The 57,671-nt window shown below is 61.9% G+C and carries 51 protein-coding genes and 1 tRNA gene (2 of these 52 only partly in view); 17 read left to right on the top strand and 35 right to left on the bottom strand.

Annotated features, from left to right (window positions below):
• Positions 1-1,517 carry the 5' portion of a glycoside hydrolase family 3 C-terminal domain-containing protein gene (locus tag KHO23_RS03300; RefSeq protein ID WP_211609605.1) on the bottom strand. It extends 751 nt beyond the left edge of the window, so the window shows 1,517 of its 2,268 coding nt (coding positions 1-1,517); it begins with the start codon at positions 1,515-1,517; its stop codon lies beyond the left edge, outside the window.
• 147 nt (positions 1,518-1,664) lie between these two features.
• On the opposite strand from KHO23_RS03300, the gene KHO23_RS03295 reads away from it, so the two are divergent.
• Positions 1,665-2,690, top strand: a complete 1,026-nt coding sequence (locus KHO23_RS03295; protein ID WP_211609604.1) for a helix-turn-helix transcriptional regulator — start codon at positions 1,665-1,667, stop codon at positions 2,688-2,690.
• Between the two features lie 138 nt (positions 2,691-2,828).
• Positions 2,829-3,143, top strand: a complete 315-nt coding sequence (locus KHO23_RS03290) for a GIY-YIG nuclease family protein (RefSeq protein ID WP_211609830.1) — start codon at positions 2,829-2,831, stop codon at positions 3,141-3,143.
• Here the strand turns inward: KHO23_RS03290 and KHO23_RS03285 are convergent.
• Positions 3,140-5,245 (bottom strand): FUSC family protein, encoded by a 2,106-nt coding sequence (locus KHO23_RS03285; RefSeq protein WP_211609603.1) that lies wholly within the window; start codon positions 5,243-5,245, stop codon positions 3,140-3,142. The two genes, KHO23_RS03290 and KHO23_RS03285, sit on opposite strands and share 4 nt — an antisense overlap.
• Positions 5,246-5,504: 259 nt before the next feature.
• Complete coding sequence (gene ppa / locus KHO23_RS03280; RefSeq protein WP_211609602.1) at positions 5,505-6,032, bottom strand: inorganic diphosphatase; 528 nt, start codon at positions 6,030-6,032, stop codon at positions 5,505-5,507.
• A 273-nt stretch (positions 6,033-6,305) separates the two neighbouring features.
• Here ppa and KHO23_RS03275 point away from each other — a divergent pair, with 273 nt between their 5' ends.
• The 3 genes from KHO23_RS03275 to KHO23_RS03265 all read left to right on the top strand — a co-directional run bounded on the left by KHO23_RS03275 (position 6,306) and on the right by KHO23_RS03265 (position 10,013).
• Positions 6,306-7,745, top strand: coding sequence for an aldehyde dehydrogenase family protein (locus KHO23_RS03275; protein WP_211609601.1), 1,440 nt, complete (start codon positions 6,306-6,308; stop codon positions 7,743-7,745).
• Between the two features lie 105 nt (positions 7,746-7,850).
• Positions 7,851-8,609: an SDR family oxidoreductase gene (locus KHO23_RS03270; protein WP_211609600.1), complete on the top strand. Its 759-nt coding sequence runs from the start codon at positions 7,851-7,853 to the stop codon at positions 8,607-8,609.
• An 84-nt stretch (positions 8,610-8,693) separates the two neighbouring features.
• Complete coding sequence (locus KHO23_RS03265) at positions 8,694-10,013, top strand: MFS transporter (RefSeq protein WP_211609599.1); 1,320 nt, start codon at positions 8,694-8,696, stop codon at positions 10,011-10,013.
• Between the two features lie 178 nt (positions 10,014-10,191).
• Here the strand turns inward: KHO23_RS03265 and KHO23_RS03260 are convergent, their stop codons facing one another.
• The 3 genes from KHO23_RS03260 to hemC are packed head-to-tail and all read right to left on the bottom strand — an operon-like array spanning position 10,192 to position 14,419.
• A complete protein-coding gene (locus tag KHO23_RS03260) occupies positions 10,192-11,382 on the bottom strand; it encodes a heme biosynthesis protein HemY (RefSeq protein WP_211609598.1) in 1,191 nt (396 codons plus the stop codon).
• A gap of 2 nt (positions 11,383-11,384) precedes the next feature.
• Complete coding sequence (gene hemDX / locus KHO23_RS03255; protein ID WP_211609597.1) at positions 11,385-13,403, bottom strand: fused uroporphyrinogen-III synthase HemD/membrane protein HemX; 2,019 nt, start codon at positions 13,401-13,403, stop codon at positions 11,385-11,387.
• The gene (gene hemC / locus KHO23_RS03250) at positions 13,403-14,419 is read right to left on the bottom strand and encodes a hydroxymethylbilane synthase (protein ID WP_211609596.1); all 1,017 of its coding nucleotides are present in this window, start codon (positions 14,417-14,419) and stop codon (positions 13,403-13,405) included. Before hemC ends, hemDX begins: the two co-directional genes overlap by 1 nt.
• A gap of 458 nt (positions 14,420-14,877) precedes the next feature.
• On the opposite strand from hemC, the gene ppc reads away from it, so the two are divergent.
• Complete coding sequence (gene ppc, locus KHO23_RS03245) at positions 14,878-18,006, top strand: phosphoenolpyruvate carboxylase (protein ID WP_211609595.1); 3,129 nt, start codon at positions 14,878-14,880, stop codon at positions 18,004-18,006.
• Positions 18,007-18,163: 157 nt separating this feature from the next.
• Here ppc and KHO23_RS03240 read toward each other — a convergent pair whose 3' ends face one another.
• Entirely contained in the window at positions 18,164-18,916 is a 753-nt protein-coding gene (locus KHO23_RS03240; protein WP_211609594.1) for a class I SAM-dependent methyltransferase, read from the bottom strand.
• 174 nt (positions 18,917-19,090) lie between these two features.
• On the opposite strand from KHO23_RS03240, the gene KHO23_RS03235 reads away from it, so the two are divergent.
• Both KHO23_RS03235 and argH read left to right on the top strand, forming a co-directional pair.
• Positions 19,091-19,903 (top strand): helix-turn-helix transcriptional regulator, encoded by an 813-nt coding sequence (locus KHO23_RS03235; RefSeq protein ID WP_211609593.1) that lies wholly within the window; start codon positions 19,091-19,093, stop codon positions 19,901-19,903.
• Positions 19,904-20,049: 146 nt separating this feature from the next.
• Entirely contained in the window at positions 20,050-21,456 is a 1,407-nt protein-coding gene (gene argH, locus KHO23_RS03230; RefSeq protein ID WP_211609592.1) for an argininosuccinate lyase, read from the top strand.
• 1 nt (position 21,457) lies between these two features.
• Here argH and KHO23_RS03225 read toward each other — a convergent pair whose 3' ends face one another.
• The gene (locus tag KHO23_RS03225; RefSeq protein ID WP_211609843.1) at positions 21,458-21,850 is read right to left on the bottom strand and encodes a hypothetical protein; all 393 of its coding nucleotides are present in this window, start codon (positions 21,848-21,850) and stop codon (positions 21,458-21,460) included.
• A 121-nt stretch (positions 21,851-21,971) separates the two neighbouring features.
• On the opposite strand from KHO23_RS03225, the gene KHO23_RS03220 reads away from it, so the two are divergent.
• The 3 genes from KHO23_RS03220 (at position 21,972) to KHO23_RS03210 (ending at position 24,399) form a co-directional block, all read left to right on the top strand.
• The gene (locus KHO23_RS03220; RefSeq protein ID WP_407946028.1) at positions 21,972-22,394 is read left to right on the top strand and encodes an energy transducer TonB family protein; all 423 of its coding nucleotides are present in this window, start codon (positions 21,972-21,974) and stop codon (positions 22,392-22,394) included.
• A 418-nt stretch (positions 22,395-22,812) separates the two neighbouring features.
• On the top strand, positions 22,813-24,120 hold the full coding sequence (locus tag KHO23_RS03215; RefSeq protein ID WP_211609591.1) for an MFS transporter: 1,308 nt from the start codon (positions 22,813-22,815) through the stop codon (positions 24,118-24,120).
• A gap of 99 nt (positions 24,121-24,219) precedes the next feature.
• On the top strand, positions 24,220-24,399 hold the full coding sequence (locus KHO23_RS03210) for a hypothetical protein (protein ID WP_211609590.1): 180 nt from the start codon (positions 24,220-24,222) through the stop codon (positions 24,397-24,399).
• A gap of 159 nt (positions 24,400-24,558) precedes the next feature.
• Here the strand turns inward: KHO23_RS03210 and KHO23_RS35345 are convergent, their stop codons facing one another.
• Both KHO23_RS35345 and waaC read right to left on the bottom strand, forming a co-directional pair.
• Positions 24,559-24,693, bottom strand: coding sequence for a hypothetical protein (locus tag KHO23_RS35345; RefSeq protein ID WP_256390474.1), 135 nt, complete (start codon positions 24,691-24,693; stop codon positions 24,559-24,561).
• 726 nt (positions 24,694-25,419) lie between these two features.
• Entirely contained in the window at positions 25,420-26,424 is a 1,005-nt protein-coding gene (gene waaC, locus KHO23_RS03205) for a lipopolysaccharide heptosyltransferase I (RefSeq protein WP_211609589.1), read from the bottom strand.
• 213 nt (positions 26,425-26,637) lie between these two features.
• On the opposite strand from waaC, the gene KHO23_RS03200 reads away from it, so the two are divergent.
• Positions 26,638-28,053: a chloride channel protein gene (locus tag KHO23_RS03200; RefSeq protein ID WP_211609588.1), complete on the top strand. Its 1,416-nt coding sequence runs from the start codon at positions 26,638-26,640 to the stop codon at positions 28,051-28,053.
• Positions 28,054-28,279: 226 nt separating this feature from the next.
• Here the strand turns inward: KHO23_RS03200 and KHO23_RS03195 are convergent, their stop codons facing one another.
• From KHO23_RS03195 to KHO23_RS03160, 8 genes are all read right to left on the bottom strand, one after another.
• On the bottom strand, positions 28,280-28,591 hold the full coding sequence (locus tag KHO23_RS03195; RefSeq protein WP_211609587.1) for a YXWGXW repeat-containing protein: 312 nt from the start codon (positions 28,589-28,591) through the stop codon (positions 28,280-28,282).
• Between the two features lie 326 nt (positions 28,592-28,917).
• A complete protein-coding gene (minE, locus tag KHO23_RS03190; RefSeq protein ID WP_028196771.1) occupies positions 28,918-29,181 on the bottom strand; it encodes a cell division topological specificity factor MinE in 264 nt (87 codons plus the stop codon).
• Between the two features lie 14 nt (positions 29,182-29,195).
• On the bottom strand, positions 29,196-30,011 hold the full coding sequence (minD, locus tag KHO23_RS03185; RefSeq protein ID WP_006048490.1) for a septum site-determining protein MinD: 816 nt from the start codon (positions 30,009-30,011) through the stop codon (positions 29,196-29,198).
• A 102-nt stretch (positions 30,012-30,113) separates the two neighbouring features.
• A complete protein-coding gene (minC, locus tag KHO23_RS03180) occupies positions 30,114-30,980 on the bottom strand; it encodes a septum site-determining protein MinC (RefSeq protein ID WP_211609586.1) in 867 nt (288 codons plus the stop codon).
• Positions 30,981-31,188: 208 nt separating this feature from the next.
• The gene (locus KHO23_RS03175) at positions 31,189-31,722 is read right to left on the bottom strand and encodes a GNAT family N-acetyltransferase (protein WP_211609585.1); all 534 of its coding nucleotides are present in this window, start codon (positions 31,720-31,722) and stop codon (positions 31,189-31,191) included.
• Positions 31,723-31,907: 185 nt separating this feature from the next.
• Positions 31,908-32,693, bottom strand: a complete 786-nt coding sequence (gene map / locus KHO23_RS03170; protein WP_211609584.1) for a type I methionyl aminopeptidase — start codon at positions 32,691-32,693, stop codon at positions 31,908-31,910.
• A 301-nt stretch (positions 32,694-32,994) separates the two neighbouring features.
• Positions 32,995-34,152: a transporter substrate-binding and LysM peptidoglycan-binding domain-containing protein gene (locus KHO23_RS03165; RefSeq protein WP_211609583.1), complete on the bottom strand. Its 1,158-nt coding sequence runs from the start codon at positions 34,150-34,152 to the stop codon at positions 32,995-32,997.
• A 42-nt stretch (positions 34,153-34,194) separates the two neighbouring features.
• The gene (locus KHO23_RS03160) at positions 34,195-34,953 is read right to left on the bottom strand and encodes a hypothetical protein (RefSeq protein WP_211609582.1); all 759 of its coding nucleotides are present in this window, start codon (positions 34,951-34,953) and stop codon (positions 34,195-34,197) included.
• 365 nt (positions 34,954-35,318) lie between these two features.
• Here KHO23_RS03160 and KHO23_RS03155 point away from each other — a divergent pair, with 365 nt between their 5' ends.
• A complete protein-coding gene (locus tag KHO23_RS03155; RefSeq protein WP_211609581.1) occupies positions 35,319-35,456 on the top strand; it encodes a hypothetical protein in 138 nt (45 codons plus the stop codon).
• Between the two features lie 375 nt (positions 35,457-35,831).
• Positions 35,832-36,869 (top strand): phosphate ABC transporter substrate-binding protein PstS, encoded by a 1,038-nt coding sequence (pstS, locus tag KHO23_RS03150; protein ID WP_236066702.1) that lies wholly within the window; start codon positions 35,832-35,834, stop codon positions 36,867-36,869.
• 15 nt (positions 36,870-36,884) lie between these two features.
• Here pstS and KHO23_RS03145 read toward each other — a convergent pair whose 3' ends face one another.
• From KHO23_RS03145 to KHO23_RS03115, 7 genes are all read right to left on the bottom strand, one after another.
• Entirely contained in the window at positions 36,885-37,412 is a 528-nt protein-coding gene (locus KHO23_RS03145) for a hypothetical protein (protein ID WP_211609579.1), read from the bottom strand.
• Between the two features lie 315 nt (positions 37,413-37,727).
• The gene (locus tag KHO23_RS03140; protein ID WP_211609578.1) at positions 37,728-38,120 is read right to left on the bottom strand and encodes a hypothetical protein; all 393 of its coding nucleotides are present in this window, start codon (positions 38,118-38,120) and stop codon (positions 37,728-37,730) included.
• 521 nt (positions 38,121-38,641) lie between these two features.
• The gene (locus KHO23_RS03135; RefSeq protein WP_407946032.1) at positions 38,642-38,911 is read right to left on the bottom strand and encodes a PAAR domain-containing protein; all 270 of its coding nucleotides are present in this window, start codon (positions 38,909-38,911) and stop codon (positions 38,642-38,644) included.
• Between the two features lie 64 nt (positions 38,912-38,975).
• Positions 38,976-40,472: a T6SS phospholipase effector Tle1-like catalytic domain-containing protein gene (locus KHO23_RS03130; RefSeq protein ID WP_211609576.1), complete on the bottom strand. Its 1,497-nt coding sequence runs from the start codon at positions 40,470-40,472 to the stop codon at positions 38,976-38,978.
• Complete coding sequence (locus tag KHO23_RS03125) at positions 40,472-40,822, bottom strand: DUF3304 domain-containing protein (protein ID WP_211609575.1); 351 nt, start codon at positions 40,820-40,822, stop codon at positions 40,472-40,474. Before KHO23_RS03125 ends, KHO23_RS03130 begins: the two co-directional genes overlap by 1 nt.
• Before the next feature lie 176 nt (positions 40,823-40,998).
• Entirely contained in the window at positions 40,999-41,847 is an 849-nt protein-coding gene (locus KHO23_RS03120) for a DUF4123 domain-containing protein (protein WP_236066701.1), read from the bottom strand.
• A gap of 239 nt (positions 41,848-42,086) precedes the next feature.
• A complete protein-coding gene (locus KHO23_RS03115; RefSeq protein ID WP_211609573.1) occupies positions 42,087-44,648 on the bottom strand; it encodes a type VI secretion system Vgr family protein in 2,562 nt (853 codons plus the stop codon).
• Between the two features lie 237 nt (positions 44,649-44,885).
• On the opposite strand from KHO23_RS03115, the gene KHO23_RS03110 reads away from it, so the two are divergent.
• Positions 44,886-45,335, top strand: coding sequence for a hypothetical protein (locus KHO23_RS03110; protein ID WP_211609572.1), 450 nt, complete (start codon positions 44,886-44,888; stop codon positions 45,333-45,335).
• Positions 45,336-45,363: 28 nt separating this feature from the next.
• Here the strand turns inward: KHO23_RS03110 and KHO23_RS03105 are convergent, their stop codons facing one another.
• From KHO23_RS03105 to KHO23_RS03085, 5 genes are all read right to left on the bottom strand, one after another.
• Positions 45,364-45,723: a hypothetical protein gene (locus tag KHO23_RS03105; RefSeq protein ID WP_211609571.1), complete on the bottom strand. Its 360-nt coding sequence runs from the start codon at positions 45,721-45,723 to the stop codon at positions 45,364-45,366.
• A 101-nt stretch (positions 45,724-45,824) separates the two neighbouring features.
• Positions 45,825-46,241: a hypothetical protein gene (locus tag KHO23_RS03100; RefSeq protein ID WP_236066700.1), complete on the bottom strand. Its 417-nt coding sequence runs from the start codon at positions 46,239-46,241 to the stop codon at positions 45,825-45,827.
• A gap of 281 nt (positions 46,242-46,522) precedes the next feature.
• A tRNA-Ser gene (locus KHO23_RS03095) sits at positions 46,523-46,612 on the bottom strand.
• Between the two features lie 184 nt (positions 46,613-46,796).
• Complete coding sequence (gene serS, locus KHO23_RS03090) at positions 46,797-48,092, bottom strand: serine--tRNA ligase (protein WP_211609569.1); 1,296 nt, start codon at positions 48,090-48,092, stop codon at positions 46,797-46,799.
• 147 nt (positions 48,093-48,239) lie between these two features.
• The gene (locus tag KHO23_RS03085; protein WP_211609567.1) at positions 48,240-49,553 is read right to left on the bottom strand and encodes a replication-associated recombination protein A; all 1,314 of its coding nucleotides are present in this window, start codon (positions 49,551-49,553) and stop codon (positions 48,240-48,242) included.
• A 305-nt stretch (positions 49,554-49,858) separates the two neighbouring features.
• Here KHO23_RS03085 and cytX point away from each other — a divergent pair, with 305 nt between their 5' ends.
• A complete protein-coding gene (gene cytX, locus KHO23_RS03080) occupies positions 49,859-51,175 on the top strand; it encodes a putative hydroxymethylpyrimidine transporter CytX (RefSeq protein ID WP_211609565.1) in 1,317 nt (438 codons plus the stop codon).
• An 81-nt stretch (positions 51,176-51,256) separates the two neighbouring features.
• On the opposite strand, the gene speB is transcribed toward cytX, so the two are convergent.
• Complete coding sequence (gene speB, locus KHO23_RS03075) at positions 51,257-52,246, bottom strand: agmatinase (protein ID WP_211609563.1); 990 nt, start codon at positions 52,244-52,246, stop codon at positions 51,257-51,259.
• Between the two features lie 169 nt (positions 52,247-52,415).
• Here speB and KHO23_RS03070 point away from each other — a divergent pair, with 169 nt between their 5' ends.
• Entirely contained in the window at positions 52,416-53,336 is a 921-nt protein-coding gene (locus KHO23_RS03070) for a LysR family transcriptional regulator (protein ID WP_211609561.1), read from the top strand.
• A gap of 82 nt (positions 53,337-53,418) precedes the next feature.
• On the opposite strand, the gene KHO23_RS03065 is transcribed toward KHO23_RS03070, so the two are convergent.
• The 4 genes from KHO23_RS03065 to KHO23_RS03050 all read right to left on the bottom strand — a co-directional run.
• The gene (locus KHO23_RS03065; protein WP_211609559.1) at positions 53,419-54,015 is read right to left on the bottom strand and encodes a mobile mystery protein B; all 597 of its coding nucleotides are present in this window, start codon (positions 54,013-54,015) and stop codon (positions 53,419-53,421) included.
• Entirely contained in the window at positions 54,006-54,467 is a 462-nt protein-coding gene (locus tag KHO23_RS03060) for a mobile mystery protein A (protein ID WP_211609557.1), read from the bottom strand. Before KHO23_RS03060 ends, KHO23_RS03065 begins: the two co-directional genes overlap by 10 nt.
• A 575-nt stretch (positions 54,468-55,042) precedes the next feature.
• Positions 55,043-55,771 carry an outer membrane lipoprotein chaperone LolA gene (gene lolA / locus KHO23_RS03055; protein WP_211609556.1) on the bottom strand — a complete coding sequence of 243 codons (729 nt, stop codon included), beginning with the start codon at positions 55,769-55,771 and terminating at the stop codon, positions 55,043-55,045.
• Between the two features lie 281 nt (positions 55,772-56,052).
• Positions 56,053-57,671 carry the 3' portion of a DNA translocase FtsK gene (locus KHO23_RS03050; RefSeq protein ID WP_211609554.1) on the bottom strand. 697 nt of this gene lie beyond the right edge of the window, so the window shows 1,619 of its 2,316 coding nt (coding positions 698-2,316); its start codon lies off the right edge, out of view; the stop codon is at positions 56,053-56,055.

The following is a 57,671-nucleotide window of genomic DNA, read 5'->3' as shown; positions in this document are numbered from 1 at the left end:
CTGAGGCTCGGCAGATCGAGCCCTTCGGTCTGCCATTGCGTCGCGAACACGATCGCGACATCCGCCTGGGCCGCAGCGTTGGCGGCGGCGTTCGCATCGTTGCCGTCGAAGTAGCTCACGCTCGCGTTCGGCGCCTTCGCCTTGATCGCCGCGAGCGGCGCGGACTTGTACCAGGTCGCGCAACCGCCGAACAACTGACCGGCGGGCTGCTGGCAACTAGACACTGCGTTGCCGTCGATAGCCGGCACCGCACCCGACCCGCCCCCCGACAGCACGCCCACGTCCGCATGTCCGCCGATCACCACGATCGACGACAGATTCGCCGCCGCAAGCGGCAGTACCGCCTGCTGCGCACCGGCCGGCGCGGCGTTTTTCAGGAGCACCGCCGATTGCTGCGCAACCTTCAGCGCGAACGCGTTGCCCGCGGCTTCGTCAATCGCGCCACCTGCCGTAGGCGGCGAATCCATGATGCCGATCCGCACCAGCGTGCGCAGCTTGCGCTGGACCATGTCGTTCAGCCGCACGATCGGCACCGTGCCCGCGGCCACCGCGGCCTGGAGCTTGGTGTTGAAATACGAACCGAAATACGCGAAGAGCGGACTGCTGGTGTTGCTATCGTCGGCAGCGCCCGGCTGTTCCTCGTCAAGACCGGCGAGCACCGAGGGCACCGTGCTGTGCGTGGCGCCCCAGTCGGACTGCACGACACCCTTGAAGCCCCACTCGGTTTTCAATACATCCGTGAGCAGATACGGGTTTTCGCACGCGTAGGTGCCGTTGAGCTTGTTGTACGAACACATGACGCTGCCCGGCTGGCCCTCCTTCACGCCGATCTCGAACGCGAGCAGTTCAGTCTCGCGCAACGTGCGTTCGTCGACCTGTGAGTCGGCCGTGTTGCGATTCGTCTCCTGATCGTTCATCGCGTAGTGCTTGATGGTCGCGATCACCTTCTGCGACTGCGTGCCGACCGTGCGGGCAGCGCTCATCGTGCCGCTCAGCACCGGGTCCTCGCCCATGTATTCGAAGGTGCGTCCGTCGCGCGGTTCGCGCGCGAGGTTCACGCCGCCACCAAGGCCTTCCGCGTAACCGAGCGTGCGCAACTCGACTGCGATGCGCGTACCGTATTCGTTAGCAAGCACCGGGTCCCAACTCGCGGCGAGCGCCACCGGCGCGGGCAGCGCCGTGACGCGAGCGTTATTCACGTTGACACCGCCCGCGGAGTCCGCGCTGCTCACCTTGGGAATGCCGAGCCGCGAAATGCCGGGGATGTAGCTCGCTCCGCTCAGCGCGTCCGCCGGGAATGTGCCGTAGCCTAACGTCGGCATGCCGGTACCGTGCACCATCTGAATTTTTTCGGCCGTGGTCATTTGCGCGACCAGCGCCGCGGCGCGCTGGTCAGCGGCCGTATCGGGATCAGCCGGCGGCGCCTGCAAGTCGTCGTTATGGCCGCACGCGGCGATCAGGGCCGCCACGGCACATGCCGTCGCGATTGCGGTACCGCGGAAATACGTTCTACCCATTGCTCCTCCGGCTTCGTTCTGTTGTACTTAAGCTCGACTGACAAGAACAAGAGTCTAGGGAAGGGCACGATGGCCGTTTGACATGCAGGAGCGGCTTTTGACCAGAAGATGCTCAGGAAAACCCGGGGATGACATCAGAGAGACACCGTGGAGCTACTCCAAAAATCCGTTTCCGCCCGGCTATATCGATGGCTGCTCGACGACCTCCAACGCGACGGAATCGATCGCGAGGCGATCTGCAAATCGATTGGTATCCGGGAACACGAACTAGATGCCGCGGACGCACGCGTAGCCGGCGACCGGCATGTGCGCATGACGCAACTGCTGGAGGGCTGGACACTCAGCCACAGGCCGCCGGTGCCAGGCGTAGCCGGCTGGTTGCGGCCCTTTCCGGAGCTGGCGGGGGTCGTGTGCAATCGCCCGACCATGCGCGACGCATTGCGGCGCTTCGTGCAGTATCGCGAGCTGATCGGCAATGTCGACTGGCTGCTGATGCATGAGGAGACCGATGCCATTGCGTTCGATTACGTGCTCGAAGGCGATGGCCGTTCGGCCTGCTGCGCGCTGGGCAACTTCGCGATCATTGCCGACATTGCCCGCCTCTACGATCCTTCGATACGGGTCCGCGAAGCCGGTTTGACCGGCACGCTGCCCGCGCCCAACGTAAGCTTTGGAGACGTGCTCGGAAGTCCGATCCGGGTCGACCAGCAACGCAATCGCATCGTGCTCGCCTCGGCTAGGCTCGACGCTTCGTTCGAACAGTTCAACCCCACGCTCGCGGGCATTCACCTGCATGCCGCGGACGAGGTTCGCCACAAGATCCGTATGCGCGCCTCGTTCGGTCATACGGTCGAGGCTTGCCTCGTCGAATGGCTACGCGAACCGGCCGACGACGTGTTGCCGGAGCACATGCAGTCACGCCTGTGCGAACGCTTCGCGATCTCGCGCTGGACCCTGCGGCGCCGGTTGCTGAACGAACAGACGAGCTTCCACGATCTGCTGACACGCGCGCGAACGCGCGAAGCCAAACAGCTTTTGTTGCAGACGCAACTGCCGATTCGCGACATTGGCGAGCGCGTCGGTTTTACATCAACGAGTGCATTCACGCGATTTTTTACGCGGGTATCCGGCGCGGCACCGACTCATTACAGAAGCACGCGTGGCGCGAGGTGAAGCGCCCCGCACGAAGGTGCAAGCGCGGCAGGTGCGCACTGCGCCTTCGTTCTGTGGGACACTTGGGCTCTTTTTGCGAGGCCCGGCCATGCATGCGCCCTGGCCTCTCGTTTGACGACACTCCCGATCGGCGCACCCATGGCGTGGTTTCTCTATCTGCTCGAATGCTCGGACGGCAGCGTTTATACCGGCATTGCCACCGACGTGCAGGCGCGCTTCGATAAGCACGTGAGCGGCGCGGGCGCGCGCTATACGCGATCGCGCAAGCCGGTGCAGGTGCTGGCGTCGTTTGAACTGGCGAACCGTTCGAGTGCGTCGAGTGCGGAGTATTGGGTCAAGCGGCTAACGCCTTCTGACAAGCGCGCGCTGGCCGCGGGGCTGCGTACGCTCGAATCGGTATTGCCGCTGCCGGAGCCGGAGCCGGTTGCCGAAGACGAGCCCGCCTCCCCCTAACCTCTCGCCTCGCGCATCCGCTCAGTCAACAGCCGATGCATCAGGGCGATTTCGCCCACCGCATCCGCCTCCAGAGACGTCAACCGGTCGCGCGCGGGAAGATCGCGCCGTATCGGCCGCAACGTTCGGTTCAGGGCCGCCTCAATGTCGGCACTCGTGGCGGCAATCCACGCGCCGAGCGCTTCGTGCGTGCTGCGCCGGTTCGTACTCAAGCGCAGTTGGGTTGCGGTTCCCGCCATTTTCCGCAACACGCTCAGCACCGTCAGTGTCACCGTGTCGACCATCGAGTCCTCGAGCTTTTCGAGTCGAATGCGGCCGATCGCTTCCTCGGCGTTATTGCTGCCCAAGCCCGCGGCTCGACGCAAGCGCTCCATGTCCTTCTCGCTTCGGTCCTGCGACTCAAGTGCCGCCCTGAGATACGCGAGATTGGCCCGCACCGCCTCACTCAGATAGGCGCGATAGTCGACTTTTTCCCGCGTCGGCCATAAATAGAACGTTGCCAGCAGCGCCAACACACAGCCCAGCACATTGTTGCCGAGCCGCGTGAGCGCATAGGCAAATTCGCTGGCGCCTGGCGTCGCGAAGTCGGCCACGAGCACGAAGGTCGGTGTCAGGAAAAGAACGAAGAGGCTGTAGCTGACGGGGCGCAGCGCCATCGTGGCGACCACCAGCGGAAAAACCGCTAGCGAAATGCCGAGCGGCGAATGAATCGCATAGCCGATGCCCGCCGCCAGCACGCCTCCGACGATGCTCCCGGCAACACGCTCGATGCTTCGTGGCCAGGTCGCGGCAATGGACGGTTGCAGGATCAACAGCGTCGCCATGGTTGCCCAGTAGCCGAAGGGGAGCCCCAGCGCCCGTATGACCAGAAAGCCCGCGGTGGTCGTGACGCCCACACGGGCGGCGTGGCGCAAGCCGACCGACTGCACCGAGAGGTTCGCCTTCAGGGTCGACCACGTCCGCGTCAACAATCTGGCGGCACTGTGCGGCCACCCGAGCGGCTGGGCATACGCCGGTGCGAAATCGACCAGTTCGAAATCGGACTTGAGCGCCACGGGTTCTATCAGCGCGGACTCGAGCCGCCTCGCGAGACGCCGCAACCGGCCTTGCAAATCGGCGAGACGTTTCCATTGCGCTTCGCTGGCGTCCGCGCCGATTCTTCGCAGAACCTCGCCCATCCCGGTCAGCAGCCGGGCCGCGCGCCTGATGCGGCGCGCGTCTTGAGGGGGTTTTTCGCAGGCGCCGGTGACCGCAATCAGATACGCAAAGAGCGCTTCACTTTCGCTCAGCAGCGCGAGCAGCGTGTCGTAGGTTTCCCGGCCCGCCGTTCTCGAGTCAGGCACGTTCGCCAACGCCTTGCGCGAGCGCTCAAGCGAAGCCCGCGCATCGGCGCGAAATTTCGCGGCATGCGTGACCCACTGTCCGGGGGCCGCGTGCGCTTCGAGCAGGCGCGCGCCGTCGAATGCGATATCGGCCAGACGCACATACACCGCACGCAGCGAAGCGCGGCTCGCGCCGAACGGATGAATGCGCCAGACAGTCAAGCTCAGCACGACAGCAAACAGGCAACCGGCCAGGTAGATGCCGAGAAACGCCATTCCTTCCCGAAGGTTGTGCATGGGCCGGTCGACCATCACGACGCAAGCGGTCGCCGCGAGGATCGTCACCTGCGATGTCGCCGCGCCCCAGATCCGGCCGAACGCGCCGAGCGTCGTGAATACCAGCATGGCGAGCGCCGCGAACACGGTTCCCTCGCCTGAGGCGAACGCGGTCACGGCACCGCATACCGTAGACAGAAGCGCAAAACCCATCATCGAGGCGAAGCGGGCGCGGTTCGAGCCGGCCGCGTCTGCGAGACAGGTCCAGAAAGCACCGATCGCGGCCCATGCGAAGGTCGGGTCGTGCAGCAGATTGCCAAGCACCAGCATGGCGGTGGACGCACAGGCGGCTCTCAGCCCTTCCGACAGACTGGCCTCGCTCATCGAAAACGACACCATCCATACCGGCCGTTTGCGGTAGATCGCGGTGACGAGCGCGTACAGGCTCGCGTACAGGCGGCTCGACCAGCGCGGCGACGAAGGGTTGGACTTGCGATTCAGCATCCGGACGGTGGGCTCCCAAAAACGCACATTGGCGCTGCGTCAGCGCATTAATACGCCGACGGCAGGAAACCTGCTACGGCTGCCGAATAATAAGGGTTAACACCAAGATATAAAAATGGCTTCGGTTCATCCCGTCGATGCGCTGCGTCTATGCGCTGTTTCCATGCACTGCTTCTACGTGCGAAGGCCACCCATGAAAAAACCGCGCGGCCCTTGCAGGCTCGCGCGGTTTTTTCATCAACTAGCGGTGTAGCGCAGCTTACTTCTTGAAGTTCGCCACGCCTTCGCTGATTTCCTTGTGAGCGGCTTCGATGCCCGCCCAGCCTTCGACCTTCACCCACTTGCCCTTTTCCAGCGCCTTGTATTGCTCGAAGAAGTGCTTGATCTGGTCTTTCAGGTACGCCGGGACGTCGTCGATCGACTTGAGATCGGCGGTCATCGGGCAGACCTTGTCGTGCGCGACGGCAACCAGCTTCGCGTCGACGCCGGATTCGTCGGTCATTTGCAGCATGCCGAGTGCGCGGGCACGAACCACCGAGCCAGCCAGCAGCGGGAACGGCGTGATGACCAGCACGTCGACCGGGTCGCCGTCGCCCGACAGCGTTTGCGGAATGTAGCCGTAATTCGCCGGATAGCGCATGCCGGTGCCGATAAAACGGTCGACGTGGAGCAGGCCCGTTTCCTTGTCAGCTTCATACTTCACCGGATCGCTTTGCGCCGGGATTTCGATGATGACGTTGAAATCTTGCGGAAGGTCTTTGCCTGCGGGGACGTGATTGAAGCTCATGAGCGCTCTCTGATCAGAAGGAATTCGGAACACGGCGTGCGGCGCGCGAACTCGAGCGGCGTGAATCGTGAAACTCGCCGGGACGAGGCGCTACGGCCGGACAGTGCGGAATACGCCATTATAGCCAATCGGCCGATGGCACCTTGAGTTGGATCGGCGCGATAATCGTCTGGCGTCGCTCGATTGTGCCTCTCGTTTGTGAACAACGCGTATTTGAACCTCAGCTTGAACCCCGGCTTGAACCCCGGCTGCGCGACATCTCAAGGAGTCTGCATGGAAGAAGCCCGACACTTCATCAACGGCGAATGGGTTGCCGCATCAGGCCGCGAGACCATCGCCGTGCTCGACCCCTCGGATGGCCAGCCGTTCGCTCAACTGGCGCGCGGCACCGCAGCGGATATCGACGCCGCGGTCCACGCCGCCCGCCGCGCCTTCGAAGGCGCGTGGGGCGAGGCAAGCGCCGCCGAACGCGGCCGCGTGCTGTACCGGCTCTCGATGCTGGTCGCCGCGCATCAGGAAGAACTCGCCCAACTGGAAGCCCGCGACACCGGCAAGCCGCTCAAACAGGCGCGCGCCGATTCGGCTGCACTCGCCCGCTATTTCGAGTTTTACGCCGGCGCGGCAGACAAACTGCACGGCGAAACGCTCCCCTATCAGGCCGGCTACACGGTGTTGACAATCCGCGAGCCGCACGGCGTGACCGGTCATATCGTGCCGTGGAACTACCCGATGCAGATCTTCGGCCGCAGCGTCGGTGCGGCGCTCGCCACCGGCAATGCGTGCGTCGTCAAGCCGGCGGAAGACGCGTGCCTCTCGGTATTGCGCGTCGCCGAACTGGCGGCCGAGGCAGGTTTGCCGGCCGGCGCGCTGAATATCGTCACCGGTTTTGGGCATGAAGCGGGCGCGGCCCTCGCGCGTCATCCCGGCATCGATCACATCTCGTTCACCGGCTCGCCCGAAACCGGCAAGCTGGTGACGCAGATGGCCGCCGAGAACCACGTGCCGGTCACGCTGGAACTGGGCGGCAAATCGCCGCAAATCGTTTTCGCCGACGCGGATCTCGACGCAGCGCTGCCGGTGCTGGTGTCGGCGATCGTGCAGAACGCCGGGCAAACCTGCTCGGCGGGCAGCCGCGTGCTGATCGACCGCGCCATTTACGAGCCGCTGCTCGACCGGCTGAGCGGCGCGTTCCACGCGCTGCGCGTCGGACCGTCGCATGCCGATCTCGACTGCGGTCCGCTGATCAATGCGAAGCAGCAACAGCGCGTCTGGGACTTCCTCTCCGACGCCCAACACGACGGCATCCCGATGGCGGCCCACGGTGAAGTCATCCCCGAGGCGCCGGAAAGTGGTTTCTATCAAGCGCCCACGCTGCTGCGCGACGTGCCCGCGAGCCACCGTCTCGCGCGCGACGAAGTGTTCGGCCCCGTCCTCGCCGCGATGCCGTTCACCGACGAAGACGAAGCGCTCTCGCTCGCCAACGGCACGCAGTACGGCCTCGTCGCGGGTATCTGGACGCGCGACGGTGCCCGTCAGATGCGCCTCGCACGGCGCCTGCGCTCCGGCCAGGTGTTCATCAACAACTATGGCGCGGGCGGCGGCGTCGAATTGCCGTTCGGCGGCGTGAAGCATTCAGGCCATGGGCGTGAAAAGGGTTTCGAAGCGCTGTATGGCTTCACGGTGTTGAAGACCATCGCCATTCGTCACGGTTAGTCGGGCACTCGCATTTCGCTACAAGTGAACGGAAGTCAGCGGGAAGCAAGCGGGAAATAAGCGGAAACAGGCGCATCACCATCCACAACAAGCAATGGAGACATCATGCGGTTGACAGGTAAAACGGCCATCGTCACGGGTGGCGGCTCGGGTTTCGGTGAAGGCATCGCGAAGACCTACGCGCGCGAAGGCGCGAACGTCGTGGTCAACGATCTGAACGGCCCCGCGGCCGAACGTGTGGCGAGCGAAATCGCGCTCGCCGGCGGCAAGGCTATCGCGGTAGCCGGCAACGTCGTGCTACGCGAGGACTGGCAAAAGCTGCGCGAGGCCGCGCTCGAAGACTTCGGCAGCGTGCAGATCGTCGTCAACAATGCCGGCACGACGCATCGCAACAAGCCGGTGCTCGACGTGACGGAAGCCGAGTTCGACCGCGTCTACGCGGTGAACGTCAAAAGCATCTACTGGAGCGTGCAGGAATTCGTGCCGTATTTCCGCCAGCAAGGCGGCGGCTGCTTCATCAATATCGCGTCGACGGCCGGCGTGCGGCCGCGGCCCGGCCTCGTCTGGTACAACGGCAGCAAAGGCGCGGTGATCATCGCCAGCAAGTCGCTCGCCGTCGAACTGGGCCCGGACCGTATTCGGGTGAACTGTGTGAACCCCGTGATGGGCGAGACAGCGCTATTGTCGGAGTTCATGGGTGTCGAAGATACGCCGGACAATCGCAAGCGCTTTCTCGCCGGCATTCCGCTCGGGCGCTTCTCGACACCGCAGGATATTGCCAACGCGGCACTGTATCTCGCCTCGGAGGAGGCGGAGTTCATCACCGGCGTGTGCCTCGAAGTGGACGGCGGGCGCTGCGTGTGAGCGCGGGTTCTTCCGGTACATTCAGCTCGGCTAGAATCGCGATCGAAGCCCGCACGTCATTTCCACAAGAAAAAAGGAGACACCATGGCTAGTCCCGCAGATCCGCTCCACCATCCCGGCGCGGGGGCGCCACCTTCCACTTTCGAAGAGGCGACCTACCGCAAGGTCACGTGGCGGCTCGCGCCGTTCCTGATGCTCTGCTACGTGGTCGCGTATCTCGACCGCGTCAACGTCGGCTTCGCCAAGCTGCAAATGACCACCGATCTTGGCCTGAGTGACGCGGTCTACGGCTTCGGTGCGGGGATTTTCTTCCTCGGCTATTTCATCTTCGAAGTTCCGAGCAACGTTATCCTTCACAAGGTAGGCGCACGCGTGTGGATCGCACGGATCATGGTGTCCTGGGGCGTGATCTCCATGCTGACCATGTTCATCACCACGCCGACCATGTTCTACGTGATGCGCTTCCTGCTCGGGCTCGCCGAAGCGGGCTTCTTCCCCGGCATCATTCTGTACCTCACGTACTGGTATCCGGCGCATCGGCGCGGGCGCATGACCACCTTGTTCATGACGGCAATCGCGTTGTCCGGCGTGATCGGCGGCCCGGTGTCGGGCTACATCCTGAAGAGCTTCAACGGCATGAACGGCTGGCATGGCTGGCAGTGGCTGTTTCTGCTCGAAGGGATCCCGTCGGTCATCGTCGGCGTCATGGTGTTCCTGATGCTGGACGACCGTATCTCCAAAGCGAAATGGCTCACTGCAGAAGAAAAGCAGTTACTCGAACGCCAGGTATCCGCTGAGGAAGCCACCAAGCACGACATGCCGATTCGTCAGGTGCTCACGAGCGGCCGCGTGCTGATGCTGAGCCTCACGTACTTCTCGTTCGTGATGGGCCTGTATGGCGTGAGCTTCTGGCTGCCGACCATCATCAAGGCGACCGGCGTGACGGACTCGTTCATGATCGGCCTGCTGTCCGCGATTCCGTTTGCGGCAGCGGTGGTCGCGATGGTGTTCGTGTCGCGTAGCGCGGACCGCAAGCGCGAGCGGCGCTGGCATATCGCGTTGCCGGCGTTCGCGGGGGCAATTGGCCTCGTGCTCTCCGTGGTGTGGGCGCACAACACGGTCCTGGCAATGGCCTCGCTCACGCTCGCGACCATGGGCATCCTGACCACCCTGCCGCTGTTCTGGAGTTTGCCCACTGCGATCCTCGCCGGCACGGGCGCGGCGGCCGGCATTGCGATGATCAATTCGATCGGCAATCTCGCGGGCTTTCTCAGCCCGTATGCGGTTGGCTGGCTGAAGCAGGCGACGGCGGCGAACGATTCCGGCATGTATATGCTGGCGGCGTTCATGATCCTGGGCGGACTGCTCGCGATCAGCGTGCCCGCGACGATGGTCAATAAGTAACAGCGGCTCGCTGGATAACGTGACGCAGGTTGAAAGCACCGCGTCACGAGTCAAGCTTAGCGGCTTAGCGGCTTAGCGGCTTAGCGCTTCAACGAAAAAGCCCCCGGCTTGAAACGCCGGGGGCTTTTTTCCTTCTACCGGAGCGCACGATCAACCGCACGCCGCATCGATCAAAGCATCAAACGATATTCATCGCCAACGCGCTCTCGCGATAGTGCTGGCTCGCCTTTTCGGCATCGCCGAGCTGTTCATGCAAACGCGCCAACGCGCGATGCGAACGAATCTTCAGCGTCTCGTTGTCGGCCAGTTTCAGCGCGCGCTCGAGGAACGATTGCGCCTTGCCCCACAACTGCTGGTGCAGACACAAGCGGCCCAAGGCGAACATCAGGTCCGCGTCTTCCGGGCGATCCTTCTGCCACCCTTCGGCCTTCTGGATCAGCGGCAACGCGTCGCCCCCGGTCGTGTCCGGATAACGGCGCAGCAGACGCGCGTCCCAATTCTGCGCCAGCGCTTCTTCGACGATCTTGCGTGCTTCCTGCGGACGATTCAGCGACACCAGCAGTTCGGCGGCGACATCGGCGAGACGCGGTGAGTGACGTTCGGTGGCCGACAGCGAACTCCACAACTCCAGCAGCGCATCGGCGTTGTGACGCCGGTCGCGCAACAGGTTCTCCGCCGCAAGCTGGCGCAAACGCACCGCCACCGCCGGATGGATCGCTTCGCGCTTTTCCAGCGTCTTGACGAGCTTGAGCACTTCACTCCAGTTCTTCAATTGCTGTTGCGCGCGCAACATGATCTGCTGCGCGTGAATGCGCCGCGCACCCTGCGATTGCATTTCGGTGAGCGCGGTCAGCGCGCCGTCCGCGTCGCGGCCATCGGCGCGCATGTCGGCGGTGGCCATCAGGCGTGCGTCCTGCCAGTCGGCTTCTTCGATCTGGGCGAGCCATTCGTCGCGCCGCGCGTATTCACGCATGCGGTGCGCCGCGGTGGCCGCGATCAAACCGGCCGCGCCCTTGTTGTCGCCATTCGTAAGCGAATCCTTCGCGGCTTTTTCAGCGCGCGAGAAACGCCCGGCGTACAGATTGCCGATCGCGTCGCGCAATGCGGCGTGCGCCTTCGCGACCCGCGAGCGAGCGCGATAGGCCGCCACGCGCTGCGGCATGCGCCAGATGTTGCGCACGATGCGCAGCAGCGCGTACAACAGGATGAACAGCACCACCAGCCCGACCACGAACAGATTCAGCGAGATGTCGACGCGATACGGCGGATAGATCAGCAGCACCTGCCCCATGTCGAAGCGCCCGACCACCGCCAGCACCACCGCGATGGCGAACAGCAACGCGAGCCATAGAAGTCCCCGGATTGCCATGATTAACCTCGGCTCCGGTATTGATTGACGGCCTGCAGGCTGGTGTTCAGACTCGGCAGTTCAACCGCGGCCGAGCCCGCATCCACCTGCTTGACCAGATCGGCCACGGTCTGCGTTTTCTTCGACGTATTGTCGAAGTAGCGCGTGAGCGCCGCCTGCGCCGCCTGCAGGTCGGACTTCAGCGTGGTCTGGTTGCGCGAGAGCAGCGCAAGCCGCGCCGACAGCAAGCGCAGCTTCAGATTCTCGCGCACGAAGTAGCCTTGATCGGGCGTGACCAGCATCGCGTCGGCGTTGTCGATGCGGCGCACCTGGACGAGGCTCGTCAACTGCTGGCCGATGCCGGTCGTGACCTCACGCCACCACACTTTCCAACGCGGCTCACCGGTGGCCGCGGCCACCTTCGCCGTGTCGGCCCAGGTGGCGGCCTTCGGCGTGGCGTGGGCAATTGGTGCCTCGCCCGAGAGCGGCAACGCGTCGACCTGGTCGATCGCGTTGTCGAGCTTGATCGCCATCCCCGTCAGATCCGTGGACGGCGCGGCCTTCAGCTTGTCGATGTCTTGCGCGATCGCTTTGCGCACGGTCACAGCCTGCGGGCTATCCGAGGCGGCGAGACGCGTGTCGGCGCTTTGCAGCGCGAACAGCGCGAGTTGCGTGTTGCCGGTGAGCTGCAATTGCTGGCTCGCGGCCGACAACATCTGGCCGACTTCGGCCATCGTCCAGTCGTCGCGATTGCGGGCGAGATCGGTGTATTGCTGTTGCAGTGCCTGCTGCGCGGTTTGCGCATCAGCGAGCTTGCCTTCGAGTTGCGCGACCTGCGCGTCCGATTGATGCACCGTAGCCAGCGCCTGATCGGTCTTGACGCGCAGGTCGTTGGTCTGCGCGTCGTTGGCTTGCTGGCGTTGCGCGAGTTGCTGCTCGGTGCGCTCCACCTTGCGATTGAGCGCATAGCCGCCCACGCCCGCCGCACAGGCGATGACCACGACGACAAACCACAGCAGCGGTCCGCTCGCGCTGCGGCGCTTTTGCGCTTCGTAGGGCGTGAAGGGGGGATTCGGCGGCAACGCAGTGCTTGCGGCCGGCTGGGGTGAAGCGTTCGTGGATGCGTTCGTTTCAGTCATGCGTGATTTAGCCGGTGAATGAGCCGGGTTGGACGGTACCGGTTGAACTACGGTCGGCACGGCAGCAAGCAAGGCGCGGGCAATGCGATCATCGCCCGCGCCGGACACCGTAATGCTATCAAAACCCAATGCCCGCGCGGTCTGCGCAATACGGGGATGCGGCGTGACGAGGTTGGCGTGCTTCAGTTGCGCGATTTCGCCGGCGGTCAGATGCTCTTGCGCGAGTTCATGCAGGTTGCGCACCCCTTCCGAACTGGTGAGCAGCCAGGCGTGCGGCTCGCCGGCAAGCAGCGCGTGCACGCGCGCCCAGCCGCCGATCGACGGCTCCGGTACGAGGCGGCGATAGGCCGCGACGGTTTCGACTTCGGCGCCGGCTTCGCGCAAACGGTCGGCAAGCCATTCGCGGCCGCCGTCGCCGCGCACGATCAGGACGCGCTTGCCTTCGAGGCTCGCCGCGCCGAGCGCCGTGTCGATCGCCGCGAACAGGCCTTCGGAATCGAAGCGCGCGGTATCGTCGTCGGCTACGGACGGCGGGCTGATGACCTGGTATGCCGGCGCGGTGACGCCCTGGCGCGCCAGCGCCTGCACACTGCCCGGCCCGACTACGCCGATCGGCAGCGCGTGCGGCCAGATTGCATCGCTACGCGCAAACGCGTGATCGACCGCGTTGGGCGACACGAACACCACCAGTGCATAGCGTTCCAGCGAAGCCAGCGCGCTGCGCAATGGCGCTTCGTCCGTGACAGGCGCGATGTCGATCAACGAAAAATCGAGCGCAGCAATGCCTGCCGCCGCGAGTTGCGCGATCAATTCGTTCGACTGACCGGCCGGTCGCGTAATCACAACCGTGAACGCCGCCTTGCCGACGGATGAGGATGCGTTGCCCGGGATATCGGCCGCCATCACTCGCCGGTCGCCGCGCTGTCCGACGCGCCGTCGGCTGACGCTGCCGCGGGACCGCTGGCCGTGCTCAGCGCACGGACGATGTCCATTGCGCCTTGCTGTTCGAGCGCATTCGCCACTTCCTGGCCAAGCGCAACGGCGTGTTCGACGGTGGGCGCCGGCCCCGATGCCTGCGCGCTCAGGACACGCTGGCCGTCGGGCGTAGCGACGATGCCGCGCAGATGCAGCGCACCGTCGTGCCAGGTTGCGTAGGCCGCGAGCGGCACTTCGCAACTGCCGCCAAGGGCGCGCGACACCATCCGCTCCGCCTCAACGGCCGCTGCCGTATGTTCGTGATGCAGCGGCGCGAGCCACGCCGCGAGGTCCGCGCGATCGGCGCGAATCTCGATGCCGAGCGCGCCCTGACCGGCTGCGGGCAAGCTGTCTTCAGGATCGAGCAGCGCGCGGATGCGCTCGCCGAGACCCAGACGCTTCAAACCGGCCGCCGCCAGAATGATCGCCGCGTAGTCGCCGCGATCGAGCTTGGACAGGCGCGTATCCAGGTTGCCGCGCAACGGCCGCACCACGAGGTGCGGGTAACGCATGCGCAGCATGGCCTCGCGGCGCAGGCTGGAGGTACCGACCACGGCGCCGGCCGGCAGCGCGGCAAGCGAGTCGTACTCGTTGGAGACGAGCGCGTCGCGCGGATCTTCGCGCTCCATGATGGTGGAAAGCGCAAAGCCGGCGGGCAATTCCATCGGCACGTCTTTGAGCGAATGCACGGCCAGATCGGCGCGGCCGTCGGCCAGCGCCGCTTCCAGTTCCTTGACGAACAGGCCCTTACCACCAACCTTCGACAAAGTGCGATCGAGAATTTGATCCCCACGTGTCGTCATTCCGAGGATTTTTACGTCACAAGATGGATATAATTTGTGCAGCGCACATCGCACATGCTCTGCCTGCCACATGGCAAGGCGGCTTTCTCGCGACGCAATCACAAGCGTGTGGGGTGGCGCAAAAAACGTCTCGGTGTTCATTAGCTTGCTGATCGAATGACGGGATGTAATAACAATCAATGTTAGCACGCGCCCTTGTGTCTCAAGGCACAGCGGAGCGCCGTGCCGGCGCGGTATCGATGGAGGAGACGGGGTTCGCCGAGCGCGCGCCTGCCCCATCCCAGCCTGTTCAAGCACGGTCGTTCGCGCACCGGGGCGCGGCATGCGGGATGATGCAATGCGGCGCAACGTGCCTCGCGCGCCAGTCGCGCATGCACTGTGCTTCGTGCAGCTAATGCACTTTGTGCGCTTCGCGCACATGCACGCGTGGCCATCCTCTCTGGCGCATTGCCATCGGCGCATACCGCTTTGTCCAGGCTTTGTCCAAGCCTCGTGCTGGTTTCATGCTGTTTCGTGCAGTTCACGTTGCAACTCATAGTGCAGTTCCGCAGTAGCAGTTCATCACTCAACAGACCCTGGCTTCCCTGAGGAAACCCATCGTGACGTCTTCCGGATCGGCGCGCCCTGCCCGCCGCAACACTGCATCGCCCAAGGCTCAAGCAGCCGACGCCGCCGCTTCTGCCTCCGCCGCAACGGCCACCCCGTCCACATCGGCTAAACGCGCCGGCAAAGCGGCCAAGGCAACCCAGGCCGCTCACGTCGCCAAAACGCCCAAGTCCGCGAAAACCTCCGCGCCCGCGAAGGCGGACAAAGCGGTGAAGGCCGTCAAGACAGAGAAAGCAAAGCCAGCCGCCAAAGCGCCCAAGCTGCAAACCGTTTCCCAGGAGACGATCGCACCCGCGTCGAAAACCAGCGGCCGCACGCGCGAGGACAAGGATCATCCGCTGTTTCAGGACATCCGCTATCTCGGCCGCCTGCTCGGCGACGTGCTGCGCGAACAGGAAGGCGACGCGGTGTTCGACGTCGTGGAGACGATCCGCCAGACCGCCGTGCGTTTTCGCCGTGAGGACGACAACGCCGCCGCGCAGACCCTCGACAAGAAACTGCGAACGCTCAGCCCGGAGCAAACGGTCAGCGTGGTGCGCGCGTTCAGCTACTTCTCGCATCTTGCGAATATCGCCGAAGACCGCCACCGCAATCGCCGTCACCGGATTCACGCGCTGGCCGGTTCGACCTCGCAACCGGGCACCATGGCACACGCGCTCGAACGGCTCGTCGAGGCGAACGCCGCCGCGACGCCGGTTCTGCAGCAGTTCTTCAACGAAGCGTTGATCGTGCCGGTCCTGACCGCGCACCCTACCGAAGTGCAGCGCAAGAGCATTCTCGACGCGCAGCACGACGTCGCGCGCCTCCTGGCCGAACGCGATCAGCCGTTGACCAACCGCGAACGCGCGCGCAACGAAGCCATGTTGCGCGCCAGCGTCACGTCGCTATGGCAAACGCGGATGCTGCGCGACTCGCGTCTGACGGTTGCCGATGAAATCGAAAACGCGCTGTCGTATTACCGCGCCACGTTCCTCGAAGAAATTCCGGCGCTCTACGCCGACATCGAAGAAGCGCTCGCCGAGCACGGCCTCGACGCGCGCCTGCCGCCGTTCTTCCAGATGGGCAGCTGGATCGGCGGCGACCGTGACGGCAATCCGAACGTCACGGCCGAAACGCTCGAACACGCGATCACCCGCCAGGCCGCGGTGATCTTCGAACACTATATGGAGCAGGTGCACAAGTTGGGCGCCGAGTTGTCGGTGTCGAACCTGCTGGCCGGCGCAAGCGACGCGTTGAAAGAACTCGCGGCCGCCTCGCCCGACCAGTCGCCGCATCGTACCGACGAACCGTATCGGCGCGCCTTGATCGGCATGTACACGCGACTCGCGGCCAGTGCGCGCGTGCGTCTCGGCGAAGGCAGCGTGCCGGTGCGCAGCGCGGGCCGCGGCGCGGCGCCGGTGCGCGCCAAACCGTACGGCGACTCCGCCGAATTCGTGCGCGACCTGCACGTGCTGATCGATTCGCTCGCCGAGCATCATGGCGCGCCGCTCGCGGCACCCCGCCTGTCGCCGCTCGCGCGCGCCGCCGAAGTGTTCGGCTTCCATCTGGCGAGCATCGACTTGCGCCAAAGCTCGGACATCCATGAAGCGGTGATCGCCGAGCTGCTGAAACGCGCGGGCGTCGAAGAGGACTACGCGTCGCTCTCCGAAGAAGACAAGCTCAAGGTGCTGCTCGCCGAACTGTCGCAGCCGCGCGCCTTGCGTCTGCCGTACGGCGAGTACTCCGACCTCGTGAAGAGCGAACTCGGCGTGCTCGAAGAGGCCCGCGTCACGCGCGAGAAGTTCGGCGCGCGCGCGGTGCGCAACTACATCATTTCGCACACCGAGACCGTTAGCGATCTGGTCGAAGTGATGTTGCTGCAGAAGGAAACCGGCCTGCTGCATGGCCGTCTGGGCGACGCGCACGATCCGGCGCAAGCAGGGCTGATGGTGATCCCGCTGTTCGAAACGATCCCCGACTTGCGCAATGCGCCGCACATCATGCGCGATCTGATCGCGCTGCCGGGCGTGGGTGCGCTGATCGAGCATCAGGGTAACGAGCAGGAAGTGATGCTCGGCTACTCGGACAGCAACAAGGACGGCGGCTTCCTGACGTCGAACTGGGAGCTGTACCGCGCCGAGCTGGCGCTGGTGTCGCTGTTCAATGAACGCGGCGTGACCCTGCGCCTCTTCCATGGACGCGGAGGCACCGTTGGCCGTGGCGGTGGCCCGACTTATCAGGCGATTCTGTCACAGCCGCCGGGCACCGTCGACGGCCAGATCCGTTTGACCGAGCAAGGCGAGGTGATCGCCAGCAAGTTCGGCAATCCGGAAATCGGCCGGCGCAATCTGGAAACGGTGGTGGCCGCGACGCTCGAAGCGTCGCTCCTGCCGCACGGCAACGCCCCAGCGGAACTGCCTGTGTTCGAAGAAACCATGCAGCAATTGTCCGACGCGGCAATGGCGTCGTATCGCGCGCTGGTCTACGAAACGCCGGGCTTCAAGGAGTATTTCTTCGAGTCGACGCCGATCTCCGAGATCGCCGAGTTGAATATCGGCAGCCGTCCGGCTTCGCGCAAATTGCAGGACCCGAAGCAACGCAAGATCGAAGATCTGCGCGCGATTCCGTGGGGCTTCTCCTGGGGCCAATGCCGCTTGTTGCTGACCGGCTGGTACGGTTTCGGCAGCGCCGTGGCCGCGCATCTGGACAGCGCGCCGAGCGACGCCGAGCGCACCCGCCGTCTTGCGCTGCTCAAGAAGATGCACAAGACCTGGCCGTTCTTCTCGAACCTGCTCTCCAACATGGACATGGTGCTGGCGAAGACCGACCTCGCGGTGGCCTCGCGCTATGCACAGCTCGTGTCGGACAAGAAGCTGCGCAAACACGTGTTCGAGCGGATCGTCGCGGAATGGGAGCGGACGTCAAAGGTCTTGTCGGAGATCACCGGCAAGAGCGAACGGCTCGCGGAGAACCCGCTGCTCGCGCGTTCGATCAAGAACCGCTTCCCGTATCTCGACCCGCTCAATCACTTGCAGGTCGAGTTGCTCAAGCGTCACCGTGCGGGCGATACGAACGCACGCGTGCGGCGCGGGATTCATTTGAGCATCAACGGGATTGCGGCGGGTTTGCGTAATACGGGCTGATCGAAGCCGATCGAACGGGCGGTCTATCTCTCGCGGTAGCCGCCCGAAAGAGGAAGCCGGGCGCGGAGCAGTTTGCCGCGCCCGGCTTCGTCGTTTTTGCGCCGTGTATTTTCAGGCAGTATCGCCCGCTCCTTCGATGCGTTGTTGCATTATTGCGTTATTGCGCCTCGACCATCAGCGCGTCGAGCTTGAACGAGCCGTCTTCCTCGACGTCGAAATACTGGCGCACCTCATCGGGCGATTTGCTCCACAGCGAGCGAATCGCGATCACATGCGGCTCCGGCGTGCGCATGCGCGCCACCCACGAGCTGAACTCGATCGCGATGCGCCAACGCTCGCGAATCGATGCCTTGAAACCGGCCGCCTCGAAAAACGCGATCCATTCGTCGGCGCGGTAATCGCGGATATGCGAGCCGTCGCGCAACACTTCGATTGACTGGATATACGTGTCGAGCAGCGGATGATCGATGCCGGCGATGTCGATGAACAACACCTTGCCGCCCGGCTTCAGCACGCGCCGCACTTCGGCCAACGCGCGCGGCACGTCGTGCCAGTGATGCGCGCTCATCCGGCTGATGATCCAGTCGAACGAATGGTCGTCGAACGGCAGCGTTTCGGCGGCGCCCTGTTGCGTACGGATGTTGCTCAGGCCGCGGTCCTTCGCGGCGCCGTCGACAGTCGCGAGCATTTGCGGCGCGATGTCGTACGCGACCACTTCCTTTGCGTGCGGTGCCACCGCGAAACTCGCGTGACCCGCGCCGCAGCCCATGTCGAGCACCTTTGCATCCGGCGTCGCGGCGATCGATCGCGCCAGCGTCTGCAGATCGGCGCCGGTGGCATGCGTCTGACTCGTCAAATACGCGGCGGCGGTCGAGCCGAAGGCGTCGGCAACTTGATCGTGGTGCTTCATGGAAGGCTCCGGTTATCTAGGTGGGGTTGGACGGGCTTGGGCCGGTGGGTCTTAACAGCGCTGCGCCGTTCCAGCCGTTACAATAGAACCCGCCGTGTACCAGTACAAGTTAAGCAATTATTCTGGTATCGATAACACCACCCCCGACACCCCACCAAGCGTTGCCTGATAAGAATGACCACGCCGCCCTCCGCCGACAACCCGCCGCCGCTCGACGCCACGCCTGCCCGCGCGCTCGGCGATTTCATCCGCGCTCACCGCGAACGGCTCACGCCGCAAGCGCTCGGCCTGCCGCCCGGCCCGCGCCGCCGCACGCCCGGCTTGCGGCGTGAGGAAGTCGCGCAACTGTGCGGCGTGAGCCCGACCTGGTACACGTGGATCGAGCAGGGCCGCCCCGTCTCCGCCTCTGCCGAGGCGCTGGCGCGCATTGCCGTCGCGCTGCAACTGTCGCGTGCCGAGCGGGCGTATCTGTTCGAGCTGGCCGCCCAGCGCGACCCGGCCGAGCCCGATCCGGCCGCCGCCGACGCGCCCGCCACCCTGCTCGAAACCGTCCAGCTCGTGAACGCACCGTCTTACGTGCTCGACCGGCAGTGGAACGCGCTCGCCTGGAACGCGCGCGCCGCCGACCTGTTCGTCGGCTGGCTGGACGGCACGCACGATCGCAATCTGCTGCGCTACACCTTCACCGAGCCCGCGGCACGGGCGTTGATCGTCGACTGGGACACTCGCGCGCGGCGCCTCGCTGCCGAATTCCGCGCGGATTCGATCCGCCATCTGAACGACGCCCCCACGCGCGGGCTGATCGACTCGCTCACCGCCGCCAGCGACGCATTCGCCCGCTTCTGGGCGTCGCAAGACGTGGGCGGCCGTGAAGGCGGCCGGCGCGAATTCAACCATCCGCGCGACGGCCGCATTGTCTACGACCAGATCACCTTCAAGCCCGCGCATCGCGAGGATCTGAAGCTGGTGGTGCTGGTGCGGGAGTAGCCGCGCTTTCCTGTACAGCCTCGGGCGGGCGGCGTCTTTGATGCCGTCCGCCAGTGTTAAAATCCCAGTCTTTCGCTCATTCCGATGGCGCCTGCACCGTACGCAAACGCCGTCAGCGTCCTCACCTCGTTCAACTGCCCAACACCATGACGTCCCAACTGCACAAAAAAGGCGAAGCCTGGTCGGCTCGCTTCTCGGAGCCGATGTCGGAGCTCGTCAAACGCTACACGTCGTCGGTTTTCTTCGACAAGCGTCTGGCGCTTGTCGATATCGAAGGGTCGCTCGCGCACGCCTCGATGCTGGCCGCGCAGAAGATCATCGCCGACGACGACCTCGCCGCGATCCAACGCGGCATGGCGCAGATCAAGGGCGAAATCGAGCGAGGCGAGTTCGAGTGGCAACTCGATCTGGAAGACGTCCACCTGAACATCGAGGCGCGCCTGACCGCGCTGATCGGCGACGCCGGCAAGCGCCTGCACACGGGCCGCTCGCGTAACGACCAGGTCGCGACCGACATCCGCCTGTGGCTGCGCGGCGAAATCGACCGCATCGGCGGTCTGCTGACGGAACTGCGCACCGCCTTGCTCGACATGGCGGAGAAGAACGCGTCGACCATCATGCCGGGCTTCACGCACTTGCAGGTAGCGCAGCCGGTCACGTTCGGCCATCACCTGCTGGCCTACGTCGAAATGTTTTCGCGCGACGCCGAACGCATGATCGATTGCCGCAAGCGCGTGAACCGTCTGCCGCTGGGCGCAGCGGCGCTGGCCGGCACCAGCTATCCGATCGACCGTCACGCGGTGGCGAAGACACTGGGCTTTGACGGCATCTGCGCGAACTCGCTGGATGCCGTGTCCGATCGTGACTTCGCGATCGAGTTCACGGCCGCGTCCGCGCTGGTGATGACGCACGTATCGCGCTTCTCCGAGGAACTCGTGCTGTGGATGAGCCCGCGCGTCGGCTTCATCGATCTGGCCGACCGTTTCTGCACGGGCTCGTCGATCATGCCGCAGAAGAAGAACCCGGACGTGCCCGAACTCGCGCGTGGCAAGACGGGCCGCGTGAACGGCCATCTGATCGCCCTGCTGACCTTGATGAAAGGCCAGCCGCTCGCGTACAACAAAGACAATCAGGAAGACAAGGAACCGCTGTTCGACACCGTCGATACGGTCGCGGATACGCTGCGCATCTTCGCTGAAATGGTCACCGGCATCTCGGTGAAGCCGCAAGCGATGCGCGACGCGGCGCTGCAAGGATTCTCCACCGCGACCGATCTCGCCGACTACCTGGTCAAGCGCGGTCTGCCGTTCCGCGACGCGCACGAAGCGGTGGCGCTGGCGGTTCGCGTGTGTGCCGATCGCGGCTGCGATCTGGCCGACCTGACGCTGGAAGAAATGCGTCACGAACTGCCGAACGTCGCGCATCTGATCGGCGAGGACGTGTTCTCGTACCTGACGCTTGAGGGTTCGGTGGCGAGCCGCAACCATCCGGGCGGTACGGCGCCGGAGCAGGTAGTCGCGGCGGTCAAGGCTGCGCGGGAAGCGTTGAAGTAAGCTAAGTCTGGCGCGCTTTGGCGCGTCCGGCAATGCACGCATTCGGCGTGCGTAGCCACGGATATCCAAGCGGGCAATTAGCGGCGCGCGCAAACAAAGGCGAACTCGTCAACGGGTTCGCCTTTGTTGTTTTCGTGGCGGGATTGATTGCGCGAAGCGTCGCACAAAAAAGAAAGCCCGCGCGAAGCGGGCAAAATGAAAGACTTCCACCGATGCCTCTCGAAAGAGGCACACGAAGTGTAGGCTCGTTTTGGCCGCCAACCAATCCGGTCATATTTCGGCTGATTACAAGCGTGCGAATCGCGCTGAGCGGGTCAACGACAATTGAATCCTGGCGTTTTTTGACTACCATCAATTTAGATCCTGCCTTGATGCTTTCCACCACGATGCTCACCCGCACGCGTCACCTTCGCAGCTTGACCGGACACTTCGCATCACGCGCTGGTGCTTCTCCATCGCACGCGCATAGCGTGGCATTGGCGTTGAAGGTAGCTTCGGCCTTAGCGCTCGCAGTCATGGCAGGCTGCACCATCACGCCGCCGGGCCGCCCTCTCATCATCACGCCGGCCGCCGCCGTCAACAGTGCGACGCTCGACCAGTACCGCAGCGCGGTCGCCCAACGCATCATCGAGCGCAGCCCTTCTTACGTGTTGCGCGGCACGCCGCAAGCGATGCTGCGCTCGCTGGTGGTGGTCTCGTTCACGGTGGATCGCGATGGCCGGGTGGTGGCGTCCTCGGTGTATCGCACCAATGGCGATGACGAAGCCGAGAGCACCGCGCTCGCCACCTTGCGGCGCGCGTCGCCGCTGCCGGAACCGCCGGGTAAATTGCTGAACGGCCGTGGCCAGCTCGAGCTGTTCGAAGACTGGCTGTTCAACGACGACGGCAAATTCCAGTTGCGCGAGCTCGCCTCGCCGCAAGCGCAGACCATCAACTGAACGCCGCTCCCAAACAGCGCCCGGCAGACAAGATGCGAACCAGGGCCTGCCACCGCCTTGCTGCGCCGCCACCGCACTCGTTATAATTTTCCGATTCCTCAAGCCGGAGCCTTCCGGCACGGCTCACGCCGCCCGCTCACCCGTTGGCGCGGCGCGAGCCCGATTGCAGCGCCGCCGCGCCACCCGCGACGGCCGCCTTTATTTCCCTCGTAAGGCCGCTTTCGCGCGCGACCGCAGACGGCCACCGGCTGCCGTTGTAAGCTGTCGCTTCGTCGCCCGCACCGCGTATGGCTTCAACCGCCAGCGAGACGCGCCGAAGCGCAGGCGCACGAACTTAAACAAAGATGCTGCCTGACCAGGCGCCGCCCGTACATGAATGGTCGGCGCCCAACGGCATCACGACACACGGAGACCCTGCATGTCCACTTCGCCGATTTCCGCGGCCCAGCCCAATTCAACCGGGCAGAACAGCAGCGCGCGAATCATCTTCGCGAGCTTCATCGGCACCGCGATCGAGTTCTACGATTTCTACGTCTATGCGACCGCCGCGGCGCTCGTCATCGGGCCGGTGTTTTTCCCGCACGGCTCGGCGACCGCCCAGGCATTGTCGGCTTTCGTCACGTTCGGCATCGCGTTCGTCGCGCGGCCGATCGGCTCGTTCCTGTTCGGTCACTTCGGCGACCGGATCGGCCGCAAGTCGACGCTGGTCGCTTCGCTGCTGGTGATGGGTGTGTCCACCACGCTGATCGGTTTCGTGCCCGGCTATGACTCGATCGGCAGCCTCGCGCCGATCCTGCTGTGCATCTTGCGCTTCGGCCAGGGAATCGGTCTTGGCGGCGAATGGGGCGGCGCCGCGCTGCTCGCCACCGAGAATGCACCGGCCGGCAAACGCGGCTGGTTCGGGATGTTCCCCCAACTGGGGCCGTCGATCGGCTTTCTGGCGTCCAACGGTCTGTTCTTCGCTTTGGCGTTGTCTTTGAGCGACGAGCAATTCCGCAGCTGGGGCTGGCGCGTGCCGTTCCTCGTCAGCGCGGTGCTGGTCGCGCTCGGCTTGTACGTGCGTTTGAAAATTGCTGAGACACCGGCCTTCCAGGCGGCTATCGAACGCAAGGAGCGCGTGAAGGTGCCGATCGCGACCTTGCTGTCGCAGCACGGACTGCCGACCCTCCTCGGCGCGCTGGCCATGGTGGTCTGCTACACGCTCTTCTACAACGCCACGACGTTTTCGCTGTCGTATGGTGTGTCGGTGCTGCATATTCCGCGGCCGACGTTCCTCGGCATGCTGTGCATCGCGGTCGTCTTCATGGCGCTCGCCACGCCGTTGTCGGCCTGGGCTAGCGACCGTTATGGCCGCAAGCCGGTGCTGATTGTCGGCATCGTCGCGGCGATCCTGTCCGGCTTCACGATGGCGCCGTTGCTCGGCAGCGGACAGACGCCGCTGGTGCTGCTGTTCCTCGTGATCGAACTGTTCCTGATGGGCGTGACTTTCGCCCCGATGGGCGCGCTGCTGCCGGAACTGTTTCCAACCCACGTGCGCTATACCGGTGCAGGCGTGTCGTACAACCTCGGCGGGATTCTCGGTGCGTCAGTCGCACCGTATATCGCGCAGGTGCTGGCCGCGCACGGCGGGCTGTCTTGGGTGGGCGCCTATGTGTCGATTGCCGCGGCCGTCAGCATGATCGGCGTGCTGTGCATGCGCGAGACGCGCGATGCGCAACTGATGTGAAGAGACTGAAGACGCGCTGAGTAAATCCCCTGTCTTGCGCGTCTTTTTGGCTTGCCTATACTCGGTTCACATAACCCTAAGGCGAGCAGGGAGGCTCTGATGAGTATTCATCTTCACAACGCGGATATCGTGATGATCATCGCGCTGGCATTGCTGTGTTCGCTGCTGCTGGCGTTGCGGTTTCGTCCCGCGACGTGGAAGGGCATCGTCGTGGAAGCGCTGGCCGCGAACGCGGCCGCCATCGCCGCGGTGATCGCTTTCGAAATGCTGCTCGCCTGAGCGCTCGAACGCCGCGGCACCCGGTCGGGCGCTACAGCCGAAACCGGCCACACGTCATTCAAAGAAGCGGCTGAGCGGCGGCACGTGCCTGGGCAGGCAAGCGCCGGCCGTGAGGCCGGCTTGCGGCGTTGCACCTGGACGAACGGGCGCGACAAGCCGTTACCGGTAGTAGTAGCCGCCGTGATGGTAATAACCGCCGCCGTAGTAATAGCCAGGTGCCGGTGCAACGATGCAGCCGCCGAGCGCCGTTGCCAGCAGCGTGCCTGCGATCAGGGTCAGGATTAAGCGTTTCATATTGTTCTCCTTCGAGTCAGATTCATTCGAGCCGAAACCCCGAATAACTCGATTGAACACGACCCTGCCTCGCGCGAGCGTTGCCATTTGTAAGGGAAGATCACCGAGGTGTTACACGTTTGCGCCCCGAAACCGGCCGCCGCGAAGCATGGCGACGACAGATTCACATCAGACGAAAACACCTCCTATACTGCATTGAACATGCGAGTTCCTTGCAAGCCCTGCCGGTGGCGGGTGCGCGGATCGAGGCGCCGACGAGGGGTAGTATGTACGCGCTTCCCTGCACGAGAACTGAGCCGGCGGCTACGCGCAAGAACACATCCGCAGCAAATTGGCACTCGACGAAAAGCGACAGATTTAACAGGTGTGTAATGCGCGGCGCCTGACCGAACGCAGAGCGCGGTCAAGAGCGACCGGCTGCGGGACACCGGTGAGCCGCACACGACGCTGCCGGCGCGCGCGGCATGTTCCGGAATGCACCATTGAATTCGACCGCCTGGCGGCGGTCTCTTCAGAACTGGATCGATCGCCCGACGTGGCGGCTGAAAGCACGACTCAGTGAAAGGCCGGCTTGTTCATTGCAGCGATTCCTCTCCGCCCGTTGTTCCCCGACGCGGGCGTTTTTCGGAGGCGTTTCGTGGCAGCGCCTGTTTGATTGGGCGACTGCGCGCCGCGCCTCTTTTCTTTTCGCGCAAACGATTGCGCGAAAGCGCGGCGAAGCGGCGCTCAGGCGGCCGCCGATCCGTGCCGCACGTGGACAGCGCGCGGCTCGCTGTGCACATAATCGATCGCCTCCAGCGCCTCGGCGATCGAGGGCACTGACTGGCCGTCGCCGATCGAAATCGAGCGGAATGGCGCTTCGATGCCGCAATGTGACGGCGAGGTCGCCACAAAAATCATGACCGTGCGTTTCTGCAATGCATGCGCCAGATGAACGAAACCCGTATCGGTACCGACCACCAGTGCGCACGCGTCGATCATCTGCGCGATTTCAGTCACGCTCAGCTTCGGCAGGACCGTCGAACCCGGCACCCGCGACGCGATTTGCTGCGCCTCGGCTCGCTCGCCTTCCGAGCCCCACGGCAATACCACGTGAAAACCACGCTGCGCCAACTCGCGGCCGACCTCGACCCAATGGGTCAGCGGCCACTTCTTGTCGTCTTTGGACGTGGCATGAAACAGCGCCGCAACCGGCGCACTGTCAGCCGCGAATAGTGGAGCGGCCGGCTCGGGCAGGCGCAGATTGTAGACGGGCGGGCCCTCTACCTCGTAGCCGAGCGCCTCACCGGCGCTGATGCGCATGCCGTGCCACGCATCGCACAGCGGACGCGGACCGAAACGCCCGGTGTAGGCAAACGCGGCGCCCCGCTCGCCCAGATCCTGGGACTGGTAGCCAATACGCTTGGACGAGCGCGCGAGGAACGCAATGATGGCGCTCTTGTACACGCCGTGAATGTCGATGATGAAATCGTAGCGATAGGCGCGCAATTCGGCGATCGACGCCGCGATCGCCTTGAAATCACCCCAGCGGCGCGCCTTCTTGAAGCGGCGCAGCGGTGCGCAAAGCACGCGGTCCACGCCTTTGCACCAATGCACCATTTCGGCGAATGCCTCGTCGGCCGCCCAATCCACTTCAACGCCGGGAAACGCGCGTTTGATGTCGGCGACAACAGGCAACGCCTGCACGATATCGCCGAGTGAAGTGACCTTGACGATAAGGACTCGCTTCATTGAGGACCTGTTAGTTGTTCGAACGTCAAACTATTTTAGCCGACGATTGGAATAATCTAGGCGGAACGCGGCAGTGCGCCATCCGGTCATTAATACGGCGCGTTACATCCCGCGCCTTACAAATAAACCTTTTACTATATTTCAAAATACTTTCATACAGTTCTGCCGACGCAGCGCGTCTTATAATCCACCCTTTGCGCCAGCCCACCCCTCATGTCCCGGACATTCTATCCGCGCTCCTCCAGCATTGTGCGTCGCGCCAGACGCCTGTGGCGGCAATATGGCGTCTTCTGGCTCGGCGCGATCGCGGTCGGTCTGGTGGCGGTCCTGTATGCGCGGCTGATCGACTGGGGCTACGGCGAATTCCGCACGATGCAGCAGCAGCACGTGTGGGCGCCGTTGATCGTCACGCCCGCGGTTGCGGCGCTCGCCGTCTGGCTCACGCGCAAGTTCTTCCGCGGCGCCGAAGGTAGCGGCATTCCGCAAGTCATCGCCACCCTGCATGCCAGGCCCGGTGAATACGGCGCGCGGCTGCTTTCGTTCAGGATTCTGTTCGGCAAGATCGCGGTATCGTTTCTGGCGATTCTCGGCGGCTTCACGATCGGCCGCGAAGGACCGACCGTGCAGGTCGGCGCGGCGCTGATGTTCAATCTGCGACGGCTCTATCCCCGCTCGAACGCGCAGATCGAACGGCAACTGGTGCTCGCGGGCGCGGCAGCGGGTTTGTCCGCGGCGTTCAATACACCGCTGGCGGGGATCGTGTTCGCGATCGAGGAACTCACGCGCAGCTTCGAAGCCCGCGCGAGCGGCGTGCTGATTACCGCAATCATCATCGCCGGTGTGATCGCGCTCGGGTTGAACGGCAACTACACCTATTTCGGCACCATCCAGATCGGCGTGCATTTCCCCAATCTGCTGGCGGTGGCCGTCGTGCTCACGGCCGTCGTCACCGGTATTGCAGGCGGCGTGTTCGGCTGGCTGTTGCTGAACACCGCGCGCTGGATCCCGGCGCCGCTGCGTCAGTTGCACGGTGAGCGGCCGGTCGCATTCGCCGCGCTGTGCGGTTTCGCGATCGCGGTGGTCGGCCTGATTTCCGGCGGCACGACCTTCGGCAGCGGCTACGCGGAAGCGCGCGGGTTGCTCGACGGACACGAGCAACTGTCCGTGTTCTATCCGTTTCTAAAGATGATCTCGATGGTCGGTTCGTATCTGCCTGGCATCCCGGGCGGCATCTTCGCACCGTCGCTGTCGATCGGCGCGGGCTTCGGCAATCTGCTCCACATGATATTCGGCTCGATGCAATTGCCGATGCTGATCGCCCTCGCCATGGTGGGCTATCTGGCGGCCGTCACGCAGTCGCCGATTACGTCGTTCGTGATCGTGATGGAGATGATCGACGGTCATGCGCTGGTGATTTCGCTGATGGCCACGGCGTTGATTGCGAGCCGTGTGGCGCGCATGCTCGCGCCGCCGTTGTACGAGTCGCTGGCAGCGCGCTATATGGCGCCGTTGCCGCAGCCGGCACCCGCACCGGTACCGGAAGTCCCCGAAGTCGAAGCGCCCGGAGCAGCGGCCGTCGAAGAGATCGACGGCGATCCTCGCGCTGAAGAGGGCGCCCCGCGTCAGTAAACGACAACTGCGGGCGCGCGCATATAGACCGGCCGCGCCGGCACCACCACGCAACCGGCCAGCATGACCGCCAGGACGGCGATCAGAAGCAGATTCTTTTTCATCATGGGTTCCTCTGAAACACAGGCGAGCGCCGAGGCGGCGCCTGTGCCGTCACACTGAAGGGAACGGAACGGCACGCGCGGGGTCATCCACGCCGTGCCGCGCGCTGCTCGCGCCTTGCGACTTACGCCCAGTGGCCTTCGACCCAGCGATAGTTCGGACCGTGTTCGACCCAGTGCCCCGGCACCCAGTGGTAGCCGACACGCTCGGCCTGCCAGTGACCCTCGACCCACACATAACGGCCATGGTCCCAGCGCCAATGACCGTGATCCCACACATAGCCGACGCGCGGCGCCGGCACGGCTTCATAACGTACGGCGGGCGGTGCGGACGGCGCGATCACGATGACTTCCTCGGCAGAAGCGGACGCCACAGCGGATGCGCCAGCGGCGATCAGAACAGCGTTGGCGATCAGCAAGCGAAAGGTCTTGTTCATGTTTTCCCCCTGTAGTTGGACACCGAATACGGCGTTATCCGTTTAATGCGCGAGGGGACAAAAGCGCTGACTGCACGCGTGTTACGGCACACGCCGAAGTGCAACGGATTATTTCGGCGCGCGGCGTAGCGACGTGCGCATGTGTGTCGCCGTACACGGCGAAGCAGTGCGTTCGAGCAACAGAGGAAAAAACGAAGGGAGAGACGGCGCGCGGAACCTGCGTTCGCGCGTCAAATTGAACGGCAGAAAGGACAGCGAGAGAAGCGCGCCTACGCGCTCCACCTCATCACGTCGGATCGACGCAACGAGGCAGAGCGCGCAGCACGTTATGCGGAACCAGCCTGCGGAATCTCGATCTTGACCTCGAGCACTTCGAGATCGTCCTGGCGCTCCAGGCTCACGCGAATATCGTCGTTGGAAATTTTCACGTACTTCGAAATCACGGCCACCAGTTCGCGTTGCAACGCAGGCAGATAATCGGCAGGCGCATGGCCGCCGGCGCGCTCGTGCGCGATGATCAACTGCAGGCGTTCCTTCGCTACCGACGCGGATTTCTTCTTCTCGCCGAGCAAAAACGAAAGAATCGACATGACGTGCGCCCCCCTTACTTGGTGCCGAAGAGGCGCTGCAGCAGCCCTGGCTTCTGGTAATCGGTAAAGCGAAGCGACTTTTGCTCGCCGAGGAAACGCGACACGACATCTTTATAGGCTTCGGCGACATCGGTACCGTCAAGGTGCACGGCCGGCAGGCCCTGGTTCGACGCATGCAGCACGGCTTCCGATTCCGGAATCACGCCGATCAGATCGATGCGAAGAATCTCCTGAATGTCGGTCAGCGACAGCATTTCGCCTTCGCTGACACGCTTCGGGTTGTAGCGGGTGATCAGCAGGTGTTCCTTGATCGGCTCCTTGCCTTCGATCGCACGCTTGGTCTTGGACGACAGGATACCGAGGATACGGTCCGAGTCGCGCACCGAGGAGACTTCCGGATTCGTCACGATCAGCGCTTCGTCGGCGAAGTGCATGGCGAGCAGCGCGCCCGATTCGATACCGGCCGGCGAATCGCAAACAATGAATTCGAAGTCCATTGCGATCAGATCGTTGATGACCTTCTCGACGCCTTCCATGGTCAGCGCGTCTTTGTCACGCGTCTGCGATGCCGGGAGGATGAACAGGTTCTCGCACTTCTTGTCCTTGATCAGCGCCTGGTTGAGGTTGGCTTCGCCCTGGATCACGTTGATCAGGTCGTACACCACACGGCGCTCGCAGCCCATGATGAGGTCGAGGTTGCGCAGGCCGACGTCGAAGTCGATCACGGCGGTTTTGCTGCCACGCAATGCGAGGGCCGATGCAAAACTCGCGCTCGTGGTCGTCTTGCCCACGCCACCCTTGCCCGAAGTCACCACAATGATTTTTGCCATTACCCTTACCTTGTGTTCGTCAAATTCATCAATTATGTGCGGCCCAAATTGCCGTGGAACGCCGCGTGCCGTAACTTTTCAGGGCAGCGCGCGTCACGTCGATCAGGTGAGCCGCAGCGGTTCGATCATCAATTTCTCTTCTTCGAGCCAGATCTGCACCGGCTTGCCGAGCACGTCGGCCGGCAGCGGGTTCTCCGTCGTACGATAGATGCCCGCGATCGAGATCAGTTCCGGCTCGAGACACGTGCAGAAAATGCGCGCGTCGTGATTGCCCTGCACGCCGGCCAACGCCCGGCCACGCAGCGGCGCATAAATATGGATGTTGCCTTCCGCGATCACTTCCGCGCCATAGCTCACCAGACCGAGCACGACCAGATCGCCCTTCGCGTAGATGCGCTGACCCGAGCGCAACGGCTTGTCGATCACCGTGGTGTGCGATGAGGTGGCGAGACGGACGGGCTCGGCGGCGGGCACTGGCTCGACCGCGGCGGCCGTGGCCGGGGTGCCGTTTTCCGGAGGTCCGCCGGTGGGCGTAACTGGTATGAGGGCCGCGGCTTCGAACAGATCGGCCGGCGGCGTGGCCGTCGCAGCGGTGACAACCGGCGCCGAAACGGCAGCATGCGTGCCCTCTTCGTCCGACTTCGCGGCACCACGGCGGTCGCGCGCTTCGAGCAGCGGAAGCGCGGATTCGCCTGCCCACGTCTGCTGCGCGTTGGCGACGACGCCGACCGGACGCATGCGCACGCTGTCGAGCAGTTGCACGATGTCGGCAAGCGGCACGCGTTCGTTCTCGGCGAGACGGCGCACGTCGATCGCAACAACGTCGTTAGCGAAAAATTCGGGGGTCGCCTCGAAGCGCCGGGTCAGTTCGGCACGCATCGCATCGAGGTCGGTTGTCTTGACCACAAACAGGAGCGTGTCGACAGAGCCGCTGCGGAGTTCGAAAAAGGGCGATTTCTTGGGCGACATAGCGTTCGGCAAAAAATTTTGCGTATTTTACAGGCGTCCAGGCAAGGAGCGAGTTTTTTTGCCGAGAGAACGCGCCTCTGCGGCCTGAATGCCCAGGACGTGGCCACGCCTCGGCCGTTCAGGCCGCGCTTAGGCCGCTTATCTGGCCATGAACGCTGTAGCGACGCGGATGGGATTTGAGCGGCAGACTGACGCGCCGCTCGCGAGATCACTGCTGAAATACCTGCGAGGTGGTCGGCACATGGCGCACCAGCAGGCTTTCGGCCTGCTCGGGCGCACGCGCGACGCGCCGATGCTCGCCAGTCGGCCCGAAGCCCAGCGCCTCGTAAAAGCGCATCGCATTGCGATTGGCGTCGGCGACCCACGCGTAGATTTCCATGGCGCCTTCGCCGGCGAGCCAGGTGCCGGCGGTGTCGACCAGCAGCTCACCGCCTCGCAGATGACGCACGGCGGGCGCCACCCACAGCTCACAGACGAACGCGCGGCGTGCCGCGGTGTCGTCGAAATGTGCTTCGATCAGCCCTGCCGGGTGGCCCTCGGTATAGAGGATGAAACTGGTGGCGATAAACGAAACAGCGTGTTCGGCGGCGGTGGCGTCGAACGTGGCGGCATCTGCCGACAATGCGTCCTCTAGCGTCTCGCCGAAGGCATAGGGCGCCTCCCGCAGCGACGCAGTACGGAGTTCGCGGAAAACGGCGCCCTGGTCAGCGGCGATACGGCGAACGGTCAATGACGGACTCATGCAGACGAAAACCCCTTGAAACACTAAGGCATAGCTTTAACCGAACCGGCGCGCGAGTCAAATCCTTATTTACAGGATCGGACGGCGGCGTCAGTCCAAGGTGCGGGCGCCGCGTATCCATTGCGCCGCGATTCGCGCGCCCGCCGCCTTGATAGCCGGTTCGTCACGCGCCGCGGCCACTGCCTTCAGGGCGCTTCGTAATCGCCGGTGCCGTCCGGCCACGGCGTCAACAGCTCGTAGCCTTCTTCGGTCACGGCGATCATGTGCTCCCATTGCGCCGACAGCGAACGGTCTTTGGTGACGACGGTCCAGCCGTCACGTTGCACGGCGGTGCCGGCGCGGCCTGCATTGATCATGGGTTCGATCGTGAAGACCATACCCGGCTTCAGACGCACGCCCTGCCCCGGCTGACCGTAGTGCAATACTTGTGGATCTTCGTGGTAGACACGGCCAATGCCGTGCCCGCAGTAGTCGCGCACGATCGAAAATCCGTCACGCTGCGCGACTTTCTGGATGGCGTGGCCAACATCGCCCAGGGTCGCGCCCGGCTTGACCTCGCGGATGCCGGCAAGCATCGCCTCATAGGTCGTGTCGATCAGCTGGCGCGCCACCGTGCTCGGCTGGCCGACGCAATACATGCGGCTGGTGTCGCCGAAATAGCCGTCTTTGATAATCGCGACATCGATATTGATGATGTCGCCATCTTTCAGGATTTCGCTGCGATTGGGAATGCCGTGGCACACCACCTGATTGACGGACGTGCAGACGGTCTTCGGAAAGCCCAGATAACCAACATTTGCCGGAATCGACTTTTGCGTATTGACAATGTAATCGTTGCACAGCGCGTCGAGCTCGTCGGTGGAGACACCGGCCTTGACGTGCTCGCCGATCATCGCCAGCACGTCGGCCGCGAGGCGGCCGGAGATGCGCAGTTTGGCGATGTCGTCGGGAGTCTTGTAGGTAATGGCCATGAATTCAGTCGAGGTGGGTCGATGTAGACGATCGGCCAATTGTACAGAGGATCGCCGGACGACCTCCGCGAACCGGGCCGGGCCCGCTCGCCGGGGATCGACACCGACGCACCACTCGCGGTTGATATTGCGCGCACAAATGATTTGTCATGCTAAGCGTTTTAAGCCGAACACGCTGAATCGCCCTCGCCGACGAGTCTCGCGGACTTCACGCCGCCGCGTCGGTCGGCGCAAGTGGCCATCGCCCAGGGGATGTTGTTCATGCCGGACCGCAAGGGCCCGGGATGAACAATCTACGGCGTTAGCGCACTGGAATGATCAGATGCTGGCCGACCAGGATGAGGTTGGGGTTTGGAAGATTATTGCGCTTCTGAACATCCACAAATCGCGCACCGCTTCCCAACTGACTCGCGGCAATGGCGTTGAGCGTGTCGCCGGAGCGGACCACGTAGGTCTTCTCACCACCGGTCGCGGCGGTGGTCAGCACCTGGTCGCTGATGAAATATTTACGCAACAGGTCCAGATACGCCGGCGATTGCTTGACCTTCGCGATCGCGGAGTTCAGGTAGATCAGGAGCGCGCCGTCTTCCTTGCGTACGCCAATTTTGTACGCAAGGTTCGACCCGTCCAGTTTTGTGACCGCGAACGTGAGATCGGTGCCTTTGATCTCCGACACGCCAAACGGATAGTCGTAGACGATGGCGTCGACCTGATGCTCGTCGAGGAAATGCGACATCCACGAGCGCTGCCCCTCGATGCTTGCATCCGATAGTTCGACAATCTTGCTATTCGGAAACGCTTTCTGGACATACGCTTTCACATCCGGATCGCCCTGCAGCACACCGACCGTTTTGCCCGCCAGATCGGCCGCGGAACGGACCGGCGAACCCTTGGCGACGATCAATGAATAGCCGAAGTCCTCGACGTAAGGAATCGAATAGACGACGCCGCCCGGGGTGTTGTCAGGGAACGTCAGGCCGTCCATGGCGACGTCAACGACCGCGTTACCCTGCTTGTCGGTCTTCGTCAGCTGATCGGGAACCGCGGGATACGTGTCCACGCCGTGATGCGTGTCGACCGTGATGGTCGGATGGTCACCCGAGGTGAACTCTTTCTGCGCGAACAGCAGGTTCGCGAAGTCGACGTTGAAGCCTTGCGGCTTGCCGTTGTCTTCCGAGTAAAACGGCCGCGACGGATTTTCGACGCTGACGCGTACCACGCCGTTGCTCAATATCGACTTCAGCGTGTCCTTGTTGGGCACGAAACCGTCCGGGTTGCTCGGGGCGGGCGTTTTGACGTCCGCGCTGCTGGGATTGCCGGTGTCGACACCATTGACCGCGACGGTGTCTTTGTCGGCGCTCTGCCCGTTGTTCAGAGGGCTTTTCAGGCCGCTCTCGTGGATATACCAACCGGCAGCCAGCAAGATCAGGAAAAGAATCGAACCCAGGATTTTCTTCATTGTTTTTTGATCGAGTTGAGTAGTCGAGCAGCGCGCACCTGATTATTTGGGTGCCGCCGGCGAGCCGAGTTGCTGAGCGGGCGGGTTGATAACACCCATTTCGGTAGCGGCCTTGGCTTGCTGCACTTCCGCGCTCTCCATCAGCGATGTTTCCATTTCGGAAAACGCCTTGTTGACCGAGTTCATCACGGAGTCGAGCGCGGCGTCGGTTTTGATTTGCGCGAAAGTGTCGCTGGTTTGCATGCCGGCGATCTTGTTCATGCGTTGCGCGGATTGCGACATATCCCACAGTGCTTTGGCGCGATCGATTGCGTCGGCGAATCGCTTGAGTTCGTCCTGCACCTGCTTATAGCGCCCCTCGCGAAACGCGAGCAGTTTTTTCATCGTCGCGAGTTGAGCCTCGAAACGATCCGCGTCTTCGGGATACTGCTTTTTGAACTGCGCGGTTTTGTCTTCGAAGTTTTTAACCTCGGTGCGAAAATCGGTGATGCTCTTCTTGAACCGCTCGGCACCTTCCTGCTTTTCGGCCAGTTCGTTGTAGAGCGTCTCGATCGGGTTCGACTTCGCTTCGTTCACGAACATCTTGACCTTCTGGTTCGCGAACTTCATGGCGAGAACGGGACCGAAATTGATCGCCGCGAGCCCGATCACAGCCGCGAGGATCAGGCCGAACAGACCTTTGACCAGCAGGATGGCGAGCGGCGCACCGATGGCGATGCACAACCCGATGATCGACCACTTGATGACTTTGTATTTGGTGGTGCTTTTGGTCGTGTCAACGACCGAATTGCCGACTGACATGTGAATCCCCTTTTGAAGCCTGTTTTACAAAACTGGTTTTGCAAACTACTCGGGACATTCTTGTGGCTGTGCGTTTGGCGTCCGTATTTTGGACACGACGCGAAAACGCTGTATGACTTTACAGGCACTAGGGCGACTCGGGAAGTGCCACTTATTTTCCTGCATCGCTCAGCGGGTCACGAATTCGAATCGATCGAATGGCCCATGGCGGCGCATGTCGCGTTCCGCTCGAATTTTCCTGACAAAAGCTAATCAATATATTTTCTAATTGCTTTCAATTCGGGTATCCGCCACAAGTGATTTTGTCCACGCGAACGAGAAAATTCACGCCGATTATTCAAATCGCATAGATCAAGGTAATCGCTATGTCCGGCTCGGTCGTCCAGGCGGCGGACACGGTGTACATGGAACCGGGCTTCTCATGCGGCTTCGTGTTCTTTGCGGTCAACATGGCGTTGCTGCTCGGCGCCGGCATCAACCTCGTGGAGCCGTGGACGCTGTGAACGGCGGTCAGAATCCGACACCAGATGGCGGCGTCGGCATTCCTGCCGGCAGGCATTATCGGACTGCTTAGCTTTATTTTGCGCCAGGCGTTGACCGAATCCCACGCCTAAGCGCGGGCTCGAATCAGGTAAGCCTCCCTTCGCAAACATCAGACTCATTGGATCGTCCTGGAGCGCCCCGCGATAGGCCGATTCAATTGGCATACGGACTGCCATCATCCTGTAATTGGAGCTACGCGCAGACGCTCCTGAGGCGCATGCGTGTGCGGGGACAACGAGAAAATGTTAGCCGACGCAGTCGCCCTCCACGATGGAATTCGTCACCAGGCGACGCTTGTTCAGCGATGTCCCACCATAATTCAAATCGAGATATTCGTGAGACCATTGCCAACCCTGATTGCCGGCCTGACTGGCGCGCTTTTCGCCGTCGCGGCCCTCGCCACCGACATTACCGGTGCCGGCAGCACGCTCGCTGCTCCCCTCTACACCAAATGGGCCACCGACTACCAGAAGTCTGGCGGAGGCAAGGTGAGCTATCACGGCGTTGGTTCGTCGGACGGTATCAAGCAACTCATGGCAAATGAGGTCGACTTCGCGGGATCGGACGCGCCACTCACCGACATCGAACTGACGAAAGATGGGCTGCGGCAGTTCCCGACTGTTATCAGCGGCGTGGTGCCGGTCGTCAACCTGCCGGGCATCAAGCCCGGCGAGTTGACATTGTCCGGCACGGTATTGGGCAACATTTTCCTCGGCAAGATCCGCTACTGGGACGACCCCGCGATTGCTCAACTGAATCCGAGGATCAAAATGCCTGACACCCCCATCGCCGTCGTGCGCCGTCAGGATGGTTCAGGCACAAGCCTCATCTGGACGCACTACCTCGCGCAGGTCAGTCCCGAGTGGAGGCAAAAGGTTGGTGAGGGCACGAGTGTGCGCTGGCCGCTTGGAATCGGCGGCAAGGGGAATGAGGGTGTAGCCACTTTCGTCGGGTATCTGCCCGGCGCGATAGGCTATGTTGCGTGGGACTTCACCAGGCAGAACCACATGACGTACACGGCAATGAAGAATGCATCGGGCGCCAGCGTCGAACCTGGCGTGCAAACATTCAACGCGGCGGCCGCCGGCGCCGATTGGTCCAGGTCGCTCTCGCAGATCCTGACCAACCAACCAGGCAACGATGCGTGGCCCGTTACGGGCGCCACCTACGTGCTGCTGCGCACGTCGCAGGACAAGCCAGATCACAGCGAGGACACACTGAAGTTCTTCGACTGGGCATTCAGGAATGCGACACAGACCGTGAAAGACCTTGATTACATCCCACTGCCCGACCCGGTTGTCACGGAAATCCGCTCACAATGGCGTGTCAACTTAGGGGGTGAGGCGGCGCGCAAGCCAATTGCTGGGCCATGATTTGATGGCGTTCATTTACAGGTGTTCGGGCATCGCAAAGTGGCCGCGTAGACCACACGCGAAACGGCACCGGCTTGCCAAAGTGGAGTTGGGCATCAAGCGCCTCCAAAAGCAAAAAACCCCGCAGAACTTTCGTTTTGCGGGGGTTTTAAATTTGGTGGAAAGGGTGTCCGGCACGACCACGGTCTCGAGAGGCACGTCCTTCGACAGGCGCGCGCCGTCCGGCACCGCGCCCGACTCGGGCGACAGGTAGGGCGCGCCGGAAAGTTCGCGGAACCGCGACGGTGGCGCCGCCTCGTACGGGCCGTCGGTATAGGTTTTCCAGGCGCCGTTCGCCTTGAAGCGGAACGCGACCGCGTATTTGCCATCCTCGTCGGTGAAGCGAATCCGCAGGTCGCGTTTCTCTGCATCCCAACCCTGCTCATCAGCCGGCGTGCGACAGATTTCATACGTACCTGCCAGCCCCGCGCCATACGCGACGGGCGCCGCGAAAGCGGCAATCGTGACGGTGACGAACACAAGCGCGCGCAATGAACTCGACATGATGAATCAATCTCCTGGAGCCAGGCGTTACGCGTGAAAATCATCTAGCCGGCCTGCTGCCGCCACCCTGCTGGGCGGCGGGGTTAAAGTGAGTTTGCCAAAACCGCTTTAACCGGAAGGAGGTCAACGATCTAGCCATCAGTGTCGAATGACCGTTCATGGCTGGACCCTGAAATACGAGGTCGACTCGAACACCACAAACCGTGGTTGAAAACCGAATTCCCGTAGACGACGCGAATCCGGCATAGATCACTCCCCCATCGGGTCAACGACGGCTTGCGGCGGAACCCGGCACGGGTAGTGAAGGAGGTAGCGCTACCGGTGGGCGTCGAGTTCGAAAGCAACCACGATGAGCAATACAAACAGTGCAAAAGGAATCTGCAGGACAAACGCGAGAGAACCTCGACCGGGGCGCCATGGCTGCTGGATGATGACGTAGAGCACCAGAAGCACCACGCCTCCTGCGGCCGCCGGCCCTGCGATCAGGAATAGATCGAAAAGTTGGGTGATCGCGGCATCGCCCTTGCCGCCGAAGAGTAGCGCGCCCGCCCCAATGGCTGCGGAACCCCAAAGTCCGATCCCTGAAAGAAATAGCAATGTCGTTGTGAGTGGATTGCGGTATGGGGAGGGCGAGTCCATGAACTCGGGTTGCTCGACCTGCAATTCTGTCGGCACTGCCTTGCCGGTGTTCTTCTCGTTGTCTTGCACTTTAAGACCTCGCAGATAGTTGGCCCGCTCAAAAAGGTGCCAATTTGCCGGCTTCGAATACCGGAACGGGGAGGAGCTACGTTGTGAAGATCCATCAGTTGCGTCGAAGCCGTCCTCTGCACCGGCGAACTCAACTTATGTTGTTGGCGCTTACGCAGTCGGGACGTACGCCAGAGACTATGCCAAATTCACATGTATCGTCGATACGGACCGTATAAGAATTGATCAGACATTGCTGGATCGAACTTTTATTCCGGCTATGGATGGCCCGTGTCGACGATTAATGCCGGCATTTCGAACGACCACTTCTGGCCGGTTCGCGCCGGTTGGCCTCATCAGCCCAATGCACGGATGATCACACGATCACGGCAGGATATCGAACTTCCCCGGACTTGTCGGACACCGTGGACGCGGCTATAGGCGGCAGCGAGTTCGGCTGTCCTTGGCAGATCGACAAGTTGGTCACTGCTTGTTCATGTCGGACACGTTGGAATTTGTCCATCAATGTGGATTCCTCAGCACTATGCTTCAGTAGACGTCATGTTTTGTGACGCAACCAACCTGGGCGGCGGATGGCACCCGCAGATACACAGATCATTACTGAGCGCGGCATGCCGTCCATCAGGTGCGGTCATCATCTGGCGGGGGCCATCGCATTGGATTTTACCCGTCGTGTTGCAGGCCGGACACGTCACACTGTCACCTTCGTGTGCAACGTCCCGCCCGCCCAGTTGAATTGTGGTTGGCATAGCCTCGACTGTGCCACTAGCTGTCGTTTTGTCGCCACTCACGATCAGATATCGTTTCAAGGCTTCCCCTTATCATTTTCATAAGAGGCGACTTGTACCGACCTGCTCACGATTCTTGCTCGAATACCCCGCGTGCTCGAAAGTAGCTGAAAGGCTCAGCGTTAGCTACGAAATCGACTTTCGAATTATGAATATAATGAGCGAAGAAGTTGACAACACTATCGGGCGCATACGCCATCCAGGCATCGAGCCGCCATTGTTCGGGCTTGAACGCGTAAAAAAAGACCCGTTCCTCCGAGGTCCCGCGATTGGTCACGACGATATCGCGATGGGTCTTCAATGCCTCAGCATAAGCCGGTGCCTCGACATCAATCGTCCCCCACATCGCATGCTTGATGGAACTATCGTTGAACGATTTTTGACCGACGACCGGCTGCTTTCTACGTGATAGCGTTCCGTTGCTTTCGTAGTACGCCTTCATATGGCACTTCATGTCGGCCTCCACGGATGTTCCCGGCGGACTGGCTGCGCTCATGTAATCTTGATAGTTCTTCTGTGTTTCTGGCTTAACGGTAAAGCGGTCAGCGATGGGAGCGAGGGTACTCTTGATTTCCGCTAGCGACAGCAAGCGAACACCGCTCTTTAGGGCTTCCAGGTGCATATCGATCATAGGAATCCGGGCATAATTTCCATCTAGATTCTGCTCATTCGGCCCGTACCCACCGCCAATATCGGAATGCACACCGGGATAGACCTTTTCAGTCCAACCTGCCTTGTATCGCCCGGCTTCACGAATCAAGTCCACCGGAAACGAGTAGCGGAGTTCATTGGCAGCGACGAAATGAACACATCGCTCCACACAGGCGGGGATACGCAGGTCACGTTGCTCCAAGGGAAGCGTGAGGTTGTGCGCTGGCAGACCAAACGAAGCAACCGTGTCGAATACACCCAGGAACGTGAAGCGTACTGGGAAGCCATTCAATGTCAGCGAACCGTCTCCCTGTTTCTTGCACTGTCCAACCAACAAGTTCACGAACGCACGTGAGAGAGCCGCTCCGCGAGAGAAGCCGATCACCGATATATTGATGACTTTGATAAGGCGATGTGCCCCAAGCGCCTTGTTCAGGTCATTCAGGCTTGCATTTCTGTTCTTCTCGGCATACTGCTTGACTTCTCCCCCCATTTTCTTGGCGTTGTTAACCAAAGCCTGGCGTAACGCCTGATTCATGCGGTCTTCGCCATCAATCAGTCGGCGATCGCCGCCTGCGCCAAACGCGCCGCCTAAGACGGTGTCCTCAAGCCAAACCTCAGATTTGTCGACCCAAGACGCTTCGCCGTTGAATGGTGTGCCGACGCCGCTGACGTAGAAGCTATAAATTCCTTTACCCGGGGCATTTATCGACGCGTCGAACAATCTTGCGATATTGCTCCATCGTTGTCCTGCCGCGTCAGCGTCACGGTTATTTCCAGTACCGTCAAAGAAGAACGCGAGGTGAACCACATCGGAGCAATCTTGTTTCGCCGTTGGCGGAGCTTTTGGAACGTCACGCGTCGCGGCCGCTATGATTTGCATCAACGAAGGAGGTTGGGGAAGCGAACTCATTACTTTTTTCCCTCCGGTTCCGGCCGTTCGTCGACATATTCTTTGGATGCCTCAGCAATGGCTGTTGCGTTCGGGTACACATGAACGGTGAGGACTTTGGAGTCGCCCGGCAATTCCTGCAAAACGGCAGTTGCGTGAATTCTTTCGCCCAATCTTGGAGCGCCTTCCGGGCCTCCCAGTGAATATTCGATTGATATCGGGCCCGGCTTGACCTTCACACAGCAGACGATTTTTCCTCCAGCGTTGCCTGGTTCATACGCCATGAACGCACCACCTGCGTATTGACCGTTGACGGCAACATCGTAAATCGCACGGGGCCAGTAGTTGTAAACCGCGACATCGAGATTCATGGGCCTCTCCGAGCAGGCGGTGAGTGGCAATACGTACAGCAGACCGACGAACAGGCGGCGGACTAGAGTGTTGACTGTAACTTCAGTTTTGAACTTCATTCTTGTTGTCTCTGGTGTTTCGGTCGATTTCAACAATTCGACGAGTCAACCTCATTCGTTCGACTTGGCAGGTGAGATCACGAATGCGCCACCTCAACCGTCGGGATATCCCGCGGAAAGTTCTTCATGAGATCATCAAAGGTCAAGACCTTTGTCTTGACCTGTTCGAGCAAAACGGCGACTTCCGGCAGGGTGTTGAACGAGTCTCCGTAGGCAAGCGCGATACAGCAATAATTGACGAGATCGCCGGTACCTTCCAGCCCATATTGCCGCGCTTTCAGAATCTGCGAGCGTACGAATGCGTACTGCGCCGAATCTGGTATGCGAAGCAACAGGCCCGGCATGTTGAGCCGGATGTAATACAGGATGCTATCCGGCACACTGGCTTCAACCAGTTCGTCAACCTGATTCTGATCGAATTGCATCGGCGGCTGCATTAACGCCGAGGCATCTCCAATTGAATTTGCATCCCAGTCTATGGACTGCAGACGCCCGACTCGATCCCAGTACCACCATTCGAGAACGGGAGCGAGGAACGCCCGCTTCTGGTCGGCCGTCAACACTGGTCCCCGAACATGCTGCGTGCCGTCTCCCCGGGCTCCGCTCAATACGGCGAGAATGCCCGGGTCCCAGAACGCAAGTGCCATGACCGTCCGATCCGGCAGCACGACATCGACGAACGCGCTCAAATGCGCAGCAATCGTCTCTAGCGGCATCGTGGATATGAGCAGCGTTGCACACGGTACGTTAGCGGCGTGCTGATCCAGCCACGCACCCGCGTGAAGATAATTCGCCGGGTCGATTTGGATCAGATGCGGCGCGACTGCCCTTACATCGGCCCCACCGTCCAGCAGACACACGGCGTTTGCTGATTCGAAGAGCAGTGCGTCCGGCAGGGATTTGTCCTGAGCCGGATCGGCCAGCACATACGCGTGTGCGTGTTGCGTCTGTGCCGCCGCGAATACGGTTACTGCGGTCATCTCTTCATGATCCTTTGTTGTTCACGAAAGCCGCCCGTGTGGCTGCTCGCTGTCGCAGGCATTCCGCGCAGGCCGATTGCGGTGCCTTTTGCGCACGCGTTTTCTCCTGTGCCTGGTTCACAACGGTGTGAACACGCGTGCCTGACGCGAATCCTGCGTCGGGCACAGTTGCTACAAAAGGCACGTCATACCCCCTTCGTGATAAGCGCAGAGCGGGCCGCAGCGCGTTTTAACAGGCACTCGACGCAAATGGACTGCGGCAATCCAGGCAACGGATAGGGCAAGTTTGTGGGGCCAGCAAACGAATGCTGAGCGCCCTTGATATCGATCTTCCCCGGCGCGTGAACCTCGATGTTGCCATCCTTGATACGGATATAGGCGCCGCCAGATGTCAGCAGGATTTCCTGCTTCGCTGCCGCCTCAATCGTCTCGGTTGCAGAAAGCAACTTCAGCGTCTTCTGTGCAGTCAGTTCGATGTTGTCCGAGTGCGCCTGTATCTCGACCTTGCCCTTGGCCGCGAAGAGCTTCATCCCGGCATTCTGAACAAACAGGCTAAGCTTTTCAGCAACGCTCGCTATCAGCGACTTGCCAGTTGCGATGTGCGTGCTCTGTCCACTTACGAGATTGGTCTGTGCATCGCTTGCGATATGAACAGATTTCTGTGTGGACAGTGCGATGCCGGATGGGCTACCAAACAGTATGACCGGTTCCTTGAACGAATTCGCATTGCCGGTTCCACCGCCCGCCGTGTTTCCACCTGACGATGAGCCCGACACGCTGTTCTGTGTCGCGTCCGTGAATGACTTCAACGAATCGTAGCCATCTTTAAGGTTTTCAGCCTGGTGCGTGGTACTCGCATCGGACAGCGCTTCAAGCACGCTTTCTGAATTCACCAGTTGCGAGTTCGCTTCGCGCACGTCGAGTTGCTGGCTCGTTGCTGATTTCGCATGCGTGGAAACGTACAGGCCCTGACCCGCACGCACCGCACCGTAGGCGTCAGACTTCAGATCGAAACCGCTGCCCAGGTATGATCCCCGCGTGTTGCCGCTCTGGTCAATCAGGTAACCCAGATGCAATTGCGAATTGCTGCTCGTGGAATATAGATGAACGCGATTCTGACCCGTCGAGTCATCCATCACCATCTGGTTGTAACCGCTGCCCTGATATTCCTTGGACTTGTAGCCAGAGAGCAGCCCGTTGGAATGCCAGTGCGGTTGTGTCGCGCCGTTATAGACGCGGCCCGTTACGAGCGGCCTGTCGCAATCGCCGTCAACCCAGTTAATGAGGACCTCTTCGCCGACTCTTGGGACATGCACACCGCCATATCCGCCACCGGTATCGGACATGGCAACCCGCACCCAGCATGATGCTTTTTCGTCGCCGTCATTGAGTCGGTCCCAATGAAAGCGGACCTTGATGCGATTGAGTTGGTCGGTATAGATCTCTTCGTTAGCCGGACCGACGACAATTGCCGACTGCAGATGCATTGATGGCTTGTGATGGGCAAGCGGACTACGATACGGCACGATCTTGCGTTGCACCTCAATTTCGACGAGGAAGAAGCCTTCACTGCCGTCGGCGTGCGTGACCGACAGTTGATTGGCCGGTGCTGCTTGATTTGCCCGGATCGTAGCCAGCTCGTTTTTCAGGCTGTGCGGGAAATCGGCGGCCTGACTGGACACCGGCAGGTTGTTTTCAATGAACCATGCCGCCTCAATAGTGGCGAACTGCCGGTTCTGCTTGCTATCCGTGGCGTGGTCAGGGTGGTCATCCAGTTCAAACCAGCGACCGGCATCCATCCGCCGCACGCCGCCGGAACCGTAGAAGCGCTTCGCCCGCGATTCCCATTCTTCCATCCGGATTTTTGAGAGGGCATCACCCCGGTCCTGGCTACCGTAGGTGTAAGCACCCGTGTATTCATATACCTCGGCTTGCTGGGGCAGGTTTCCCTGCGTGGGAAGCGTCGGGATGTTTGTGCCTTTCGGATTGGCGGACGAAGCCGGCGCCTTGTAATCGAAGGTACGGGTTGTGAGTGTTGTGCTTTGAAGTGTTCTTGTGCCCGACCACTGCACAAGAGCATCAGTTTCGCTATTCGTGCCAGCGCGATAGAACTCGACGGTCTGGGGCGAAAGCGGCTGGAATGTATCGATGCTGTCTGTGACGACAAGCGTATGCGACTTGCCATCGCTGGCTTGCTCGAAGTAACCGAAAAGCCCTTCGCTTTCCATTATCCGGTGGACGAAATTCCAGTCGTCTTCGTATTGCATGCAGAATGAGCGCGACGGCAGCGGCTTGCTCAACGCAAAGCGAAATGCCCCCTGGGCCTGCGGGTGCATGTTGAAGACGTCGATCAGGATTTCGTCAGCCGGTCTGTCCTGCCAGATTCGCGCATCCTTGCGAAAGCGAAGAAAGTGCATCCACGATGCAAAGCCGATCTGATAACTCGTGAGGCCGGTATCTGATCCTAGACGCCGCGCCGTGTGAACGTAGCCGTGGTGAGGCAGGTAGGACCTGTCAGTCTGCTGGATCCAGAGCGTTATGGGCTGGGCAATCAGGGTTTTGAGTTCGATCGTCGCAGATGTGGAAACGACGTCTGCGGTGAAATCGTAATGGCGGCCAATCCGTGAATAACCGACAACCCGCTGCGGAAGCAGAATATTATTACCCAGCGAACTATCCAGTTTCAGCAGGCGGTCACTCTGGACGAGTCCGCCAGTTATTGTCCCGATTATGTCCTGCGCTCCCATACCGCCTCTTCTTGTTAACCGATTGAGCCAACGCGCGCTGCGCGATTCTACAAAAGTTGAGATCAATCGGCCAGCTAGGCAATATCAACAAATGTAAAGCGGCATTCATTTGCACTGTCCAGATATGCGCTTGGCATATTGGTAAATATTGTCAAACGAGATTTCTAATAGTTGTCCGGCTTTCCCCACAGATTACGATTTCGGTTTTAGAACGGTACCAACCAGAAAGCACAATCCATGTCACAAAATCGCAAGAGGCGGCCCGCAGGGAGTCAGTCGGTCAGGAAGCCGCTTGGCAAGACCATGCTATTACCGCACACGGCTACTTTTGTGCGCGAACAGTCTCTGCACTGGCACCTCGCTCTGGCAGCATTTCGGGCTGGCAAGGGCAACGGCGATCTCCTGGCAGAACTGGTAGAGACGCTTTATCTTGCCTGGTATCTTCAGGAGGCTGGATTCGGTGCGGCGGAGCGTGAACTTTATCTTGATGCAGAACGCATTCTGGATGCGGCAGCCAGAAGCGCGAGCAAAAACATCTGGCTCATCGAAGCAGCCGACTGTTTGCCGATTACCGGGATTCTCGATTTGCACGAACAGCAGTTGCAGCGTGCCCCCGTTTATGCAGTCGGTGAAGCCCAGCAACGTGTGCTGCATTTCGGAAAGAGCGACAAGCGGTCACCGTGGTGACCTTTCAGTTTTTCTTGAGACGCGCGCTTCATTTGGCGACGACCGCCTGCGAGACGGCCGGTACGCTGGTCCCGTTCAAGGCCGGCACCGCTCCCTCGACAACGGCGCGATGCAGCGATTCGGTCGGGCGGCAGTGCCGAGGTAGCACGCAGGCGTACACGCTACTGTCATGCTCGCAGCCAAGCCGGAAGCGCTCGGCGACCGCCGCGCATAACTTTTCCTCGATTTCCACAATGCGTTTGTCGAGCGCATGCACGGCGTCTTCCTGCTCCGCACCCCGTACGGCCTGGGCGGCACGATCACGGACCTGGTCTGCTTCCTTGAGTCTCGGCTGAACCACTGCGATCAACGTGCGAAGGTCTGCAGCGTCGGCGTCCGCTACGGTCATGCGGGCACCCGCTACGCTTCTCGTCAAGCCCGCCAGCGCGCAGGTCGGCCAGGGCGGCAGCGTGCCTCGCCTGCGCGTCCGCCAGTTGTGCCTCGATTGAGTCAGCTTGGGCCCGGACTTTCGCTGCTGATGCCGATGCGGTCTCGCGGGCTGCGCGGGCACCCGCGAGGCGGTGTGCATGCTCCTTGATCGTCATCAGATATCCTCAATGATCTCAATGTCGAATCGGGTGAGCAAGGTTCGCCTTCAACGCGCAGCGTATGGAACAGCCCCCGAATTGTTTTGTCGAGACCCGCCTCACTGTCAAGTTGGAAAAGTAAGTCCGACTGCTTCGTGGTCTGGTCGAACGCTACGCCAAAGCGCGAAGCAAGGTCCTGCGCCATCGCCTCGCCTAACTGACGCAACTTTATGAGGGTCGTATTCGGATCAGCGGCGAAGGCCCGTTCGGCGGCGGCGCCGAGCTGCGCGAGAAGTGGCGAATGCTCGGCTAGAAAGCTGAAGTTCCCAAGCTGGCTCACGGTCGTTGGTCTGTCGTTATTGTCTGACGGGCTTTACTTTAAACCGGAACGGCCTGGACACAAGTGTTGTCAACATTCCGTTGTTCAGGGTGGGGTGGGATCGGTCACACGGCATGCTTTCGAGCTGGCGGCGCATCGTCTCGTAGGCCCGCGAATACCGCGTCGCACACAATGTCCACACCCGGGTCATGCCGGACGACTGCGATGCGGAGCGTGGGAGACTCTACGTTTGGCGGGTAGAAATGAAAACAGGCCCCGAAGGGCCTGTAGTCTTGATGTCTTGGCGGAAAGGGTGAGATTCGAACTCACGGTACCCCTAAAGGTACACTGGATTTCGAGTCCAGCGCATTCGACCACTCTGCCACCTTTCCGGGTCTTCCAACTCACAACAACCGGACTGCTTGGTTGTTTTTGAATCAGATCCAAGCGGGTCGTTGCTTGGGAGAGAAAGATTATAGAACGGCTGAATCCGATTTCCAAGCCCCTCGTCAAAAAAATTTCAAAGAGACTTGGCAATCGGTAGCGGCATCAAGCCGCGCATCAGCCAGGCGGCAATCAAGCCGCCGGCACTTCCAGCCGTTCCACTCCACCGAGGTAAGGACGCAGCGCCGCCGGCACCGTCACCGAACCATCCGCGTTCTGGAAATTCTCCAGCACAGCCACGAGCGTACGGCCAACCGCCAGACCCGAACCGTTCAGCGTGTGCACCAGCTCCGGCTTGCCTTGAGCATTCCGGAAACGCGCCTGCATCCGGCGCGCCTGGAACGACTCCGTATTCGAGCAGCTCGAGATCTCGCGATACGTATTCTGCGCAGGCACCCACACTTCCAGGTCATACGTCTTGGCGGCCGAGAAACCCATATCGCCCGTGCACAGCGTGATCACGCGGTACGGCAGTTCAAGCTTCTGCAGAATCGCCTCAGCGTGACCGACCATCTGCTCCAATGCGTCATACGACGCTTCCGGCGCGACGATCTGCACCATTTCGACCTTGTCGAACTGATGCTGGCGAATCAGGCCACGCGTATCGCGGCCATACGAGCCCGCTTCCGAGCGGAAGCACGGCGAATGCGCTGTCAGCTTGATCGGCAACGCGTTCGCTTCGAGAATGCTGTCGCGCACCGTGTTCGTCAGCGAAATTTCCGACGTCGAAATCAGATACTGCGTGACCGTGTTCTCGTCACCGCCCTTTTCGACGCGGAACATGTCGTCGGCGAATTTCGGCAGTTGGCCCGTACCGTACAGAATTTCCGGATTCACGATGTACGGCGTGTACACCTCGGTGTAGCCGTGGTGCAGCGTGTGCGTGTCGATCATGAACTGCGCCAGCGCGCGATGCAGCCGCGCAATCTGGCCGCGCAGCAACGTGAAACGTGCGCCCGACAGTTTCGCGCCGGTCTCGAAGTCGAGACCGAGCGGCGCACCGACGTCGACGTGATCCTTCACCTCGAAATCGAACTGGCGCGGCGTGCCCCAGCGGCGCACTTCGACATTCCCGGTTTCGTCCTGACCCATCGGCACGCTTTCGTGCGGCAGGTTCGGCACGCCGAGCAGCAGGTCGGATAGACGCTTCTGGATATCGTCCAGCCTGGCCGCCGACGCCTTCATCTCGTCGCCGATACCGCCCACTTCGGCCATCAGCGCCGAGGTGTCCTCGCCCCGACCTTTCATCCCGCCGATCTGCTTTGACAGGGTGTTGCGGCGCGCCTGCATCTCTTCGGTACGGGTCTGGGTGTCGCGGCGTTCCGCTTCGAGCGCGGTAAAAGCCGCCACGTCGAGGGTATAGCCGCGGTCGGCGAGGCGCTTGGCGACGCCGTCGAGGTCTTTGCGCAGCAGCTGAATGTCGAGCATGGAATGGGGCGGGTGTTCGTTGTATGAAGGTGGGATTTTAGCGCACCGGCGCCGGCGGCCGGTGCGTTAGATGGTCAAGGCACGGTCAAGGCGTGCGCAATGGCGACACGGCATCTGAGAAGGCCGCGGCGGCACACGCCAGGACGCTCAGCCCTTCTTAGGCTTGTTCTCGCTGCGCCACTGCGCGTCGAGCTCGGCCAGACGCGCCATCTTGTCGCCGATCTTGCCTTCAAGACCGCGCGGTGTCGGCTCGTACCAATGCGGGTCGCGCATGTTGTCCGGCAGATAGGTCTCGCCGGCGGCATAGGCATCGGGTTCGTCGTGCGCGTAGCGGTATTCGTGACCGTAGCCGAGTTCCTTCATCAGCTTGGTCGGCGCGTTGCGCAGATGCACCGGCACGCCGCGCGACTGGTCCTTGCTCACAAACCGCCGCGCCTCGTTGTACGCGTTGTAACCGGCGTTCGACTTCGGCGCGACCGCCAGATAGATGACCGCCTGCGCGAGCGCCAGTTCGCCCTCGGGTGTGCCGAGGCGCTCGTAGGTTTCGGACGCGTCGAGCGCAATGCGGGCCGCGCGCGGGTCGGCGAGGCCGATGTCTTCCCACGCCATCCGTACGATACGTCGCGCGAGATAACGCGGGTCCGCGCCGCCGTCGAGCATGCGGCAGAACCAGTAGAGCGCGCCATCCGGGCTGCTGCCGCGCACCGATTTATGCAACGCGCTGATCTGGTCGTAGAATGCGTCGCCGCCTTTGTCGAAGCGGCGCAGATTCTCCGCGAGCGCGCTGCCCAGCAAGGCGCCGTCGATTTCGGTGCTTTTCTGCTGTGCCGCCGCGCGCGCCACGATTTCCAGGTTGTTCAGCAGCTTGCGGCCGTCGCCGTCGGCGGAACCGATCAGGGCGTCGCGGGCTTCGTCGGTGAACGTGAGGCCGCCGAGTTCTTGCTGCGCGCGGTCGAGCAGTTCGCGTTGTTCTTCGTCGGTTAGGCTTTTCAGCACGTAGACAGCGGCTCGCGAGAGCAACGCGCTGTTCACCTCGAACGACGGATTCTCGGTCGTCGCACCGACGAACACGAACAGCCCCGACTCGACGTGCGGCAAGAACGCGTCCTGCTGGCTCTTGTTGAAACGATGCACTTCGTCGACGAACACCAGCGTCTGATGTCCGTTCGCACGATGAATCTGCGCGGTCTCGACGGCTTCGCGGATATCCTTCACGCCCGACAACACCGCGGACAACGCGATGAACTCGGCATGAAACGCGTCGGCCATGAGCCGCGCTAGCGTGGTCTTGCCGACGCCAGGCGGGCCCCACAGGATCATCGAATGGGCTTCGCCGGATTCGAAAGCGACCCGCAGCGGCTTGTTCGGGCCGAGCAGGTGCTTCTGGCCGATTACTTCGTCGATATTGCGGGGCCGCAGGCGTTCGGCGAGCGGAACATTGGCACGGGTTTCTTCAAACATGACGTTTTGGGGATAATCTCAGCTTTTCCGGACGCGGTCCGTGTGAAGGCGGCGTGCTGCCGGATGAGCAAAGCCGACATGCAAAGGTGTGGGCAACGTCCTGCATTATGACAGCGACGGCGCGCGGACGAAGGCTGCACGGCGTGCCGGAGAGATTCAGGCAACAAGGCTCGAACAAGATTCACGGGCAACATCAACCGCAACTATGTTGCATGGGATCGGAGTAAGCGCCATGGGACCCGAGTCAGTGCTAAAGCGCTAACTCTGGCCGACACGCTAACACCGGTCGACAGGGACACGATTAGATGACACAAGATCCACTCGCCGGCGACGCCAGCTCCACCTACGCTCCGCTCACGCCGGTGCCCGACGCGCGCCGCGCGTTCCGCACCGGCGACGCTTTCGCGCTCTGGTTTTCGCTAGGCATCGGCCTGCTGGTTGCGCAGGCCGGCGCGCTGCTGGTGCCGGGCCTGTCGCTCCCGCATGCGTTGCTGGCGATCGTGATCGGCAGCGTGATCGGCGTCGTCTTGCTGGCATTGGCCGGCGTGATCGGCACGGATACGGGCCTCGCGGCGATGTCGTCGTTGCGGCCGACGCTCGGTGTGCGCGGCGCCTCGGTACCGGCGGTCCTGAACGCCGTGCAACTGGTCGGCTGGGGCTCGTTCGAGGTAATCGTGATGCGCGATTCCGCCGATGCGCTCGCCAAGCAGGCCTTTGGATTCTCGATGCCGCTGATCTGGACCGTGATCTTCGGCTTGCTCGCCACGCTGCTGGCCATTAGCGGTCCGCTGTCGTTCGTGCGCCGGTTTCTGCGTACGTGGGGCATCTGGCTGCTGCTGGCGGGCGCCGCATGGCTCTCGTGGAATCTGCTGGCCAAGCACGACCTGGCCGCGCTGATGCGCCGTCCGGGCACCGGTGAGATGTCGTTCGGCGGCGCAATCGATCTGGTGGTCGCGATGCCGCTTTCGTGGCTGCCGCTGATCGCCGACTACACGCGTTTCGGCCGACGCCCCGGTGAGACCTTCCGCGGCACGCTGCTCGGCTATGGCATTGCGAACATCTGGTTTTACGCGCTCGGCGCGATCTACGGTCTCGCAGCAGGCGGTGGCGATGCGCTGCTGACCGGCGCGCTGGCGCAAGCGGGCGGCGGCCTCGCCCTGCTGCTGATCCTGATCGACGAAGTGGACAACGCGTTCGCCGACATCCACTCGGCGGCGGTCTCGACCGGCACGTTCTGGACGCGTGGCAGTGTGCCGTTGTTGTCGGCGGCATTCGGCGCGCTTTGCACGGCGATCGCCTTGCTCGTGCCGATGGCGAAGTATCAGAACTTCCTGCTGCTAATCGGCTCGGTGTTCGCGCCGCTGTTCGGCGTGGTGCTGGTGGATCACTTCATCGTGCGCAAGCGCCGCATTGAAGCCGCCGTACTCGCCGATGTTCGCGGCCGTTACGGCTTCTCGGGCGGCTGGCATCTGAGCGCGTTCGCGTCGTGGGCAATCGGGATTGCGTCGTATCAGGCAATCAATCAATGGCTGCCGGATCTGGGTGCTACGTTGCCCGCTTTGGCGATCGGCGCAGTGTGTTATCTGGCGCTGGTGTCGGTCCGCAAGACTGCCTACGCCTGAGTCGCGCAAGCATCCCCGCAATACAGAAAAGGCCTGCAAATGCAGGCCTTTTCTTCTCATGCGCCGTCAAACTTAGTCAGGTCAACGCGTCGACGCCCGATACTCGACACCCGGCAACACGCACAGCAATTCGAACGCGAGATTCGCGCCGAGCAACGCGGTCGTGCCGAACGGATCGTACGGCGGTGCCACCTCAACCAGATCGCAACCGACGATATTCAATCCGTGCGAGCCACGAATGATTTCCAGCGCCTGCGGCACCGTCAATCCGGCGATTTCCGGCGTGCCCGTACCCGGCGCGAAGGCCGGATCGATACCGTCGATATCGAACGTGATGTACACCGGACCGTCGCCCATGCGTTCACGCACGCGCGCCATCAGCGGCACGAGTGACTGGTTCCAGCACGCCTCGGCCTGCACCACTTCGAAGCCCTGATCGCGGCACCAGTCGAAATCTTCCGCGGCGTAGCCCGTGCCGCGCAAACCGATCTGCACGACGCGGTCGCAATCGAGCAAGCCCTCTTCCACCGCGCGGCGGAACGGCGTGCCGTGCGCGATCTTCTCGCCCATCATCGTGTCGTTAACGTCCGCGTGCGCGTCCACGTGAATCAGACCGACTTTGCCGTGCTTGCGATGAATCGCGCGCAGGATCGGCAGCGCGATCGTGTGGTCGCCGCCCAGCGTGATCGGCTTGCAATTGTGCTGGAGGATTTCGTCGTAGGCGGTTTCGATGCGAGCGATCGAATCGTGCAGGTTGTACGGATTGATCGCCACATCGCCAAGATCGGCCACGCGCAGCGAATCGAACGGCGCGGCGCGGGTCGCCATGTTGTACGGGCGCAGCAGCACCGATTCGCTGCGGATCTGGCGCGGCCCGAAGCGCGCGCCGGTGCGGTTCGAGGTGCCGAGATCGAATGGCACGCCGACGAAGCAGGCGTCGAACCCTTCGGCCGAGCCGACGTTCGGCAGCCGCATCATCGTCGCAATGCCGCCGCAGCGGGGCATGGCGTTGCCGGACAGCGGTTGCGGCCGTTCGCCGGCTTCGGGGGAAATGAAGGAAGAGGTATTCATCGTGTCTCGGCAATGAAAAGGGGGCAGTAAGCAAAATCGTGCAACCGGCCGAGGGATCAATAAAAAAGCGCACCTTGCCGGGCGAGTCTCGATTCTTGAGCAGTTTCCCTCAAGTTAAAATACGAACAGAATAAACTTCACATTGATTCGTAGCGATGTATCCTGACGCATGTTCTCCCAACTCACCGATCTCGACCTGCGGCTGATCCGCGTCTTCCTCGCCATCGTCGACGCAGGCGGCGTCTCGCCGGCCCAAGCCACGCTCAACGTCGGCCAGTCGACCATCAGCACGCAACTCGCCACACTGGAAACGCGCCTCGGCTACCGGCTGTGCGAGCGCGGCCGCGGCGGCTTCAGTCTAACCGCGCGCGGCGAGCAATTCATCGACGCGGCGCGCGCCCTGCTGTCCGCCGTGGATACCTTCGGCATGCAGGCGCGCAACGTCGGCCGCAAGCTGGTCGGCACGCTCGATATTGGCATGATCGGCCACACGCCGGTATCGGCGAGCGCGCGCATCAGCGACGCGATCGGCCGCTTCCGATCGCGCGACCAGTCCGTGCGGTTTTCGATTCTGGTGCGCTCGCCGGGCGAACTCGAAGAACTGCTGCTGAACGGCCGGATTCAGATTGGCATCGGCTATTTCTGGCATCGCGTGCCGTCGCTTGAATACACCGAGGTGTTCGCCGAAGATCAGTTCGCGTATTGCGCCAAGGGGCATCCGCTGTTCGCTTCAGCCGGCGAGGTGTCACCCGCCGAAGCCGCGGCTCACGAATGGGCGTGGCGCAGCTATCCGCTCCCTGAAGCCGAAAGTTCGACCACACCGCAGAACGTGAGCGCCGTCGCCGACAACATGGAAGCGGTCGCGATGCTGGTGCTGTCGGGGCATCATCTCGGCTACTTGCCGGGGCATTTCGCGGCACCGTTCGTGAAGCAGGGCTTGTTGGCCGCGTTGAATCCGGCACAGATGCGATACCGGGTGGCGTTTCATATGGTCACGCGCGCGCGGCAGCATCGAACGGATATTGTTGAAGCGTTTATCGACGATATGAAGGCCGCGCATCCGGCACAGGTGCTGGAGGTGGATGAGTAGCGGTTCGGCGTTACACGCGCAACAGCGCAAAGCTCTTTGGCCTGTCACAAATGGCTTGACGTCCTTCTTGTCCGTGCGACGGCTAAGCAGTACTTCGCACGAAGACTAAGAGCAAACTGTAGTCACCTTTATCCGCCGCACGCAAGGCGGTTAAGTAATCCGACCGTGCGTTATCCGCTTTAACCAATGTCCCGCCGCCACCCCACGAAAACGGCTCTTGTTTCATGCTGCGCAAGAGCGCATCAGCCATCATTCGTGAGTGTCGACCATTGCCGTTTGGAAAAGGATGAATCCACACCAGCTCGCGGTGAAATCGTGCGGCAATCTCATCGGACGGGAATGTGCCGTTGTCGACCCACCACCGCGTGTTATCGAAAAGGTTTCTCAGTTTGACGCTGACCTGCGTCCAGTCACATCCGATGTTCTTGTCGGACTTGCGGAACGTGCCTGCCCACGACCAGGTCTGGTCGAACATTTTCTTGTGAAGGTTACGACAGAACTTTTCACTGAGGACGTCGACCTTGTTTTGACGGCGAGCCCATTGCACGGCTTGCAGGATGTTCTCCTGCTCCCAGTCATTCAGGTCGCCCTTGGTGGTCAGGTGCGTCGGTATTAGTCCTGCAAGCTCGTCAGGGTCGAGCGGTGTCTGGCCTTCCTGTTCATCTAAATCTATCGCCACAGGTCGGACCAGCGGCCCCGGAGTAGTTCGGCCGCTCTCTGCTCAACCTGTTTGCGAAGTCGGTCGGTTGCCGGACGTTGGTCTTCCAGACTCATGGTGTGCGCAACTCCACTCACTTCCTGCAGGGCGATTGAGCGCGCCCGGTCTTCGACCACTTGAGTCAGTGGCTTTCTGGGCACCAGCGCATAGACCAGCTCGCAGTCCAGCCCGTCAGCCAACTTGCGCAGTTGTCCGAGCGTGATTCGCTCCTCAGCTTCCGCCAACTCCGATTTGTGCAGGGTCGAACCGGTAATGCCTAACCTGTCGGCTTGCTGTCGCTCGGTGAGCCCTAACGACTCTCGGATGGCCTTCAGCCATCCACGCGGCGGGGGCCGACGGTTGGTCAAATCCGAGTACGCTGCGACCGACGCCTGGACCTGATCAAGCCGGAGCTGCCTCATTCTGGAATCCATTTTGCTGGCCTATAGGCTATCAAACACGCAACAAATGCTAGCCTATAGTGAAGCAACTATCAAGTTTATGCTTTACCAAACCGAAGCTAATAAATGTATATTGCGTCGGTATAGTGACGCAAAATTGAATTATTTGCTTCATTTTATGGAAGCAATTGTCTCTGATTTGCTGCACTGCAAGCCAGCAGTCGGGAGGCAGCTTGCTTCGAACGTCGGTCGCCCGGTCCGATAAAAGAACGCGCGAACATTGACGCTTTGCGCATGTAGCACCTGGTCGTAGCTCAGTATTTCCGCCGAAATTCTTTCAGTCTCGGCCTGTTTGCCTTGTATTTCGGAAGCGAGTTTTTGAAGCTGGTCTCGAAGCTCTTTTTTCCGGGCTTCTACCCGCCATGCTCGGACTCAACGTCGAGAAATCTTGCGCCCGCCACCTCCCGGAAATATCTCCGGCAAGAAAAAGACCCGCAATCCCCTTTGGGACGCGGGTCTCAGCGTTAACTAGCTCAAAAACCAACACCTTTGTGGTACGGGTAGCAATTGATGCACGGCTTTTTCATTCCAGAGGCAAGCTGAGCAGCTTACCCGTTGATCACGTCCGCGCCCTTCGGCACCGTGAACTTGAACGCATCGGCCGGCAGCGGCGGGTTCTTCTGAATGTTCGAGAACGTCAGCAACGTCACGTTGCCGAACACATCGTGCAGCTCCATTGCTTCAAGATTGCCGTCCTTGAAGCCGATGCCGACGCGTTGGAACTGCGTGTCTTTCGCCTTGGGCGTCAATTCGAGCCAGTCGATGCCGGCCTTCACGCCTGCGTCGCGCAGCGTGAAGTTCTTGTCCAGATCGTTGCTGCCGAACAGAATCGCCGCCGGACTTGCGCCGAGTGCCCCGCCGAGGCTGCGCACCGTCACCTGGTTCAGGTCCTTGTCGTACACATAGAGCTTGTCGCCGTCGGCTTGCAGCAGTTGCGCGTAGGGCTTCTCGTATTGCCAGATGAACTTGCCCGGACGCGCGAACGTGAACGTGCCGCTCGACGTGCCGGTCTTGCCACCCGTGGACAGCACGCCGCTTGCACCCTGGGCTTTGCTCGGCGCGCGTACTTCCTGCTGCACAAAGGTACCGCGCGCGGAATGCACTTGCGCGACGAACGCCTTCAGTTGTTCGGTGCCGCTCGCGAACGCCTGCGACGCGACGAGCATCGACGCGCCGATCACCACGCTGCCGACGCCACGTGCGATCGTGCGAGCGAATTGGCCGAAACGGCGGGATTGAGCACTCTGTCGGGCGTGCTGCTGCGCGAATAGTTGCATGGTGTTTTTCTCCCTTGATTGAATTTGTTGAGCAGTCGTGGCGGCGGGCTTTGAGGGCTGCGGCCGGGGACCGTGGCGACCAGCTTGGGCCGCGCAACCGGGGGACGAGCCCTCGGCCTTGGGTTACAGCTTAAGCAAGAAGCCTTAAGCGGGGCTTATAGCGAGGCTTATACCGAGACCCACGCGCGGGACTCACGCACGGGACTCACGCGCGGAACCCATGCTCGTGACCCATGCGCGGCGCTTCGCGGCCGGTTCGGTGACACAGCCGCAAGAACCGCCTATTCCGCTTCCCGCGCCGGCGCAAGAATCTCGCGATTGCCGTTCGACGACATCGCCGACACCACGCCCGAGTTCTCCATCTGCTCGAGCAAACGGGCCGCGCGGTTATAGCCGATGCGCAAATGCCGCTGCACCAACGAGATCGACGCGCGACGGTTCTTCAGCACCACGTCGACCGCCTGGTCGTATAACGGGTCCGCCTCGCCGTCGCCCGAGCCGCTTCCCCCGGCGCCCGCGGAGCCTTCGTCGCCCTCGCCCGTTACGCCGCCTTCGAGAATGCCCTCGATATAGTTCGGCTCACCCTGCTCCTTGAGCTTGTCGACCACGCGATGCACTTCTTCGTCCGACACGAACGCGCCATGCACACGCACCGGCAAGCCGCTGCCCGGCGGCAGGTACAGCATGTCGCCCATGCCGAGCAGCGATTCCGCGCCCTGCTGATCGAGAATTGTGCGCGAGTCGATCTTCGACGACACCTGGAACGCCATGCGCGTCGGCACGTTGGCCTTGATCAGGCCAGTAATCACGTCGACCGACGGACGCTGTGTTGCCAGAATCAGATGGATGCCCGCCGCGCGCGCCTTCTGCGCGATCCGCGCGATCAGTTCTTCGACCTTCTTGCCGACCACCATCATCAGGTCGGCCAATTCGTCGATCACGACGACGATGTTCGGCAGGCGCGACAGCGGTTCCGGATCGTCCGGCGTGAGGCTGAACGGATTCGGCAGCTTCTCTTCGCGCTTGGCGGCTTCGTCGATCTTGTTGTTGTAGCCGGCCAGATTACGTACGCCGAGCTTGCTCATCAGCTTGTAGCGGCGCTCCATTTCGGCGACCGCCCAATTGAGCGCATGCCCCGCCTGGCGCATGTCCGTCACCACCGGACACAGCAGATGCGGAATGCCTTCATAGACGCTCATTTCGAGCATCTTCGGGTCGATCAGGATCATGCGAACCTGGTCGGCGCTCGCCTTGTAGAGCAGCGACAGGATCATCGCGTTGATACCCACCGACTTGCCCGAGCCGGTCGTACCGGCCACCAGCAAGTGCGGCATTTTGGCGAGGTCGGCGCACACCGGCTTGCCGCCGATGTCCTTGCCGAGCCCCATGGTGAGCGGCGAAGCCGCATCCGCATAAACCGCCGAGCCGAGAATCTCCGAGAGACTCACGGTCTGACGGCGCTGGTTCGGCAACTCCAGCGCCATGAAATTCTTGCCCGGAATCGTTTCGACTACGCGAATCGATACCAGCGACAGAGAACGCGCGAGATCTTTCGCGAGACCGACGATCTGGCTGCCCTTCACGCCGGTGGCCGGCTCGATTTCGTAACGCGTGACGACCGGGCCCGGGTACGCGGCGACCACACTCACTTCGACGCCAAAGTCCTTGAGTTTTTTCTCGATCAGGCGCGAGGTGAATTCGAGTGTGTCGGCGGAAATGGTTTCCTGCGCGGCCGGCGCCGCGTCGAGCAGCGAGATCGGCGGCAAAGTGGAGTCGCCAGGCAGGTCGGTGAACAGCGGCACTTGCCGCTCTTTCTCGACGCGCTCCGATTTGGCGGGGGTGACGATCGGCGGCACGATCATGACCGGCTCGTGTTCCTCGATCCGCACGCGGCCCTTTT

This window comes from Paraburkholderia haematera (genome assembly GCF_905220975.1).
In the GTDB taxonomy this organism is placed as follows: domain Bacteria; phylum Pseudomonadota; class Gammaproteobacteria; order Burkholderiales; family Burkholderiaceae; genus Paraburkholderia; species Paraburkholderia haematera.
This window is presented reverse-complemented; position numbering and strand designations above follow the sequence as displayed.

What these genes read in the sequence shown, in the direction of transcription:
- KHO23_RS03070 (WP_211609561.1), top strand. Translation starts at nt 52,416, where the DNA reads ATGTTCTCCCAACTCACCGATCTCGACCTGCGGCTGATCCGCGTCTTC.
- KHO23_RS03125 (WP_211609575.1), bottom strand. Translation starts at nt 40,822, where the DNA reads ATGAATCTCGATGTCGCGGTTTACAACTACTGGCCCCGTGCGATTTAC.
- minD (WP_006048490.1), bottom strand. Translation starts at nt 30,011, where the DNA reads ATGGCAAAAATCATTGTGGTGACTTCGGGCAAGGGTGGCGTGGGCAAG.
- KHO23_RS03265 (WP_211609599.1), top strand. Translation starts at nt 8,694, where the DNA reads ATGGCTAGTCCCGCAGATCCGCTCCACCATCCCGGCGCGGGGGCGCCA.
- KHO23_RS03085 (WP_211609567.1), bottom strand. Translation starts at nt 49,553, where the DNA reads ATGTTTGAAGAAACCCGTGCCAATGTTCCGCTCGCCGAACGCCTGCGG.
- lolA (WP_211609556.1), bottom strand. Translation starts at nt 55,771, where the DNA reads ATGCAACTATTCGCGCAGCAGCACGCCCGACAGAGTGCTCAATCCCGC.
- KHO23_RS03145 (WP_211609579.1), bottom strand. Translation starts at nt 37,412, where the DNA reads ATGTCGAGTTCATTGCGCGCGCTTGTGTTCGTCACCGTCACGATTGCC.
- argH (WP_211609592.1), top strand. Translation starts at nt 20,050, where the DNA reads ATGACGTCCCAACTGCACAAAAAAGGCGAAGCCTGGTCGGCTCGCTTC.
- speB (WP_211609563.1), bottom strand. Translation starts at nt 52,246, where the DNA reads ATGAATACCTCTTCCTTCATTTCCCCCGAAGCCGGCGAACGGCCGCAA.
- KHO23_RS03290 (WP_211609830.1), top strand. Translation starts at nt 2,829, where the DNA reads ATGGCGTGGTTTCTCTATCTGCTCGAATGCTCGGACGGCAGCGTTTAT.
- waaC (WP_211609589.1), bottom strand. Translation starts at nt 26,424, where the DNA reads ATGAAGCGAGTCCTTATCGTCAAGGTCACTTCACTCGGCGATATCGTG.
- minC (WP_211609586.1), bottom strand. Translation starts at nt 30,980, where the DNA reads ATGTCGCCCAAGAAATCGCCCTTTTTCGAACTCCGCAGCGGCTCTGTC.
- KHO23_RS03270 (WP_211609600.1), top strand. Translation starts at nt 7,851, where the DNA reads ATGCGGTTGACAGGTAAAACGGCCATCGTCACGGGTGGCGGCTCGGGT.
- hemDX (WP_211609597.1), bottom strand. Translation starts at nt 13,403, where the DNA reads ATGGCGGCCGATATCCCGGGCAACGCATCCTCATCCGTCGGCAAGGCG.
- KHO23_RS03215 (WP_211609591.1), top strand. Translation starts at nt 22,813, where the DNA reads ATGTCCACTTCGCCGATTTCCGCGGCCCAGCCCAATTCAACCGGGCAG.
- KHO23_RS03160 (WP_211609582.1), bottom strand. Translation starts at nt 34,953, where the DNA reads ATGTCAGTCGGCAATTCGGTCGTTGACACGACCAAAAGCACCACCAAA.
- hemC (WP_211609596.1), bottom strand. Translation starts at nt 14,419, where the DNA reads ATGAACACCGAGACGTTTTTTGCGCCACCCCACACGCTTGTGATTGCG.
- KHO23_RS03115 (WP_211609573.1), bottom strand. Translation starts at nt 44,648, where the DNA reads ATGGGAGCGCAGGACATAATCGGGACAATAACTGGCGGACTCGTCCAG.
- KHO23_RS03105 (WP_211609571.1), bottom strand. Translation starts at nt 45,723, where the DNA reads ATGACCGTAGCGGACGCCGACGCTGCAGACCTTCGCACGTTGATCGCA.
- ppa (WP_211609602.1), bottom strand. Translation starts at nt 6,032, where the DNA reads ATGAGCTTCAATCACGTCCCCGCAGGCAAAGACCTTCCGCAAGATTTC.
- KHO23_RS35345 (WP_256390474.1), bottom strand. Translation starts at nt 24,693, where the DNA reads ATGAAACGCTTAATCCTGACCCTGATCGCAGGCACGCTGCTGGCAACG.
- minE (WP_028196771.1), bottom strand. Translation starts at nt 29,181, where the DNA reads ATGTCGATTCTTTCGTTTTTGCTCGGCGAGAAGAAGAAATCCGCGTCG.
- KHO23_RS03130 (WP_211609576.1), bottom strand. Translation starts at nt 40,472, where the DNA reads ATGAGTTCGCTTCCCCAACCTCCTTCGTTGATGCAAATCATAGCGGCC.
- KHO23_RS03285 (WP_211609603.1), bottom strand. Translation starts at nt 5,245, where the DNA reads ATGCTGAATCGCAAGTCCAACCCTTCGTCGCCGCGCTGGTCGAGCCGC.
- KHO23_RS03260 (WP_211609598.1), bottom strand. Translation starts at nt 11,382, where the DNA reads ATGGCAATCCGGGGACTTCTATGGCTCGCGTTGCTGTTCGCCATCGCG.
- KHO23_RS03110 (WP_211609572.1), top strand. Translation starts at nt 44,886, where the DNA reads ATGTCACAAAATCGCAAGAGGCGGCCCGCAGGGAGTCAGTCGGTCAGG.
- KHO23_RS03275 (WP_211609601.1), top strand. Translation starts at nt 6,306, where the DNA reads ATGGAAGAAGCCCGACACTTCATCAACGGCGAATGGGTTGCCGCATCA.
- KHO23_RS03060 (WP_211609557.1), bottom strand. Translation starts at nt 54,467, where the DNA reads ATGGATTCCAGAATGAGGCAGCTCCGGCTTGATCAGGTCCAGGCGTCG.
- KHO23_RS03240 (WP_211609594.1), bottom strand. Translation starts at nt 18,916, where the DNA reads ATGAAGCACCACGATCAAGTTGCCGACGCCTTCGGCTCGACCGCCGCC.
- map (WP_211609584.1), bottom strand. Translation starts at nt 32,693, where the DNA reads ATGGCCATTACCTACAAGACTCCCGACGACATCGCCAAACTGCGCATC.
- KHO23_RS03165 (WP_211609583.1), bottom strand. Translation starts at nt 34,152, where the DNA reads ATGAAGAAAATCCTGGGTTCGATTCTTTTCCTGATCTTGCTGGCTGCC.
- cytX (WP_211609565.1), top strand. Translation starts at nt 49,859, where the DNA reads ATGACACAAGATCCACTCGCCGGCGACGCCAGCTCCACCTACGCTCCG.
- KHO23_RS03200 (WP_211609588.1), top strand. Translation starts at nt 26,638, where the DNA reads ATGTCCCGGACATTCTATCCGCGCTCCTCCAGCATTGTGCGTCGCGCC.
- KHO23_RS03175 (WP_211609585.1), bottom strand. Translation starts at nt 31,722, where the DNA reads ATGAGTCCGTCATTGACCGTTCGCCGTATCGCCGCTGACCAGGGCGCC.
- KHO23_RS03220 (WP_407946028.1), top strand. Translation starts at nt 21,972, where the DNA reads ATGGCAGGCTGCACCATCACGCCGCCGGGCCGCCCTCTCATCATCACG.
- KHO23_RS03155 (WP_211609581.1), top strand. Translation starts at nt 35,319, where the DNA reads ATGTCCGGCTCGGTCGTCCAGGCGGCGGACACGGTGTACATGGAACCG.
- KHO23_RS03210 (WP_211609590.1), top strand. Translation starts at nt 24,220, where the DNA reads ATGAGTATTCATCTTCACAACGCGGATATCGTGATGATCATCGCGCTG.
- serS (WP_211609569.1), bottom strand. Translation starts at nt 48,092, where the DNA reads ATGCTCGACATTCAGCTGCTGCGCAAAGACCTCGACGGCGTCGCCAAG.
- KHO23_RS03235 (WP_211609593.1), top strand. Translation starts at nt 19,091, where the DNA reads ATGACCACGCCGCCCTCCGCCGACAACCCGCCGCCGCTCGACGCCACG.
- KHO23_RS03195 (WP_211609587.1), bottom strand. Translation starts at nt 28,591, where the DNA reads ATGAACAAGACCTTTCGCTTGCTGATCGCCAACGCTGTTCTGATCGCC.